This is a genomic window from Actinoplanes awajinensis subsp. mycoplanecinus (assembly GCF_001509495.1).
GTDB classification, from domain to species: Bacteria; Actinomycetota; Actinomycetes; order Mycobacteriales; family Micromonosporaceae; genus Actinoplanes; species Actinoplanes palleronii.
The window spans coordinates 56,410-107,589 of the sequence record NZ_LLZH01000189.1; the positions used below are offsets into that span (position 1 = coordinate 56,410).

At 73.3% G+C, this 51,180-nt stretch carries 47 protein-coding genes (1 of these 47 only partly in view); 26 read left to right on the forward strand and 21 right to left on the reverse strand.

Translation table 11 applies throughout. The annotated features are described in order from the left end of the window. Nucleotides 1-415, reverse strand: partial view of an MFS transporter gene (locus tag ADL15_RS20880; RefSeq protein WP_067693655.1) — the 5' portion only. Its footprint begins 815 nt before the window's first position; the window shows 415 of its 1,230 coding nt (coding positions 1-415); its start codon is at nucleotides 413-415; its stop codon lies off the left edge, out of view. A gap of 67 nt (nucleotides 416-482) precedes the next feature. On the opposite strand from ADL15_RS20880, the gene ADL15_RS20885 reads away from it, so the two are divergent. The 5 genes from ADL15_RS20885 to ADL15_RS20905 all read left to right on the forward strand — a co-directional run bounded on the left by ADL15_RS20885 (nucleotide 483) and on the right by ADL15_RS20905 (nucleotide 4,407). Continuing rightward, entirely contained in the window at nucleotides 483-1,457 is a 975-nt protein-coding gene (locus ADL15_RS20885) for an ArsR/SmtB family transcription factor (protein WP_067693794.1), read from the forward strand. Between the two features lie 109 nt (nucleotides 1,458-1,566). Next, a complete protein-coding gene (locus ADL15_RS20890) occupies nucleotides 1,567-2,967 on the forward strand; it encodes a PI-PLC domain-containing protein (protein WP_067693658.1) in 1,401 nt (466 codons plus the stop codon). Between the two features lie 133 nt (nucleotides 2,968-3,100). Beyond that, the gene (locus ADL15_RS20895; protein WP_067693661.1) at nucleotides 3,101-3,496 is read left to right on the forward strand and encodes a hypothetical protein; all 396 of its coding nucleotides are present in this window, start codon (nucleotides 3,101-3,103) and stop codon (nucleotides 3,494-3,496) included. A gap of 132 nt (nucleotides 3,497-3,628) precedes the next feature. Continuing rightward, the gene (locus ADL15_RS20900; RefSeq protein WP_067693664.1) at nucleotides 3,629-4,078 is read left to right on the forward strand and encodes an SRPBCC family protein; all 450 of its coding nucleotides are present in this window, start codon (nucleotides 3,629-3,631) and stop codon (nucleotides 4,076-4,078) included. Then, on the forward strand, nucleotides 4,075-4,407 hold the full coding sequence (locus tag ADL15_RS20905; RefSeq protein ID WP_067693667.1) for an ArsR/SmtB family transcription factor: 333 nt from the start codon (nucleotides 4,075-4,077) through the stop codon (nucleotides 4,405-4,407). Before ADL15_RS20900 ends, ADL15_RS20905 begins: the two co-directional genes overlap by 4 nt. A gap of 51 nt (nucleotides 4,408-4,458) precedes the next feature. Here the strand turns inward: ADL15_RS20905 and ADL15_RS20910 are convergent, their stop codons facing one another. Genes ADL15_RS20910 through ADL15_RS20920 form a run of 3 tightly spaced genes read right to left on the reverse strand, consistent with a single transcriptional unit; the run spans nucleotide 4,459 to nucleotide 6,399 of the window. Further along, nucleotides 4,459-4,908, reverse strand: a complete 450-nt coding sequence (locus ADL15_RS20910) for a VOC family protein (protein ID WP_198170913.1) — start codon at nucleotides 4,906-4,908, stop codon at nucleotides 4,459-4,461. A gap of 26 nt (nucleotides 4,909-4,934) precedes the next feature. Next, on the reverse strand, nucleotides 4,935-5,570 hold the full coding sequence (locus tag ADL15_RS20915; protein ID WP_067693670.1) for a DUF2461 domain-containing protein: 636 nt from the start codon (nucleotides 5,568-5,570) through the stop codon (nucleotides 4,935-4,937). A gap of 22 nt (nucleotides 5,571-5,592) precedes the next feature. Then, on the reverse strand, nucleotides 5,593-6,399 hold the full coding sequence (locus ADL15_RS20920; RefSeq protein WP_067693673.1) for an NADPH-dependent oxidoreductase: 807 nt from the start codon (nucleotides 6,397-6,399) through the stop codon (nucleotides 5,593-5,595). A 92-nt stretch (nucleotides 6,400-6,491) separates the two neighbouring features. Between ADL15_RS20920 and ADL15_RS20925 the strand changes: the two genes are divergently transcribed. Then, on the forward strand, nucleotides 6,492-7,532 hold the full coding sequence (locus tag ADL15_RS20925; RefSeq protein ID WP_067693676.1) for an LLM class flavin-dependent oxidoreductase: 1,041 nt from the start codon (nucleotides 6,492-6,494) through the stop codon (nucleotides 7,530-7,532). Here ADL15_RS20925 and ADL15_RS20930 read toward each other — a convergent pair. Then, nucleotides 7,522-9,135 (reverse strand): methyl-accepting chemotaxis protein, encoded by a 1,614-nt coding sequence (locus tag ADL15_RS20930; protein ID WP_067693679.1) that lies wholly within the window; start codon nucleotides 9,133-9,135, stop codon nucleotides 7,522-7,524. The genes ADL15_RS20925 and ADL15_RS20930 overlap by 11 nt on opposite strands. Nucleotides 9,136-9,798: 663 nt before the next feature. Here ADL15_RS20930 and ADL15_RS20935 point away from each other — a divergent pair. Together ADL15_RS20935 and yidC are read left to right on the forward strand one after the other, a co-directional pair. Further along, nucleotides 9,799-10,074: a DUF6412 domain-containing protein gene (locus ADL15_RS20935; RefSeq protein ID WP_067693682.1), complete on the forward strand. Its 276-nt coding sequence runs from the start codon at nucleotides 9,799-9,801 to the stop codon at nucleotides 10,072-10,074. Nucleotides 10,075-10,225: 151 nt separating this feature from the next. Continuing rightward, nucleotides 10,226-11,134, forward strand: a complete 909-nt coding sequence (yidC, locus tag ADL15_RS20940) for a membrane protein insertase YidC (protein ID WP_232344245.1) — start codon at nucleotides 10,226-10,228, stop codon at nucleotides 11,132-11,134. Here the strand turns inward: yidC and ADL15_RS20945 are convergent. From ADL15_RS20945 to ADL15_RS20960, 4 genes are all read right to left on the reverse strand, one after another. Beyond that, the gene (locus tag ADL15_RS20945; protein ID WP_067693685.1) at nucleotides 11,131-11,796 is read right to left on the reverse strand and encodes a SprT-like domain-containing protein; all 666 of its coding nucleotides are present in this window, start codon (nucleotides 11,794-11,796) and stop codon (nucleotides 11,131-11,133) included. The two genes, yidC and ADL15_RS20945, sit on opposite strands and share 4 nt — an antisense overlap. A 75-nt stretch (nucleotides 11,797-11,871) precedes the next feature. Further along, nucleotides 11,872-13,896: a xanthine dehydrogenase family protein molybdopterin-binding subunit gene (locus ADL15_RS20950; RefSeq protein WP_067693688.1), complete on the reverse strand. Its 2,025-nt coding sequence runs from the start codon at nucleotides 13,894-13,896 to the stop codon at nucleotides 11,872-11,874. Then, nucleotides 13,893-14,867, reverse strand: coding sequence for an FAD binding domain-containing protein (locus tag ADL15_RS20955; protein WP_067693689.1), 975 nt, complete (start codon nucleotides 14,865-14,867; stop codon nucleotides 13,893-13,895). The genes ADL15_RS20950 and ADL15_RS20955 overlap by 4 nt, the downstream gene beginning before the upstream one ends. Beyond that, nucleotides 14,864-15,358, reverse strand: coding sequence for a (2Fe-2S)-binding protein (locus ADL15_RS20960; RefSeq protein ID WP_067693692.1), 495 nt, complete (start codon nucleotides 15,356-15,358; stop codon nucleotides 14,864-14,866). Before ADL15_RS20960 ends, ADL15_RS20955 begins: the two co-directional genes overlap by 4 nt. Nucleotides 15,359-15,478: 120 nt before the next feature. On the opposite strand from ADL15_RS20960, the gene ADL15_RS20965 reads away from it, so the two are divergent. After that, nucleotides 15,479-15,913: a DUF6010 family protein gene (locus ADL15_RS20965; protein WP_067693696.1), complete on the forward strand. Its 435-nt coding sequence runs from the start codon at nucleotides 15,479-15,481 to the stop codon at nucleotides 15,911-15,913. On the opposite strand, the gene ADL15_RS20970 is transcribed toward ADL15_RS20965, so the two are convergent. Further along, the gene (locus tag ADL15_RS20970) at nucleotides 15,864-16,058 is read right to left on the reverse strand and encodes a hypothetical protein (protein WP_157441486.1); all 195 of its coding nucleotides are present in this window, start codon (nucleotides 16,056-16,058) and stop codon (nucleotides 15,864-15,866) included. The genes ADL15_RS20965 and ADL15_RS20970 overlap by 50 nt on opposite strands. 566 nt (nucleotides 16,059-16,624) lie before the next feature. Here ADL15_RS20970 and ADL15_RS20975 point away from each other — a divergent pair. Together ADL15_RS20975 and ADL15_RS20980 are read left to right on the forward strand one after the other, a co-directional pair. Then, on the forward strand, nucleotides 16,625-16,864 hold the full coding sequence (locus ADL15_RS20975) for a hypothetical protein (RefSeq protein WP_067693702.1): 240 nt from the start codon (nucleotides 16,625-16,627) through the stop codon (nucleotides 16,862-16,864). 69 nt (nucleotides 16,865-16,933) lie between these two features. Beyond that, nucleotides 16,934-18,250, forward strand: coding sequence for an NAD(P)/FAD-dependent oxidoreductase (locus ADL15_RS20980; RefSeq protein WP_067693705.1), 1,317 nt, complete (start codon nucleotides 16,934-16,936; stop codon nucleotides 18,248-18,250). A 320-nt stretch (nucleotides 18,251-18,570) separates the two neighbouring features. On the opposite strand, the gene ADL15_RS20985 is transcribed toward ADL15_RS20980, so the two are convergent. After that, the gene (locus tag ADL15_RS20985) at nucleotides 18,571-19,305 is read right to left on the reverse strand and encodes an SDR family oxidoreductase (RefSeq protein WP_067693708.1); all 735 of its coding nucleotides are present in this window, start codon (nucleotides 19,303-19,305) and stop codon (nucleotides 18,571-18,573) included. Between the two features lie 174 nt (nucleotides 19,306-19,479). On the opposite strand from ADL15_RS20985, the gene ADL15_RS20990 reads away from it, so the two are divergent. The 3 genes from ADL15_RS20990 (at nucleotide 19,480) to ADL15_RS21000 (ending at nucleotide 22,947) form a co-directional block, all read left to right on the forward strand. After that, complete coding sequence (locus tag ADL15_RS20990; protein ID WP_232344246.1) at nucleotides 19,480-21,342, forward strand: hybrid sensor histidine kinase/response regulator; 1,863 nt, start codon at nucleotides 19,480-19,482, stop codon at nucleotides 21,340-21,342. 175 nt (nucleotides 21,343-21,517) lie between these two features. Beyond that, complete coding sequence (locus tag ADL15_RS20995) at nucleotides 21,518-22,312, forward strand: AbfB domain-containing protein (RefSeq protein ID WP_157441487.1); 795 nt, start codon at nucleotides 21,518-21,520, stop codon at nucleotides 22,310-22,312. Next, nucleotides 22,309-22,947, forward strand: coding sequence for a DivIVA domain-containing protein (locus ADL15_RS21000; RefSeq protein WP_232344247.1), 639 nt, complete (start codon nucleotides 22,309-22,311; stop codon nucleotides 22,945-22,947). Before ADL15_RS20995 ends, ADL15_RS21000 begins: the two co-directional genes overlap by 4 nt. A gap of 24 nt (nucleotides 22,948-22,971) precedes the next feature. On the opposite strand, the gene ADL15_RS21005 is transcribed toward ADL15_RS21000, so the two are convergent. Both ADL15_RS21005 and ADL15_RS21010 read right to left on the reverse strand, forming a co-directional pair. Continuing rightward, nucleotides 22,972-23,298, reverse strand: coding sequence for an STAS domain-containing protein (locus tag ADL15_RS21005; protein ID WP_067693714.1), 327 nt, complete (start codon nucleotides 23,296-23,298; stop codon nucleotides 22,972-22,974). Between the two features lie 95 nt (nucleotides 23,299-23,393). Then, nucleotides 23,394-25,124 (reverse strand): GAF domain-containing SpoIIE family protein phosphatase, encoded by a 1,731-nt coding sequence (locus ADL15_RS21010; protein WP_067693717.1) that lies wholly within the window; start codon nucleotides 25,122-25,124, stop codon nucleotides 23,394-23,396. A gap of 184 nt (nucleotides 25,125-25,308) precedes the next feature. Between ADL15_RS21010 and ADL15_RS21015 the strand changes: the two genes are divergently transcribed. The 3 genes from ADL15_RS21015 to ADL15_RS21030 all read left to right on the forward strand — a co-directional run bounded on the left by ADL15_RS21015 (nucleotide 25,309) and on the right by ADL15_RS21030 (nucleotide 29,026). Then, nucleotides 25,309-27,336 carry a sensor histidine kinase gene (locus tag ADL15_RS21015; RefSeq protein ID WP_083971509.1) on the forward strand — a complete coding sequence of 676 codons (2,028 nt, stop codon included), beginning with the start codon at nucleotides 25,309-25,311 and terminating at the stop codon, nucleotides 27,334-27,336. Between the two features lie 48 nt (nucleotides 27,337-27,384). Continuing rightward, nucleotides 27,385-27,948, forward strand: a complete 564-nt coding sequence (locus ADL15_RS21020; protein ID WP_232344248.1) for a GNAT family N-acetyltransferase — start codon at nucleotides 27,385-27,387, stop codon at nucleotides 27,946-27,948. 655 nt (nucleotides 27,949-28,603) lie between these two features. Next, nucleotides 28,604-29,026: a hypothetical protein gene (locus ADL15_RS21030; protein ID WP_067693727.1), complete on the forward strand. Its 423-nt coding sequence runs from the start codon at nucleotides 28,604-28,606 to the stop codon at nucleotides 29,024-29,026. Here ADL15_RS21030 and ADL15_RS21035 read toward each other — a convergent pair. Both ADL15_RS21035 and ADL15_RS53085 read right to left on the reverse strand, forming a co-directional pair. Then, nucleotides 28,977-30,170, reverse strand: coding sequence for an oxygenase MpaB family protein (locus ADL15_RS21035; RefSeq protein ID WP_067693730.1), 1,194 nt, complete (start codon nucleotides 30,168-30,170; stop codon nucleotides 28,977-28,979). The genes ADL15_RS21030 and ADL15_RS21035 overlap by 50 nt on opposite strands. Nucleotides 30,171-30,184: 14 nt before the next feature. Beyond that, nucleotides 30,185-31,141 (reverse strand): DUF4034 domain-containing protein, encoded by a 957-nt coding sequence (locus ADL15_RS53085; RefSeq protein WP_067693733.1) that lies wholly within the window; start codon nucleotides 31,139-31,141, stop codon nucleotides 30,185-30,187. 190 nt (nucleotides 31,142-31,331) lie between these two features. Here ADL15_RS53085 and ADL15_RS53090 point away from each other — a divergent pair, with 190 nt between their 5' ends. After that, nucleotides 31,332-32,270 (forward strand): alpha/beta fold hydrolase, encoded by a 939-nt coding sequence (locus tag ADL15_RS53090; RefSeq protein WP_067693736.1) that lies wholly within the window; start codon nucleotides 31,332-31,334, stop codon nucleotides 32,268-32,270. A gap of 37 nt (nucleotides 32,271-32,307) precedes the next feature. Here the strand turns inward: ADL15_RS53090 and ADL15_RS21050 are convergent, their stop codons facing one another. Both ADL15_RS21050 and ADL15_RS21055 read right to left on the reverse strand, forming a co-directional pair. Beyond that, nucleotides 32,308-32,973: a response regulator gene (locus tag ADL15_RS21050; protein ID WP_067693739.1), complete on the reverse strand. Its 666-nt coding sequence runs from the start codon at nucleotides 32,971-32,973 to the stop codon at nucleotides 32,308-32,310. After that, nucleotides 32,970-34,034, reverse strand: coding sequence for a sensor histidine kinase (locus tag ADL15_RS21055; RefSeq protein WP_067693742.1), 1,065 nt, complete (start codon nucleotides 34,032-34,034; stop codon nucleotides 32,970-32,972). The genes ADL15_RS21050 and ADL15_RS21055 overlap by 4 nt, the downstream gene beginning before the upstream one ends. Nucleotides 34,035-34,108: 74 nt before the next feature. Here ADL15_RS21055 and ADL15_RS21060 point away from each other — a divergent pair, with 74 nt between their 5' ends. Both ADL15_RS21060 and ADL15_RS21065 read left to right on the forward strand, forming a co-directional pair. Continuing rightward, entirely contained in the window at nucleotides 34,109-38,194 is a 4,086-nt protein-coding gene (locus tag ADL15_RS21060) for an nSTAND1 domain-containing NTPase (protein WP_157441489.1), read from the forward strand. Between the two features lie 181 nt (nucleotides 38,195-38,375). Beyond that, nucleotides 38,376-38,714 carry a hypothetical protein gene (locus ADL15_RS21065; RefSeq protein ID WP_067693748.1) on the forward strand — a complete coding sequence of 113 codons (339 nt, stop codon included), beginning with the start codon at nucleotides 38,376-38,378 and terminating at the stop codon, nucleotides 38,712-38,714. 2 nt (nucleotides 38,715-38,716) lie between these two features. Here the strand turns inward: ADL15_RS21065 and ADL15_RS21070 are convergent, their stop codons facing one another. Continuing rightward, a complete protein-coding gene (locus tag ADL15_RS21070) occupies nucleotides 38,717-39,490 on the reverse strand; it encodes a (2Fe-2S)-binding protein (protein ID WP_067693751.1) in 774 nt (257 codons plus the stop codon). A 73-nt stretch (nucleotides 39,491-39,563) separates the two neighbouring features. On the opposite strand from ADL15_RS21070, the gene ADL15_RS21075 reads away from it, so the two are divergent. Next, nucleotides 39,564-40,781: an MFS transporter gene (locus ADL15_RS21075; RefSeq protein ID WP_067693754.1), complete on the forward strand. Its 1,218-nt coding sequence runs from the start codon at nucleotides 39,564-39,566 to the stop codon at nucleotides 40,779-40,781. 150 nt (nucleotides 40,782-40,931) lie between these two features. Here ADL15_RS21075 and ADL15_RS21080 read toward each other — a convergent pair whose 3' ends face one another. After that, the gene (locus ADL15_RS21080; protein ID WP_067693757.1) at nucleotides 40,932-41,483 is read right to left on the reverse strand and encodes a type 1 glutamine amidotransferase domain-containing protein; all 552 of its coding nucleotides are present in this window, start codon (nucleotides 41,481-41,483) and stop codon (nucleotides 40,932-40,934) included. 61 nt (nucleotides 41,484-41,544) lie between these two features. On the opposite strand from ADL15_RS21080, the gene ADL15_RS21085 reads away from it, so the two are divergent. Then, on the forward strand, nucleotides 41,545-42,015 hold the full coding sequence (locus tag ADL15_RS21085; protein WP_067693760.1) for a TspO/MBR family protein: 471 nt from the start codon (nucleotides 41,545-41,547) through the stop codon (nucleotides 42,013-42,015). A 21-nt stretch (nucleotides 42,016-42,036) separates the two neighbouring features. Here the strand turns inward: ADL15_RS21085 and ADL15_RS21090 are convergent, their stop codons facing one another. After that, the gene (locus ADL15_RS21090; protein ID WP_157441490.1) at nucleotides 42,037-45,369 is read right to left on the reverse strand and encodes an SCO7613 C-terminal domain-containing membrane protein; all 3,333 of its coding nucleotides are present in this window, start codon (nucleotides 45,367-45,369) and stop codon (nucleotides 42,037-42,039) included. Nucleotides 45,370-45,465: 96 nt separating this feature from the next. Between ADL15_RS21090 and ADL15_RS21095 the strand changes: the two genes are divergently transcribed. Continuing rightward, the gene (locus ADL15_RS21095) at nucleotides 45,466-46,872 is read left to right on the forward strand and encodes an FAD-dependent oxidoreductase (RefSeq protein ID WP_157441491.1); all 1,407 of its coding nucleotides are present in this window, start codon (nucleotides 45,466-45,468) and stop codon (nucleotides 46,870-46,872) included. A 172-nt stretch (nucleotides 46,873-47,044) separates the two neighbouring features. Here ADL15_RS21095 and ADL15_RS21100 read toward each other — a convergent pair whose 3' ends face one another. Beyond that, the gene (locus ADL15_RS21100) at nucleotides 47,045-48,559 is read right to left on the reverse strand and encodes a cellulase family glycosylhydrolase (protein ID WP_067693763.1); all 1,515 of its coding nucleotides are present in this window, start codon (nucleotides 48,557-48,559) and stop codon (nucleotides 47,045-47,047) included. Nucleotides 48,560-48,682: 123 nt separating this feature from the next. Here ADL15_RS21100 and ADL15_RS21105 point away from each other — a divergent pair, with 123 nt between their 5' ends. The 3 genes from ADL15_RS21105 (at nucleotide 48,683) to ADL15_RS21115 (ending at nucleotide 50,909) form a co-directional block, all read left to right on the forward strand. Further along, entirely contained in the window at nucleotides 48,683-49,480 is a 798-nt protein-coding gene (locus tag ADL15_RS21105) for a metallophosphoesterase family protein (RefSeq protein WP_067693766.1), read from the forward strand. Then, nucleotides 49,480-49,809 (forward strand): helix-turn-helix domain-containing protein, encoded by a 330-nt coding sequence (locus tag ADL15_RS21110; RefSeq protein WP_067693769.1) that lies wholly within the window; start codon nucleotides 49,480-49,482, stop codon nucleotides 49,807-49,809. Before ADL15_RS21105 ends, ADL15_RS21110 begins: the two co-directional genes overlap by 1 nt. Before the next feature lie 143 nt (nucleotides 49,810-49,952). Next, complete coding sequence (locus ADL15_RS21115) at nucleotides 49,953-50,909, forward strand: zinc-binding dehydrogenase (RefSeq protein ID WP_067693772.1); 957 nt, start codon at nucleotides 49,953-49,955, stop codon at nucleotides 50,907-50,909. Nucleotides 50,910-51,180: the final 271 nt, after the last annotated feature.

Consider the following 51,180-nt stretch of genomic DNA (forward strand, 5'->3'; position numbering starts at 1 on the left):
CGTCGCCGGTGAGCACGTCGGCGACCAGCCGGCTGGTGGCGCCCATGAAGATCGGCGTGCCGCAGGCGACCACCCCGATGATGGTGAGCTGCGCCGCGACCGGCATGTCGACGGTGCCGATGAGCAGCGCCGCGGCGCCACCGGCCAGATAACCGGCGACGATCAGCGGACGCGGCCGGATCCGGTCGGTCAGCGCGCCCAGCAGCAGCCCGCCGACCAGCTGCGGGAGGAAGCCGGCCGCGAAGGCCAGGGCGCTGAGCAGGGCGGAGCCGGTGCGCTCGAAGACCAGCACCGACAACGCGAAGATCCGCAACGACTCGGCGGCGATCGCGGCGGTGCGGGCCAGGAACAGCACGCGGAAGCGGGGTTCGGCGAAGACCTCGCGGTAGGTGGCGCCTCGTTCGGCAGCGGTCATGGGAGCACGGTGCCGCGCAACGGGCCGGCACCGCGACTGATTCGCCATGGGACGTAACATCGGCCGGGTGGTGCGATTCGAGGTCGGGGCCGAGGATCTGGTGCGGACGCGGTTCGCGGTGTCGCCGATCTTCGAGCTGCAGTCGTTGCTGCGGGTGCTGGCCGGGCCGGCGCCGGGTCCGCCGGCCTCCTGGCTGGCGAACTTTCGGTCCGGTTTTGATCAGCTGCGTGACGACCCTTGCCTGGCCGCGGTGCTCGCGTTGAAGACCGCGCGGTCGGGGGCGAACTTCTATGCGCCGCCGCCGCGCGGGATGGCGCAGACGATCGGCGAGGATCTCGCCGCGGTGCGCGCCGTGCCGCTGCCGGTGGCCCGGCAGGAGATCGATTTCTATCTGACCCGGCGGCGGGTCACGGCGGCGGCCCGGACCGTCCTGTACGCCGGCGACGTGCTCGACCGGCTCGCCGACTTCCTGGCGAGAGCCTGGTCGGTGCTGCTCGCCGAGCAGTGGCCGGCGATGCGCGCGGTCTGCGAGCGCGACGTCGTGCACCGCGCCGCCGAACTGGGCCGGGCCGGCTGGGCGGCCGCGCTGTCCGGGCTCGGCCCGAAGGTCCGCTGGCGCGACGGTGGCATCGACCTGTCCGGGCACACCGGCACGGCGGGCGCCCTCGACGGCAGCGGCCTGCTGCTCGTGCCCTCGGTGCTGATCTGGCCGGGCACCGCCGTGTTCGGTGATGACCCCTGGCCGAAAGCGATCGTGTATCCGGCGCGGGGTGTCGGCACCCTGTTCGAGCCGTCGCCGCCGGCCGCGCCGGACGCCCTGGCCGCGCTGCTGGGCCGCAGCCGGGCGCAGCTGCTGATCAGTCTGGCCGAGCCGGCCAGCACCACCCAGCTGGCCACGGTCCTCGGCCTGGCCACCGGAGCGGTGGGTGATCACCTCGCGGTCCTGCACCGGGCCGGCCTGGTGAGCCGGGCCAGGGCGGGGCGCTCGGTGCTCTACACGCGCACCCCGCTGGGCGACGCCCTCGCCGTTGCCGCCGCCTGATCCTGGTGCGGACGCCGCTGCTGCTGCTGCGCGATGGCGAAGGTTCTTCATCTGGTGTTCGGCGAGTGGTACATCGACGGGAGGTGATGGATTTTCTAGGGTTTCGGCCATGACTGATCTTCGGGTTCGGGCGCGGTTCGTGGCGGTCGCCGCGACGCTGCTCACCGCTGTGCCGCTGACCGCGTACGCCGCTGCCGGTGACGACCTGCCGTTCGCCGGAGCGGTGTTCCGGGCTACGCACAACTCCTACTCGGGTGACATCGCCGGGGCGCGGGGCTCGATCACCGAGCAGCTCGACGCCGGGGTGCGCTTCCTGGAGTACGACGTGTGGAGCGGGGACCACGCGAGCGCCGGCGACTACCGGATCGGGCACAGCAAGGCCGGTGACCAGGTCGACCACACCGGGGGCAATCCGGCCGGGGATCAGCTGCGGGCCTGGCTGACCGTGGTGAACGACTGGTCGGCGGGGCACCCGGCGGCGGCGCCGATCACGGTGCTGCTCGATCTGAAGGACGACCTGACCGCGCGGACGTCGTACCAAAACGGGAATCTCGCGGCCCTGAACGACGAGATCGGTGACGTGTTCGGCGGTCGTCTGGTCCGCGGTCTCGACACACCCGCGGGACTGGGGCCGATCGGGTCGCTGCGGGGGCGCGTGGTGACCGTGCTGTCCGGCAGCGCGACGGCCCGCGCCGGATACCGGCGGGACACCGGTAGCAATCCGGCGGTGGCGATCAACGCGCGCGGGCAGGTCGTCGAGGTGCACGACAACGGGGCCGGCGTGCTCTGGTACTGGACCGGTGTCCACGGCGCGGACGGCTCGCTGACCTGGCGGCGGCACGGGAGGTACGACACCGGCAAGACGCCGGCGGTGGCGCTGAACAACGACGGCACCGTCGTCGAGGTGCACCAGGCGCCGACCGGAAACGCCCTCTGGTCCCGGGTCGGCCGGCTCGACGACGCCGGCGAGATCACCTGGTCGGCGTCGGCGAAGTACGACACCGGGGTGCTGCCGACGATCGCCTTCCCGGACCTGGCCGGCAGCGCGGTGCGCGAGATCCACCGCAGCCAGAACGGCAGCCAGAACTGGGACTGGACCGGCACGGCCGGTGCCACGGCGGTCGCCTGGGGCGCGCACGCGACGACCGCCGACCCGCGCTTCCCGACCACCACCGCGACCGTTGACGGTCACTCGGTGACCGTGGCGGCGGCGGGCTCGCTGACCGCGGCCACCGATCGGGTGGCGGCCGGCCCGATCCGGCTGCCGCAGCTGGCCTTCGTCGAGTACCAGTCCGGGGATGCCGCCCTGCTCAAGGACGGTGCGGTGTTCTGGGCCGCGACGGCGTCGAACAAGTCGTTCATGGTGGCCGGGCGGCAGGCGGGGGTGAGCGTGCGCGGGTGGGACTTCGACGCGGCGGGCCTGGCGACCGTGCCACTGGCGAACTTCCCGGCGACGAACACCCCGGCCGCGGCGTGGTACCGGACCCTGCTCGAGGACGCGGTGGCCTGACCGGGCCGCGGTCCCGTCCGGCGGAAAGCCCGCAGATCGGCCAAAAAGAAAATTGATGTTCGTCTGTTTAGGCCGGGCTTATGAGGTCATTGACTCCCCGAAGGTTGCCAGTACCTACAAAGGAGGATCATTCATGGCGTTCCGGACCCGAACCCTCAGTGCCGCCGTTGCCCTCGCCGGTGCGGCCGGCCTGACCGTGTTCGCGGTGTCGCCCGCCCAGGCCGCGACCCCCTGCGTTCAGAAGATCTCCGTCGTCAACAACGGCGGCTTCGTGATCAACTACCAGGTCACCACCCGTACGGGTGAGCTGTCCGCGCCCACCGACGACTACCCGATCAACCAGTACCGGGTGGTCGACCTGAACTCGACGCCGATCGCGGAGGGTTCCGACGTGCGGCCTCTGGTGCACGCCCAGGCCGGCAACACGGTTGCCGGCAACGTGTTCGTGTCGTTCTGCAACAACGGGCAGACCGCGACCTACACCGCGAGCGGCACCACCCTGAACTACAGCGTCACCCTGCTGACCTGATGACGCGCCGGGCCCGGCCGGGCGATCGGCCGGGCCCTGGCGGCTCGACGACTCCCCATGTGCAACCGAAGGTTGCGCCAGCCGTGGCGGCAGGCTAGCGTCATGTGCAACCAAAGGTTGCAGGAGGATGTCATGGAGCTGGGAAGCATCGAGCGCGAGATCTTTGTCGACGCGTCGCCGGAGGTGGTCTTCGAGGTGGTCAGCAGCCCGGAGCACATCAAGGGCTGGTGGCCGGATGACGCCGACTACCAGGCTGTTCCGGGGTCCACCGGGACGATCAGCTTCGGGGAGGACAAGTCGGAGACGTTCACGGTCGTGGCCGTCGAGCCGCCGACGACGTTCTCGTTCCGCTGGACCCATCCGGTCGGTGTGGCCGCCGCGGTGGACAACTCGCTGCTGGTCACGTTCGATCTGACCGCGAGCGGCGGCGGCACGCTGGTGAGGATGACCGAGACCGGGTTCCGCGAGCGGGGCTGGTCGCAGGCCGCGCTCGCGGAGCAGTACCAGGCGCACGTCACCGGGTGGGACTTCTTCCTGCCGCGGCTCGCGCCCTACGCCGGGTCGCTCCAGGTCCGGAAATGACCACCGCGGTCGACGACGATCTCTGGTCGGCGATCGGTGACCCGACCCGGCGGCGGATGCTCGACCTGCTGCTCGTCGCGGGGGAGGGCACCGCGACGTCGCTCAGTCAGCAGATGACGGTGACCCGGCAGGCGGTCGCCAAGCACCTCGGCGTGCTCGACCGGGCCGGCCTGGTCCGGGGCGCGGCGGCCGGCCGGGAGAAGCGGTACCGGGTCGACGACGCGCAGCTGGCCCGGGCGGTGGCCCAGCTGTCGTCGGTCGGCGCGGCGTGGGACGCCCGGTTGCGGCGGATCAAGCAGATCGCGGAGGCGATCCAACAAAATCAATGACCCTTTTCGGTACGGGGGTGCAGGCGACCCCGCGCCCCGTACCGACAACGGTCAGTCCAGGCAGAACTCGTTGCCCTCGGGGTCGGTCATCACGATGTGGCCGGCCCCGAGCGGTGGTGCCGGGTCCTGTCGCTCGACGCGGACGGCCCCGTGGGCGACGAGCCGGGACGCCTCGGTCTCCAGGGCGGCCATCCGCTCGTCGCCGCCGAGCCCGGGCGCGGCCCGCAGGTCGAGGTGCACCCGGTTCTTCGCGGTCTTGCCCTCCGGGACGCGCTGGAAGAAGAGCCGTGGGCCGGCGCCCTTGGGGTCGACCGCGGCCGAGGCGTCGTTGCGGCGCTCCGGCGGGACACCCCAGGCGTCCAGGGCCTGGTCCCACGTGGCGAAGCCGGGCGGCGGCGCCTGCACCTGATAGCCGAGCGCCTCGGACCAGAACGCGGCCAGCCCGGCCGGGTCGGCGCAGTCGAACGTGATCTGAATGTCGCGTGCGATCTCGAGTGGCATGGTTGCCACCCTGCCCGCAATTGCGGTCAGTCGCTGACCTGATTGCCCACGTTGTCGTCCAGCCAGCGCCGCAACGGCAGGCTCGCGCGCAGGAAGCCGACGATCCGGGTCTTGGCGGCGGCGGTGCCCAGCCAGGCGGCCGGTGGCCAGTCGTGCCAGGTGGTCAGGCCCTTGTGGCGGAGCAGCTCGATGCGCGGATGGTCCTTCGGGTAGCCGCGCGGCGCGGTCTTGAGGCTGCCGTGCCCGACCACGCCGACCCCGCCCTTCTCGGTCGCGGCGATGATCTCGGTCAGCTCGGTGCCGGTCCCGGCGGCCGCGACCGCGCTGCGGTAACGCGCCAGCTGCCCGGGATCCATCTGGTACGTCCCGGACCCGGCGGACAGCCCGTCCGCGGACAGCTGCAGGTAGCCGCCGTCGTTCAGCCACGCCCCGAGGTGTGTCTTGTACGGCGTCTTGTCCTTGCTGAACCGTACGTCCCGGTACGGCCGGAAGATCTTCCCGGGCCCGAACTCCGGCGCCAGCTCGTCGAGCAGCTCCTGCATCGGCCCGCGCACCTGGGTTTCGTAGACCTCCAGGTGCTTGGTCCAGTACGTCTTGGAGTTGTCGGCGGCGAGCCCCTCGTAGAACTCGAGCGCCTCCACCGGCCAGCCACGGAACGTCATGGGGTCACGGTAGTCGCGGCGGTCAGCGGGACGGGAGGCCGAGGCGGTCGAGGATCTCGCGGAGGCGGTGGCGGCCGGCCAGGGACTCCGGGCCGCGCAGCCGGGCGAGCACCCGGTCGGACCAGCCGCCGGTCAGGCCGTAGCGGGCGTTGTAGCCGGCCAGCCGTTCGTCGTAGGCCGGGATGTGCGCGTCGGCGGCGTCCGCGTCGTACTGCTCGTGGTGCAGGACCGCGGCCTGGGGCAGGCGGGGTTTGACACCGGCCGCCTCGGCCGGGTCGGGTTCGCCGACGGCCAGGCCGAAGACCGCGACCGTGTGCGGGGGCAGCTTGAGCTCGGCGGCGATCTCCTCCGGGTGGTTGCGGACCGCGCCGACGAAGACCGAGCCCAGGCCCAGTGACGTGGCGGCGAGCACCGCGTTCTGCGCGGCCAGCGCGGTGTCGACCAGGCCGATCACGGTGGTCTCCAGGTAGTCCGCGGCGTCCAGCGCGGCGTCGGCGCGGACGGCCAGGCGGCGGGCCCGGCCCAGGTCGGCGATCCAGACCAGGAACAGCGGGGCCTGGGCGACGAACGCCTGGTTGCCGGCGAGGGCGGCGAGCCGGGCGCGGCGGCCCGGGTCGCGGACCGCGATCACGCTCCAGGCCTGCAGGTTGGCCGAGGTGGGCGCGGACTGTGCGGCGGCGACCAGGGCGGTCAGCTCGTCGTCGGTGACCTCGCGCGCGGTGAACCGGCGCACCGAGCGGCGGGCCAGTTGCAGCTCGAGCACCTCGGTGAGCACACCGAGGCGGGCGTCGGGGTCGCCGTAGCGATCGGTGGCGAGCGTGTCGGACATCCGGGCTCCAGGTGTCGAAGGTAGGGGCAGGGGCGCGCCGCATCCATATATTAGCTATAGAGTGGATAGGAAATGCGAGAGAGGGTACGTCGATGAGTCTCGAATTCCTCTGGTACATCCCCAACCAGGATCGTCCCGGGCACCGCGGTGACGACGTGGTGGCCGGGCACAACAGTCTGGACACCCTGACCGAGCAGGCCCTCGCGCTGGAGGAGCACGGCTGGGGCGGTGCGCTGCTGGGCACCGGCTGGGGCCGTCCGGACACGTTCACCGTGGCCACCGCGCTGGCCGCGCGCACCACCACGTTCCAGCCGCTGATCGCGGCCCGGCCCGGGTACTGGCGTCCGGCGCACTTCGCGTCGGCGGCCGCGACCCTGCAGCACCTCAGCGGCGGGCGGGTGCTGATCAACATCGTGTCCGGGAAGGACAATCTCGCCGCCTACGGCGACAGCGAGGGCGATCAGGCCCATCGGTACGCCCGGACGGCCGAGTTCCTGCGCGTCGTCCGCAAGCTGTGGACCGAGGAGCACGTCACCTACCAGGGAGAACACTTCCAGGTCACCGACGCGACGGTGGTGCCGCGGTTGAGCAAGCCGCCGCGACTGTACTTCGGCGGCGCGTCCGAGGCGGCCGAGAGGGTGGCCGCCGCGGAAGCCGACGTGCAGCTGTTCTGGGGCGAGCCGCTCGACGGCGTACGAGAAAGGATCGACCGTCTCAGGACGCTCAGCAGCGCGGTGGGCCGCGAACATCAGCCACTGGAATTCGGTCTTCGGATCACCACGCTGGTCCGGGACACGACCGAGCAGGCCTGGGCCGACGCCGAGGCGAAGGTCGCCGAGATGGCGCGGGCCCATCAGACCGACCCGAACCGGCACGCGGCCGTCGGTCAGCAGCGGCTGCTCGACCTCGCGACCCGGGGCGAGGTGCTCGACGACAACCTCTACACCGCGCCGGGCCGGTTCGGCGGGGGTGGCGCCGGCACCACCTGGCTGGTCGGGTCGGCGCAGGACGTGGCCAAGTCGCTGCGGAAATACCAGGACCTGGGCATCACCCACTTCGTGCTGTCCGACACGCCCTACCTCCCGGAGATCAGGAGGCAGGGCGAGCAGTTGCTGCCGTTGCTCAGAGGGTGAAGCCGGCCACCAGTTCGCGCAGTTCGGCGCTGGTGCGGGCCAGGCCGGCGGCGTTCTCCTGCGCCTGGTCGGCCACCGCCGTGGTGGTCGCCACCGCGGAGGCCACCCCGGCGATGCTGGTGGCGATGGTCGCGCTGCTGTCCGCTACCTCGACCACGTTGCGGCCCATCTCGCTGGTCGTGGCGGTCTGCTCCTCGACGGCTGCCGCGATCAGGGTCTGGAAGTCGCTGATCCGGGACACCACGGCGCCGATCCGGTCGATCGCGCCGACCGCGTCCGACGAGTCGGTCTGCAGCGCCTTGACCAGCCGGCCGATCTCGTCGGTCGCCTTCGCGGTCTCCTGGGCCAGCTCCTTGACCTCACCGGCCACCACCGCGAAGCCCTTGCCCAGTTCGCCGGCGCGGGCCGCCTCGATCGTCGCGTTCAGGGCCAGCAGGTTCGTCTGCTCGGCGATCGAGGTGATCATGGAGACCACCTTGCCGATCTCGGTCGAGGACGCGCCGAGCTTGCCGACGGTCTGGTTGGTGCGGGCGACCTCGCCCACCGCCTCGCCGGCCACCTGGGCGGCCTGGCCGGCGTTGCGGGCGATCTCGTCGATCGCCAGGGTCATCTCGGAGCTGCCGGCCTGCAGGGTCTGCACGTTGCCGGAGACGTGGTCGGCGGACGTGGCCACCGCGGTGGCCTTCGCGTCCACCTCGGCGCTGGCCGCGGCGATCTGCGCGGACACCTCGTGCAACTCCTGCGAGGAGGTGGAGACCGCGCCGGCGTGCCCGGCGATCGCGGAGACCGTGGTGCGCAGCGACTCGGCGGTGCTGTTCACCGCGTCGCCGAGGACACCCAGCTCGTCGCGGCGCTTCAGGTCGACGCGGACGGTCAGGTCGTGGCCGGCGAGTCGCTTGAGCGCCTCGACCACGGTGGCGAGCGGGCCGGTCACCGAGCGGGTGACCCAGACGCCCATCACCACGGCGAGGACCAGGGCGAGGCCGAGCGCGATGGCGAGCATCCGCAGGGCGGTGTCGCGGGCCCGCTGCACCTCGGTGCGCAGCGTGTCCGCCCGCTTGTTCACCGATGTATCCAGTTCAGCGGTGATTTCCAGAACTTTTCCGTACGCGTCGGCTGCCTCGCCGCCGTTGACGCTGGTCATCACCTTGGCGCGGGCCGCCTTGGTGTCCGCGGCCAGCCAGCCCATGATCGTGGTGTCCCAGCCGAAGAACTCGTCCCAGGCGGTCTTCAGCTGGGCGAACTGGGCCTGCTCGGCCGCGGTCATGTCGCCGAGGGCGGCGCCCTTGAGCTGGGCGTAGATGGCGTCCTTGGACTTCAGCTCGCCCTGGCGGTTATAGCCGTCCGGGCCGAGGGCGTAGCCGGCGCCGAACGCTCCGGCGTCCGCGATGACCAGACCCTGCCAGCCGGTCACGTCCGCGGCGTTGTACTTGGCGGCCTGGATGTCGTCGCGCACCTGTTCCAGGGCGCCGAGCTCGGACTGGGCCGAGGCCTGCTGGCGCAGACCCCACCAGCCGGTTCCGGCCGAGCTGACGATCAGCGCGGTCAGTACTAGATAGGACGCCCCGAGGCGCTTGCCGACGCTGATGTCACCGATACCCATGAGGGTTTCTCTCCCGACGCTGTGCTCGGACTTGTCGGCGGGGCGGCACGATTCTGAAGCACATGTGACGTGTGCCCTGGGTCACAATCTAATCCTCGGTGCCGGTGCCGGTGGCGGCGGTAGAGATCCATGTCGGGGGCGCCGACAGGCCGGTGGCAGCCCGCGATCGGCGGCGGTGGGGTGGTGGGCAGCCCGCGGTCGGCGGCGGTGGGGCAGTGGCAGCACGCGACGGTGTAATGCGGACGTCCATCGCCCACCCGGGGGCTGCGGACGCACCGTTAGTCCCCACGCAGTGGCTGAGGCAGCGTTGTGTGGGGAGTTTGGGTGCGCTCCGCACCGATAGTCCCCACGCAGTGGGTGGGGTGGCGTTGTGTGGGGAGTTTGCGTGCGCTCCACGCAGGGGTTGTGGGGAGAAGGGGCTGGGGGCGCGTGGCGGTCGGGACGGGGGGCGGTGTTGCGTGAGGCCGGCCCGGGGCGTGGCTTGTAGCCTGCGGCGGGGGCTCCGTATTCGTACCGTATGGGGAGAAGGACCGGCAGCGGTCTCGCGCCGGCCGGATGGTGTTCAGGAACGCGGGGGCTGGTCGCTGGGCCGCTGCTGGCTGGGGTGCGGGTGGCTCGCGGCGCGGCCGGGGGCGGGCCCGGCGGTGCTACGGTTGCGCCGTGATGTGGATGGACGCGCTCTGGCGACTGGTCAGCATGCTGGCCTCCGCCAGTTCGTCCGAGTTCGTGGCCGGCACCAGCGCCCTGGTCGGCGTCGTGCTGGTTGCCGTGCTCGCGCGAGTGCTGCTGGTCCGCCCCGCCGGCTTCGGTGATTTCCGCGGCGCCGGGCGTGCGCTGCGCCGCCGCGCCGACCGGGTCGGCGTGCCCCGCCATCGTGACCCCGATGCCTCCGGCCGGACCCGCCCCAGGGGACCGACGGCCGCCGCAGCGGTCGCCTGAGCGGGCCTTTCTCCACGATCTACCGCTGTGCCCGGCCCGCTTCCTGCGGCCGCTGGTGACTGTCCGTCGTTGACCAGTTGCTAGTCGCCCCTGGGGGTTCCTTCATGTCTTCCATCGTTCGTTCCACCCTGTCCGGATCGCGGTCCACCCGATGAGCGCGCTGTTCGGCGGGCTGATGTCGGTCGTCTACCACGTGATCTCCGCGGTGCTGCTGTTCTGGCACGCCGTCTGGGACCGGGTTCTCGGTGATCCGCACGTGCTGGCCACCGACTGGGCCTGGGTGCTCGGCATCGTCTTTTTGGTGCTGACCGTCCGGGCGCTGCTGGTGCCGATCTACGTGCGGCAGATGCACTCGCAGCGCGCCATGCAGCGGCTGCAGCCCAAGCTCAAGGAGCTGCGGGAGAGGCACAAGGGTGACCCGGCCGGTCTGCAGGCCGCGCTGCCCGCGCTCTACCAGGCCGAGAACGTCAGCCCGTTCGGCAGTTTCGTGCCGATGCTGCTGCAGATCCCGATCTTCATCGGCCTGCTGCACGTGCTGCGTCACCTCCGGCCGACGATCGTCAGCGCCGACGCGCAGACCCTGTACGGCTGGACCGTCACGCAGTTCCACGACGCCTCGCACGCCAAGCTGTTCGGTGCTCCGATCGCGGCCGGGTTCCAGGCCACCGCGGATCAGCTGGGCCCGCTCGGCGCGCACAGCGTCACCGTCAAGATCGTGGCGGCGGTGCTGATCGTCGCGATGATCACCACGACGTACCTGACCAGCCGGATGTCCATCCTCAAGACGGGCTGGGCGGAGGATCCGCAGCAGCGGATGGTGCAGCGGCTGATGCTCTACGGCGTACCGGTGTCGTTGCTGATCTCCGGGGTGATCTTCCCGGTCGGCGTGATCCTGTACTGGACCACGCAGAACGTCTTCGCGCTGGGCCAGCAGATGTGGATGCACCGGAGGTATCCGCTGGACACACCGCCGGCGACGACTGCCGCGGAGGCGCCGAAGGTCGTCTCGGCCCCGAAGGTCGGTGCCAAGCCGGCCGGGCGGCGGCCGAAACGGTCCTAGAGGGCCCGCTCGACCATGGCGAACGACGCGTTCAGCAGGCCGAGCCGGGTCTGTACCTGGTAGCGGCTGCGGCCCCGCTTCACGATGGTCCCGGCCAGGCCGCCGTACTTGCCGCCGCCCTTGAGCCGGACCCGGTCGCCGATCGCCAGCCGGGGTGCGGCGGCGCCGCGCAGCCGGGTCAGCTCGGCCACGTAGCCGGGGTGCATCGGGGCCGGGTGACCCTGGTACGTCCAGGCGAACAGCGCCGAGTGGTCGAACGCGCGGGAACAGTGCCGGCAGGACCGGACCCGGACCGGTCGGCGGTGGGCGGTGGTGCGGTGACCGGCCCGGCAGACGCCCTGCCAGGAGCCGTCGACCCGGGGCGCGTCCTCCGGGATGCACCGCCGCCCGGTGCAGCCGATCCGGATCGCGGTCGCCCGCCACACCTTGTCGTGACCGTGTTTCGGGCCGGCGAGCGCGTGGGCGATCTCGTGCAGCACCGTCTCGGTCACCTGCTCGGGTGTGTACAGCCCGATCAGGGGACCGGAAAGACTGATCTCCCGGCGGTCCGATCGGCAGACCCCGGCCCGGGTCTTGGCGTCGTCGAACGTGAGTCGCCAGGTGGTGAGCCCGTGCCGGGCCAGCAGACCGGTCGCGAGTTCCCGTGCGTGGTTCAGATCCAACCGTGCTGCTCCTTGTCGTCGTCCTCACCATGATGACGGGCGGGGCGGACGGGGCGCAGCGGGGTCGGCCGGGGTTCAGAGACTCGGCAGCAGCTTGTCCAGTCGTACCGGCAGGTCGCGGATCCGGATGCCGGTGGCGTGCCAGACCGCGTTGACGATGGCAGCCGGTGAGCCGACGATGCCGATCTCACCGATGCCCTTGGCGCCCATCGGGTTCAGGTCCGCCGCGGGCTCGTCCAGCCACTCGGCGTCGATCTGCTCGACGTCGGCGTGCGCCGGGATGTGGTACTCGGCGAGGTCGTGGTTGACCCAGGCGCCGAGGGCGGGGTCCAGCACCGACTCCTCGTGCAGGGCCATCCCGATGCCCATCACCATGCCGCCGATGAACTGGCTGCGGGCGGTGCGCGGGTTGAGGATGCGGCCGGTGTCGTACATGCCGAACAGGCGGGACACCCGGACCTCGCCGGTGACCGCGTCGACGCGTACCTCGGCGAAGTGCGCGCCGTAGGCGTGCCGGTCCGTGGGCATCTTCCCGACCAGCTCGGTGGTGTCGAACGTGGCCTCGTCGTCGCCGGACTCACGCAGCGCGCGGCAGGCGCCGGTGACCGCCCAGCCCCAGGACGCGCTGCCGGACGAGCCGCCGGCCACCGACGCGACCGGCAGGGTGCTGTCGCCGATCCGGATGTGCACGTCCTCGACCGGCACGCCGAGCTCGTCGGCGGCGATCTGGGCCAGGATGGTCCGCGCGCCGGTGCCCAGGTCGGCGGCGCCGATCGCGACCTCGTACCCGTCGTGGCCGAGGGCTCGGACCCGCGCGGTCGACGGCATCGCGTTCGCCGGGTAGGTGGCGCCGGCCATCCCGGTGCCGATCCACCAGTCGCCCTCGCGGCGCTGCCGGGGCCGGTTGTCTCGACCGGACCAGCCGAAACGTTCCGCGCCACGGCGGAGGCAGGTGAGGTATCCGGGGTTCGCGGACCGGGCGCGCAGCTCGACCGGGTCCAGGTCGAGCCGGATGGCGAGCTCGTCGAGCGCGCACTCCAGGGCGACCATGCCGGGGGCCTCGCCGGGTCCGCGCATCCAGCGCGGGGTGGGCACGTCCAGCGGGACGACGCGGTGGCTGGTCCGCAGGTTCGGCGCCGGGTACATGCTGCGGGTCACCACGCCGGGCGACTCGACGAACTCGAAGAGCCGGCTGGTCTGCGTCCACGACTCGTGATCGATCGCGGTCAGGTCGCCGTCGAGGGAGGCGCCGATCCGGATCCGCTGGACGGTCGGTGCGCGGTGCCCGACCATGCTGAACATCGCCTGCCGGGGCAGGGCCAGCTGGACCGGGCGGCCGGTGACCCACGAGCCCATGGCGGCGAGCACCGCGTTCGGGCGGGCCGAGCCCTTCGAGCCGAAGCCGCCGCCGATGTGCTCGGCGATCACGTGGACCCGCTCGACGGGCAGCCCGAAGACCGTGCCCAGGGTCTTCGCGATGCCGGACGGGTGCTGGTTGGAGTCGTAGAGGACCAGGTTCTCGCCGTCCCAGCGGGCGATCGTGGCGTGCGGCTCCATCGGGTTGTTGTGCAGCGCCGGCGTGGAGTAGGTGACGTCCACCGTGGCCGGGGCGGTGGCCAGCGCCGCGTCGACGTCGCCGGTCGCCGTGTCGGCGGGCACACCCGGCACGACCTCGTCCGGGGTGTGGAGATCGGGGTGGTCGGCGCGCAGCTCGACGTCGTGGTCCTCGGCGGTGATGTCCAGCTGCACGACCTGGGCGGCGCGCCGGGCACCTTCCAGGGTGCGGGCCACCACCAGCGCGACCGGCTGGCCGCGGTAGGCGATCCGGTCCGACTGCAGCACGGCCAGCTCGGGGTCGTCGGACTTCTCCAGGTGGGGCGCGTTGCCGTGCCAGAGCACGACCAGCACGTCGTCCTCCTCGGCCGGGTCGGTGAGCACCGCGTCGAGGCGGCCACGGGGGACCGGGGACGGGACGATCCAGGCGTACGCCATCTGGTCCTGCGGATACTCCGCGGCGTAGCGGGCCGCGCCGGAGACCTTGGCCGGGCCCTCCAGCCGGGCCAGCGGGGTGCCGACGGCGCGGGAGAGAGTGTTCGTCATCGGACGTCTCCGGTCAGCGCGGACAGGGTCGCTGCGGTCAGGTTGCGGATCAGCGTGACCTTGTAGGCGTTGTCCCGCAGCGGCTGCGCGGCGGCGAGTTCGGCGTCCGCGGCGGCCAGGAACGACTCGTGGGTGGCCGGTTGCCCGCGCAGCGCCTGCTCGGCGGCGAGTGCCCGCCACGGCTTCGGCGCCACCGCGCCGAACGCCAGGCGTACGTCGTGGACCAGGCCGTCCTTGACCTCCAGGGCCGCGGCGACCGAGCCGACGGCGAAGGCGTACGAGGCCCGGTCGCGGGCCTTCCGGTATGCCGAGCGGGCCGCCACCGGCAGCACCGGCAGGTCCACCGCGGTGATCAGCTCACCGTGCTCGAGGGCGGTGTCCCGCTCCGGCGTGTCCCCGGGCAGCCGATGCAGATCGGTCACCGGGATGCTGCGTGACCCGGCCGGTCCATCGATCTGCACCACCGCGTCCAGGGCCGCGAGCGCGACCGCCATGTCCGACGGATGGGTGGCGATGCACGCGTCCGAGCCGCCCAGCACGGCCAGGTTGCGATGATCGCCCTCGCGGGCCGGGCAGCCCGAGCCGGGCAGGTGCTTGTTGCACGGCATGGTGGCGTCCATGAAATACCGGCACCGGGTGCGTTGCAGCAGGTTTCCGCCGGTCGTCGCCATGTTGCGCAGCTGCCCGGACGCCCCCGCGAGCAGGGCCTGGCTGAGCACCGGGTAGCCGGTCCGGATCCGGCGATCCGCGGCAAGATCACTATTTCGTACGGCGGAGCCGATCCGCACCCCGCCCCCGGGCAGCTCGGTGACCTGGTCGAGGGGCAGGCGGGTCACGTCGACGAGCACGTCCGGGGTGGCCACGCCGAGCTTCATCAGGTCGACCAGGTTGGTGCCGCCGGCCAGGAACACCGCGCCCGGCTCCAAGCCGTCGGCGAGTCCGGTGGCGGTGCGGTACTCGAACGTCTTCACCGGCCCGCCGCCTCGCGGATCGCCGGAACCATGTTCGGGTAGGCACCGCACCGGCACAGGTTCCCGCTCATCCGTTCCCGGATCTCCGCGTCGGCGAGCAGATCCTCGCTGTCACTTCCGGTCACCGCGCTCGGCCAGCCCTGCGCCACCTCGTCCAGCATGCCGACCGCCGAGCAGATCTGGCCCGGCGTGCAGTACCCGCACTGGAACCCGTCGTGCTCCAGGAACCCCTGCTGCACCGGATGCGGCTCACCCCGATGCCCCAGGCCCTCGACCGTGGTGACCTGCGCGTCCGGCTGGGTGATCGCCAGGATCAGGCAGCTGTTGACCCGCCGGCCGTCGAGCAGGACCGTGCACGCCCCGCACTGGCCGTGGTCGCAGCCCTTCTTGGCCCCGGTCAGGTGCAGCCGCTCGCGCAGCACGTCGAGCAGCGTGGTGCGCGGATCCAGGCCGACGAGATGGTGCTGTGCACCGTTGACGGTGAGACGCATGGCCCGCCGATACCCGCATAACAGCAGCTCAACCGTCTTCTCCGGCGGTTGGCCGAATCCCGTTGAAGGGGGGCATTTCAGCCACTGTTCGCCGGCGCCGCCGATTTCTAGGTTCAGGACATGTCTGTGATCGCCCCGCTGCTCATCGGGCTCGCCTACGTCCTGGCCATGTCCCTGCTCCCGGACCGGCACCGCCGCCGGTTCAACGCCATCATGGTCGGTGGTGCGGGCGCCGCGTATCTGAGCGGCGGTGGTCTGGGGCTGTGGGAGTTCGCCTTCACCACGGTGATGGCGTTCGTCGCCTACCGCGGGCTGGACTCCTGGACCTGGATCGGGGTGGGCTGGCTGCTGCACACCGGCTGGGACGTCGCCCATCACGTGGCGGGCAGCCCGATCGTGCCGTTCGCGCACGACTCGTCGTTCGGGTGCGCGATCTGCGACCCGGTGATCGCGGTGTGGTGCTTCGCCGGCGGTCCCTCGGTGACCCGGCTGGTCGCGGAGCGGTTCAGGCGTCCTCGGCCGCGCGCGGATGCCCGGCCGCGTCCGGAGGTCTGATCGACTCGGCGGCGGCGTCCGGCATGATCCGGCTGTGGTCGGACTCCCGGGTGCCGTCCGCGGAGATGTCCGGGTGCACGTCACGCCGATGCCCGTCCACCTCGCCGTCGGACATGTCCCGGTGGCACAGGTTGCAGGTCGCCACGATGATCACTCCTCTCGCCGGACAGCGGGTTACCCACTTTCCCACCCACCTACCCACGTCACGTGGCGGCCGCGCCGGTCACGACCGCGACGGGTCCCGGTCATCAGTGGTCAGTACTGAGGTCCGGTGCGGCTCGCCGGGTGGGCAAGGCCGCGACGTCCGTCCCCACCGCGGAAGCGGCGCGCGTCACGGCCCCGGGCTGGCTCTGGGGGCCGTTATGCGGGTGGTTTGAGGGCGTTCAGAGCCAGCCGCGAGGTCCGGGTATTCGACGGCTCTCAGGGCCAGCCGAGCATGTCCGGTCCGACGACCGGGAGAACCAGCCGGACGGGGTTCGGCCACCCATCGGGAAACAGCCGCCGGCCCGGGCCTGGCGAGCACCGTGGTGCTTTCAGCGCCGCTTTGACGACGCCCAGTGCTCTCCGGTTCGGTGCGGCGGCAGGACTGCCGGGGTGGAACCTAGGGGTTCGCTGTGAATGAGGGGTGAAGGTGCAAGTCGGTGCGGGCGCGGCCGACTTGTCATCTCGTCCACGGCGAGCAGCACCCCACCGAAACAGGAGCACCCCACCATGGCCTCGATCAGCGCGATCTCCTCGAGCAGCAGCAGCGGCTACGACACCGCCAAGGCGACTCTCGTCGCGGCGCAGCAGAAGCTGGCGGCGGACACCGCGGCCAAGGCCGAGGCGAAGGTGATCTCCGAGGACAAGGCGGAGGTGACCAGGAGTCAGAAGGCGGTGGCCCAGGCGCAGCAGAGCACCGGCTCCAGCGCGGCCCCGGTCGCACCCGGCCGTCTGGACGTAACTGTCTAAAGCTGAGCCGTCTGGAAGCTGAACACCCCCGGCTGTCACAAATCCGGGGGCTGTCCGGTCCTGACTTGTGTGAGAACGATTCTGGTGGTGGGCGGCGGATACGCCGGGTTCTATGCAGCGTGGAAGCTGGAGAAGAAGCTCCGGCACGACGAGGCGCGGGTGATCGTTGTCGACCCGCGGCCCTACATGACCTATCAGCCGTTCCTGCCCGAGGTGCTGGCCGGTTCGGTCGAGGCGCGGCACGCCGCCGTCTCACAGCGGCGGCACCTGAAGAAAACGAAGATCATCTCCGGGTCGGTCGTCACGATCGATCATGCCCGGCGCTTGGTGACGGTGCGTCCCACCGAGGGCGAGGAGTACCCCCTGGCCTACGACACGATCGTGGTCACGGCCGGGGCGGTCACCCGGAAGTTCGCCATTCCCGGTGTGGCCGAGCAGGCGATCGGCCTCAAGCACGTCGAGGAGGCGGTGGCGATCCGGGACCAGCTGCTGACCGCGTTCGATCGGGCCTCGACGCTGCCGCCCGGCCCGCGCCGCCGGCGGCTGCTGACGGTGGCCTTCGTGGGTGGCGGGTTCTCCGGCGTGGAGGGTTTCGGCGAGCTGTTGTCGCTGGCCACCACGCTGGTCAAGGCGTACCCGGAGCTCGACCCCGCGGAGCTGTCCTTCCACCTGGTGGAGGCCCGCGGCCGGATCCTGCCCGAGGTCGCCGACGAACCGGGCCGCTGGGTGGTCCGTGAGCTGGAACGACGCGGCGGGCAGGTGCACCTGAACGCCCAGGTGATGTCCGCCGAGGACGGTCACGTGGTGCTGTCGACCGGCGTCGAGTTCGACTCGGATCTGATCGTGTGGACCGCCGGCAACGCCGCGAACCCGATGGTGCACAACCACACCGACCTGCCGATCGACGCGCGCGGGCTGCTGGTGGTGCGCGCTGACCTGCGGGTCGGCACCGAGGACGCGCCAATCCCGGACGCCTGGGGCGGTGGCGACGACGCGGCCGTGCCGGACCTCGCGCTCGGCAACGGCGCCGCGACCGTGCCGAACGCCCAGCACGCCGTCCGCCAGGGCAAACTGCTGGCCCGCAACATCCTCGCCGACCTGCGCGGCCGCCCCGCCAAGAAGTATGTGCACCGCAGCCTCGGCACGGTCGCCACCCTCGGCCTGGGCCGCGGGATCTTCGAGTGGCGCGGCATCGTGATCAAGGGCTTGCCGGCCTGGCTGATGCACCGCGGTTACCACGTCCTCGCGGTGCCGAGCTGGGAGCGCAAGGTCCGGGTCCTGGCGATCTGGCTGGCCGCCGCGTTCTTCGGCCGCGACATCGTCTCGCTCGCCTCGGTCCAGCACCCCCGCCAGGCCTTCGTCACCGCCGGCGAGACCAAACACTAAACCCCATCCGGTACGAACAATGGAGCGCTCTCCGCAGGCTACGAGCCGCGTCCCGCCCGTGAGGCGAACGCGACACCGTGCCCACCCCGGACCGCGGCGCGGCTCCCGGTCGCCGGCTGGTTTCCAGGGGTGTCTCCGTGTCGCGGAGGCACCCCTCACGACCAGCCGGGACCGTGAGTCGCGCTGCGGTCCGGAGCAGCCACGGTCTCGCGGTGGCCGCACGGGCGGGACTCGGCCTGTAGCCTGCGGACGAGCGCTCGATATTCGTACCAAATGGTGGTGAAAACGGCCCGCACCACCGGGATGCGGGCCGTGATCGACTACCGGGAGAGCCATTCCTTGTAGGACGTCGGGGCGAGCACCGCGCCCTCCTTCGCGATGATCGCGGAGCCGGGGACGGCGGCGAACATGCCGGCCGAGGCGTCGGTGAGCACGGTGCGCGGGTCGCCCTTGCTGGTGAGGGTGAGGCGGCCCAGTTCGTCGAGGGTGAAGACCTCCGGGCCGGCGACGTCGCGGGTGGCGTTGAGCGGGGCGCCGACGGCGACCTCGGTGACGGCCTGCGCGACGTCGGCGGCGGCCATCGGCTGGATCGGGGTGGCCGGGAGCCGGACCGTGTCGCCGTCGGTGGTCCAGGAGAGCACCGCCTCGACGAACTCGAAGAACTGGGTGGCGCGGACGATCGACCACGGGACCGGCCCGGCCTTGAGGATGTCCTCCTGCAGCACCTTGGCCTGGTAGTAGACCAGGTCCGGCACCAGCTCCGCGCCGACGATCGACAGGATCACCGCGTGGCCGACACCGGCGTCCTTCGCGGCGGCCAGCAGATTGTCCATGGTGGTGCGGAAGAACGCGGGGGAGGCCTCGTCGAAGGTCGGCGAGTTGGTCAGGTTGACCACGACGTCGGCGCCGGCCAGCGCGGCGGGCAGACCCTCGCCGGTGAGCAGGTTCAGGCCGGTCGACAGGGAGTGCGGCACGGCCTCGTGCCCGGCCGCGGTGAGCAGCGTGACGACCTGCGAGCCGATCAGCCCGGTGCCCCCGATGACGGCGATCTTCATGGTGGTGCCTCTCTGTCATCCGCGGCGGCGGTCCGCAACGGTTCACCGGCTATGACCGGGCAGCCCGGCGATCTGTGACAGCCGCAGATAGTTGTCTCGGGGCAATCGCCGGGGGAAGAGGACTACGCTGAGGGACGGACAAATCAGGACCAGCCTCGCGGAAAGGTCGCCCCGGTGGGCAAGCTTCCGATCGTGGCAGCCGACGTACGGGGGCGGCTGCGGACGACGTACCTCCTGGTCTCGGTGCTGATGGTGACCGTGCTCACCGTGATCTCGGCGGCTCTGCCGGCGCGCGGTCTGCTGTTCGGCATGGTGGCGATCGGGCCGGCGCTCGCCGCTCCGTCGGCCAGCCCGCCGGCCGTGCTCGCGGTGGGCGGCTACGCGTGCGCCGCCGCTTTCGCCGTCTCCACCTGGCAGGGGCTGCTCGGCGACAGCGCCCAGTACGCCCGCCTGCTGTTCGTGGCCCTCACCACCGCGATCTGCTGGCTGCTCGCCTACCACCACCGGCGGATGCTGCGATCCACCGCGGGCGCCATCCGCGAGCGCGAGATGCTGGCCGCGCTCGCCGAGCAGTCCGGCGACGCGATCATCGTGAGCACCCTCGACGGCATCGTGCTGACCTGGAACAGCGGCGCGGAACGGATGTACGGCTGGACGGCGGCCGAGACGATCGGCCGGTCCTTCGACGTCATCCTGCCCCCCGACCGGAGCGACGCCCTGGAGCTGGCCCTGGCCGGGCTGGCCGCGGGCGACCAGCTCTTCCTGGCCGAGACCCGCCGGGTCCGCAAGGACGGCACGCCGTTCCTGGTCTCGGCGACCGTCTGGCCGATCCGCGACGGGTCCGGCGCGGTGGTCGCCGCGGCCGCCACCGAACGTGACGTCACCGAGGAGCGGCAGGCCCGGGAACGCTCCGCGCGCGCCGACCGGCTGGAGAGCCTCGGCCAGCTGGCCGGCGGGGTCGCGCACGACTTCAACAACCTGCTCGCGATCATCCTGAACTACGCGGACTTCCTCGCCGACGAGGTCACCGGGGAGGCGGCCGACGACCTCGGCCGGATCCGCAGCGCCGCGGACCGGGCGCGGTCGCTGACCGGGCAGCTGCTGCTGTTCGCCAAGCGGGAGCCGACCGAGGTCGAGACGATCGACCTGAACCGGGTGGTGATCGAGGCCGACGACCTGCTCAGCCGGACGATCGGCGAGAACATCCGGCTGATCTGCCGCCCGCAGGACGATGTCATGCCGGTCCGGGCCAACCGTGGCCGGCTCGACCAGATCCTGCTCAACCTGGTGATCAACGCGCGGGACGCGATGCCGACCGGCGGGGTGCTGGTCCTGGAGACCGACCGGGTGGACTTCGCCGACGGGTCGGCGGAACCGCTGCCGCCCGGCCGCTACGCGCAGCTGACGGTCAGTGACACCGGCACGGGGATGACCGCCGAGGTGCGCGACCGGATCTTCGAGCCGTTCTTCACCACCAAGTCCGAGGACCGCGGGACCGGGCTCGGGCTGGCGACCGTCTACGGCATCGTCGGTGACGCCGGCGGGCACATCGCCGTCGACTCGGCGCCGGGGATCGGGACGACGTTCCGGATCCTGCTGCCGTCGGCCACGGCCGACGTCGCACCGCAGGCAGGCCCGGCGCCGGACCCGGCCCCCGGTCAGGGTGAGCTGATCATGGTGGTGGAGGACGACGATTTCGTACGGGACCTGGTGACCCGGATCCTCAAGGACCACGGGTATCGCGCCACCGCGCTCGGCGAGGGGTCACTCGCCCGGATGGACCTGGAGGACGTGTCGCTGGTGATCAGTGACATCGTGCTGCGCGGGCGCTCCGGCCCGGCGCTGATGGCCCGGCTCCGCAGTCGCCGCCCGGATCTGCGGGTGCTGTTCATGTCGGGGTACAGCGAAGCCGAGGTGCGCCGCGAGCACGGCATCGACGCGGGCACCCGGATCGTGCCGAAGCCGTTCACCGCGATCGAGCTGCTCGCCGGGGTGACCGAGGCGCTCGCCGTCGATCATGCGGACAGCGACGCCTGAACCTCACTCAAGGGTGCATGGCCGCCACTCGATGTTGACATTGGAGGTGGTGGCGGGTGTACTTCGTGGCGACGTGGACCGGGTCAGGTCTGTTGTCCTCCCTGCACCGACCTGACCAGGGGCGTTACCGCGTCGGTATGGGAACGTGCACAGGTCGGCAGCTGACCGGAGAGCGATGGGAATGCCGGAGGACGAGGTGCCAGCGGGAGTCCGCGCCGGCCGCCGGAACCCGCCCTACCAGGGATCCCGGCGCTCCGACGGCCCGCTGATCCCACGCGGCCCGCTGCTGGCGCTGGCCGGCGCGGTCACTCTTACCCTGATCGGGTACGCCGTGGTCCTGGGCATGGTCCGGGGACCCGGCGACGACGACCCGGTCCCGGCGGTGGCCGAGCCGTACCCGACCCTGCCGCGGGTCTCCCCGCCGGTGTCGGTCGGCCCCGCCCCGAGCCGGTCGCCGGAGTCGGCGCCCTACACCCCGACCCGCCGTCCGGCCAGCTCCCGCCCGGTCACCGCCACCACCGCCACCTCGGCCGGTCCGGCGCCGAGCCTGCCGGTCCTGCCGGTGGTCGGTACCACCGTCGGCCTGTCCCCGGCCGGTGACCCCACCCGGCGGGTCCGGCACCGCGACGCGGTGGCCAGGCTGGACACGATCAGCGCCACCAGCTCCACGACCGACCGGTCCGACAGCCGTTTCGTGGTCCGGGCCGGCCGGTCCGACCCGGCCTGCGTTTCGTTCGAGGCCGCCGGGGTACCCGGGACCTTCCTGCGGCACCAGAGCTTCGTGATCCGGCTGGCCGCGCCGGACGGCAGCGCACTGTTCCAGCAGGACGCCACGTTCTGCCCGGTGGCGCAGGCCACCGGGTTCGTGCTGCGGTCCACCAACTATCCGTCCCTCCACATGCACGTGAGCGGGGACGAGTTGCGACTCGAGGAGGCGGCGACGGTGTTCCGCACGGTCGCCCCGCTGTGATCAGAAAGGCAGGTGTCGCCGTGCCGCTCACCCCGGCCGAGATCGACAGCGTCGCGTTCCGGCGACCGCACACCGGTACCACCGGGTACCACGAGGACGACGTCGACCGGTTCCTGGACGACGTCGCCGGGGAGATGCGCCGGCTGGAGTCGGAGAACCGTACGCTCACCGACCAGCTCACCCACACCGATCTGGCCGACCACGCCGACCTGGCCGAACGGGTGCGCCGGGCGGAGCTGGACTGCCTGGTCGCGCAGGAGCGGGCCCGGGCCCTGGAAGCCGAGCTGGAGCAGGCGCGGGCGGCGGCGTCGGCCGCCCGGCGCCCGGCCGACCCGCGGATGCTGGAGATGGCACAGCGGACCGCCGACGATCACCTGGGCGACGCCCACCGGGAGGCCGAGACGCTCGTCGAGCAGGCGATCACGAAGGCCGGGCAGCTGGTCAGCGAGGCGCAGCTGCGGGCCTCCACGATCGTCGCGGACGCCCGGCACGCCCACGCCGAGGCGATCGCCGGGCTGACCGCCAAGCGGGCCGCCGCGATCGACGAGATCAACGAACTGTCCGACGTCGTCCGGCAGATCCGGGCGGCGGTGGCCGACGACGCCACCCGGCGCCTGACCGACCTCGGCGCCTGACCCGGTACTGAGGACCCGCCAGGATCAGGCCGCGTCGGTCAGGATGTCGTAGACGCCGCTGATGTCCAGGATGCGGCGGACCGGGCGGGTCGGGTTCGCCAGGGTGAACCGTTCGCCGGTCTCCTGGGCGTGCCGGTACGCGACGATCAGCGAGCCGAGGGCCGCCGAGTCCAGGAACGTGACCGCGGTGAGATCGGCGATCACGCGGACGGTGCCGGGCCGGTCGAGCCGGGTGATCAGCAGCTGGGTGAGCTCGTCGGCGACGAGCAGATCGAGTTCGCCGGTGAGCGCGACGGTGTTCGTGTCACCCTCTTCGGTGACGTGTGCCGACCATTGCGGGGCAGTGGTCATGATGAGTCCTCGGGCCGCGTGCGGTGCGCTCGGCCTGCGGGCACCGCGACGCTTGAATGGCGATTAGGTACCCTCAGCCGCCGATTGCATGCCTGTCACGGCCGGAACGGGGTGCGGACCGCCAGCATCGCGACGTCGTCCTCGTGGTCGTCGCCGGCGAATGTGGTGTAGAGCCGGTCGAGCAGCTCGGGCAGCGGGGCCCCGCCCAGGTGCCGCAGAGCCTCGGCCAGATCCTGTTCGCGGTCGTCGAGCAGACGGTCCCGGGTCTCGATCAGGCCGTCGGTGTAGAACAGCACCGTCGACCCGGGCGCCAGGTGCCGGCTGTGACTCCTGCGCGGCAGCTCACGCAGCACCCCGAGCATCGGGTCGTGGCCGGTCAGCGCGGTCACCCCGGTCGCGTCCAGCAGCAGCGGGACCGGGTGCCCGGCGTTCGACCAGAGCAGCCGGTGCCCGGCGCCGTCCGGGGCCAGGTAGCCGAGCACCGCGGTCGCGGTGATCCGCCCGAGCATCTGGTTGGCGGCGTCCAGGCGGCGCAGCAGAGCGGCCGGCGGCTCGTTCCGGTCGGTCAGGAACGCGCGCAGCATGTTGCGCAACTGTCCCATCCGGGCGGCGGCGCGCATGTCGTGGCCGGTGACGTCCCCGACCACCAGGGCCAGGTGCCGGTCCAGGCGGACGGCGTCGTACCAGTCGCCGCCGACCTGCTCGCCCCGGGCGGCGGGTTCGTAGCGGGCGGCCAGTTCGTACGGGGCGGCGCCGGGCAGGTCGGTGAGCATCGCCTTCTGCAGGACCGTGGCGACGTTCTCCCGGGCGGAGAGGTGTTCGGCGCGCTGCAGGGCCTGCGCGACGTATCCGGCCAGCGCCGCCAGGGTGGCCTGCTCGGCGGCGTCGAGGGCGTACGGCCGCTTCCAGACGAAGGTGAGCGCGCCGATCGGCGCCTCCGCGCCGGGTAGCGCCACGCTGGCCGCGGCCTGCCAGCCCATCTCGGCGAAGGTGCCCGCCGCGTCCGGCGTCCGGTCCAGCACCGCGTTCAGGTCGGGCAGCAGCACCACCGCGCCCTCCCGGGCGGCCAGCGCGGACGGGGTGGTGGCGGTGCCGGCGTAGCCCCGCCACTGCCTCGCCAGGTGCGGGGGCAGGTCCCGGCCGGACTGCAGCTCGATCCGGCCGTCGGCGTCGACGAGCGAGAGGCCCACGTACGCGGGGTCCAGGGTCCCGGTGACCAGGTCGCGGACCGCGCCGATGATGTCCTCGGCGGTGCTGGTGTTGGCCAGCGCGACGCTCGCGCGCAGCAGCAGCTGGACACGGTCGAGCGCGGCGCCGGTCTGGTCGGCGCGGCGGCGCGCGTCGTGGCCGGCGATCCGCAGCCGCAGGCTGTCCGAGCAGGCGGCGGCCAGGTCGGCGAGCATCTCCAGCTCGGCGGCGGTCCACCGGCGCGGCGCGGTGTCGATGGCGCAGAGCGAACCGAGCACCAGCCCGGTCTGGTCGGTCAGCGGCATCCCGGCGTAGCCGACCACGTTCAGCTCGTCGATCGCCAGGTTGCCGGCGACCCGGTGATCGGTGCGCGCGTCCTCGACGACCAGCGGGGCGCCGCTGATCACCACGTGCTGGCAGAACGAGTGGGACAGCGGGGTGTGCCGTTGCCGCTGCCACGGCTCGCCGAGCCCGCACGCGCCGGGGAAGACCTGCCGGTCCGGCTCCACCAGGGTGACCAGTGCGATCGGCACCCGCAGAGCGGCACGCACCATCGCGGCGAACCTGTCGAAAGCGGGGTCGGCGGAAGCGGTGAGCCCGGTCCGGTGCAGTGCGGTGACACGGGCCGCCGCGTTCACGCGCTCCCCACGAGGTCGCCTGAGGAGGGCGGAGGATTCTGCACCCTCGAATCCTCACACATCTCGGAGGTGGACCCTACCTCTGAGGTGGGCATTTGTTGCAGACCGGCAAGTAACGCCGTCAGATCGGCGCACACTGTGCGTATCGGGGCCCCTTGTTGTCAGGGAGAAGGCTGATCGAGTGATGGCGAACGGGGCGGCGCCGGGCACGGCGGCCGCCGGGTCGGCCTGGACGGCGTCGCTGGACAGTGCCGTGCTGCTGGACTGCGTGCAGGAGGCGTTCCTGGCGGTCGACGCCGACGGGGTGGTGCGCGGGGTCAACCGGGTCGCCCAGGAGCTGCTCGGATTCACCTCGGACGAGGTCTGCGGCCGGCACCTGGACGACACCCTGCAGCCGGAGCACGGCGGGCCGACCGCGTCGGCGCTGGCCCGGCTGTTCGCCCAGGCCCCGCGGCTTCCGGTGCGGCGCAACGTCCGGTTCCGGCACCGCGACGGGCACTACCTGCCGGTCCGCGCGGCCGTCTCGGTGATCACCGCCGAGTCCGGCCCGGTGGCCTGCGTCTTCCTCACCGACCTGTCCGGACAGGCCAGCGCGGAGGAACGCGCCGACCGCAACGACACGTTCCTGGCCACGCTGCTGGACAGCCTCTCGGTCGGGGTCGGCGCCTGCGACGACACCGGCAAGCTGGTGGTGCTCAACCGGGCCGCCCGCGAGATCATGGGCCTGCCCGGGATCGGACCGCTGCCGACCCCGGCGGAGATCGCCACCAGCGTCGCGTTCACCAACGGCGGGGCCGAGCCGATCCCCTGGGAGCTGACCCCGCTGCCCCGGGCCTGCCGGGGCGAGACGGTGGACGAGACGGTGCACGTCCGGGTGGCCGGGCGCAGTCCGCAGACGTTCGCCGCGACCGCCCGGCCGATCGTCGGACCGGACGGGCAGCGGATCGGCGCGATGTCGGTGGCCCACGACGTCACCGCGATCCGCCGGCTCGAGCAGTTCCGGGCCTGCCAGGACACCGTCGACGGGATCCTGGCGTCATCGGCGTCGATCACCGAGGTGGCGCCGACCGTGCTGCGGACCGTGGTCACCACGCTCGGCTGGCCGAGCGCCGAGCTGTTCCTGATCGACGAACGGTCCGGCGCGCTGCGCGCCGCCGGGCACTGGAGCGCCGACGACCTCGAGGACACCGGCTTCTTCGGCCACGTGCCGATCCGCGGTCAGGCGATCACCGGGCGGGTCTGGGCCACCGGCCAGGCGATCCTGCTGCCGGACATCGCCGCCTACCGCGACCGGTGCACCGAGTACGAGCGGGAGCGCCTGGAGGTCTGCCTCACGCACGGGGTGGGCACCGTGGTCGCCGTCCCGCTCCGCAACGGCAGCACCCTGCTCGGCGTGCTCACCTGCTATGCCGCCGAGCCGGAACTGCACGAGGACCAGCTCGTCGTGCTGCTCAGCGGGGTGGCCGCCCAGCTCGGCGCGTACGTCGCGCTGCACCGGGCCGAGCAGGTGGCCCGGCAGCTCAGCCAGGTGCAGGAGGACTTCATCAACCTGGTCGGGCACGAGCTGCGCACCCCGCTGACCTCGATCACCGCGAACTCCCGGATGCTCGTCGACGACGTCGGCCTGCTCGACGAGGAGCACCGGCAGATGGTCGCCGCGATCGACCGCAACGCGAACACCCTGCAGAGCATCGTCGACGCCCTGCTCGACCTGGCCCACCTGGACTCCGGCCGGGCCGGTATCGAGGCCGGCACCGTCGACCTGGCCGCGGTGGCCGGCGAGGCGATCACCGCGGCCCGGCTCATCGCCGCCGAGGCCGGGGTGCGGCTGGAGGCCGTGCTGCCGGACACCGTGCTGCTGCCCGGCGACGCCGTCCGGCTCCGGCAGGTCGTCGACGACCTGCTGATCAACGCGATCACCTACAGCCGGGCCGGCGCCCCGGTCCGGGTCGAGCTGACCGTCGACCCGGCCACCGCGCACCTGTGCGTGGCCGACCTGGGCATCGGTGTCCCGGCCGGCGAGCACGGCCGGGTCTTCGACCGGTTCTACCGCGGCACCAACGTGCGCCATCACGGCATCGCCGGCCACGGCCTGGGCCTCAGCCTGGCCCGGACGATCGTGCACCTGCACCAGGGCACCATCGAGCTGACCGACAACGATCCCTCCGGCACCGTCGTGCGGCTGTGCCTCCCGCTGGGACCGGCGGAGTAACCGTCGCCCGCTTCCCGCGCCGGGACCGCGCCGGTTAGCGTGGCGGTGGTGTTGAGACCACTGCGGTTCGAGGACTGGCCGGCCGTGCACGAGTGGGCCCGCCGGCCCGAGGTCTGCGTCTATCAGGCGTGGGGGCCGAACACCCCGGACGAGACCCGGGAGTTCGCGCGGGTCGCGGCGCAGGCCTGGGACGAGCGGCCGCAGCAGCGGTTCCCCTACGCGATCGTCCGGGACGGGCGGACGGTCGGCAACGTGGAGCTGTTCCTGCGGAGCGAAGGCGTCGGTGAGATCGGTTACCTGGTGCACCCGGAGTTCTGGGGCCGCGGCGTCGCCACCTCCGCGGCCCGGGAGCTGCTCACCCTCGGGTTCACCGAGCACGGGCTGCACCGGATCTTCGCGACCTGCGACCCGCGCAACGTCGCCTCGGCCGCCGTGCTGCGCCGGCTCGGCATGCGCTACGAGGGGCGGATGCGCGAGACGCACCTCATCCGCGACGGGTGGCGGGACTCCGATCTGTACGCGATCCTGGCGCCCGAGTGGCGCGGCGCGGTAGACGTACCCCGTCCATCGTCCGCATCGCGGCCGGACCGCGACGCCGCGGCCGGGTCGTGACCTTCGGCGGCGCCGGCGGGCGGACCTGGATCTCGATGGTGTCCCGGGTCCGGACCTCGGCCTCGGCCAGCGGCGCGGCCAGCAGGAACGCCTCCGGCATGACGGCCGACACGAACGGCGCCGGCGTCAGCGCGGCCGGCTCCGCGGTGAAGAGCATCTTCGCGGCGGCCAGGTTCGCGGCGGCGAACAGCGCGCTGACCATGGCGAGCACCGGCGACGAGCTCACCGACGTGGCGACCAGGCCGGCGGTCGCGGCTGCGGTGGCCAGGGCGGTGGCGGCGCCGGCCCGGCGGACCTGGGTGGTGCCGCGGGAGCTGATCAGGACGGTGCTGGCGGTGGACGCCGCGCCGAGCACCGCGGAGACCGCCCAGACGATCGCGAGCGGGAACAGGCTGCCGGTGGTGCCGTCCTCATCGGCCAGGAAGAACAGCAGCAGCGGCGCGCCGATCAGGGCGGTCATCAGGAAGACCACGGCGTCGACGGTCAGCACGATGGCCCCACCGGTGATCGCGTCCATCCGCCGGACCCAGAACATATCGACCATGGTGCCGCCTCCCGTAGCGCTGTGATCGACGACCGTACCTTATCGATCCGGTAACGAGTGCGCGGTGGCATAAGCTTGCACCGAGAACTACAAGATCATCCCGGGGGATCCGTGAGCGACCTGCTGCAGACGCACATCATCGCCGTGCTCGAGGCCAACCATGCCGTGGCCGGCCGGACCCGCCGCCTCATCGAGGAGCTCGAGGGGCAGGGGCACCGCATCATCAGCGGCGGCCAGCTCGGCGAGAGCGCGTGGGACATCATCGACTGGCGGACCAACGAGATCCTCGCCGCCGGCGACGACGGTCTCGAGGGGTACGCGGCGGCCGGCGACGAACTCGACCCGGACGGCACCTGGATCCATCGTGACCGGATCCTCGAGGACGAGGACCTGAGCTACGTGTCGACGCCCGGGCTGCCCGACGGGCTGGCCGAGACGATCGAGGACTGGGCGCTCGGCGAGGACGCCGAGGAGGTCGCCGAGTTCATCGGCTGGACGGTGGCCAAGGTGGAGGAGTACCAGGCGGAGAGCTGACCGGCTCGCCCCAGCGGGCGAACTGCGCGCGGGCCTGCCGTTCGCCCCGCGCGAGCAGCAGCGAACGGCCGCCCGGCAACCGGCCCAGTCCGTGGCTGACCAGCAGGTTCGCCGCGACGCGGGCGAGGCCGTACCACGGCGGGCGGTACGGCAGGCCCAGGTCGCGCATCGCCGCCGGGCCGAGCAACCAGCCGCTCACCGACAGGGCGCGTTCGCGTTCGTACACCCGGCGCGGGCCGGAGGTGGCGTCGTCGGCCATCGTGATCAGGGCGCGGGCCAGGGCGACGCTGTTCGCGTCCGGGGGCGGGTCGTACGACAGGAAGTGGTACAGCTGCCGCCGTCCCTGGCGCTCGGTGTGCGGCAGCCAGTCGTCGTCGACACCGAGCAGCCAGCCGACGTAACACCACAGGTGCATCACCGCGCGGGCGTCGGCACCGGACACCCGCACGCCGAGCAGGCGCAGGTGCAGCAGGAAGCTGGTGGAGAAGACGCCGAGGGTGCTGGCCTGGTCGTACTGGTTGATCGGCAGGCCGCGGCCGGCGTGATCCCAGCTCGGGTCGGCCTCGAGACGCGCGTTGACCAGGGCGTGCATCACCCGGACGTGCAGGGTGGCGGCCAGCCCGGCCCCGCCCGGCGCCAGCCCGCCGGGCGCGGTGATCGCGCGCCACCACAGCGACGTCTCCCTGATCCGGCGCAGCGTCTCGCCGCCGGCCAGCCGCCCGGTGCGCACCAGCGGCTCCAGGGCCGCACCGGTGCGGTAGCCGCCGAGCAGCGACCCGTACGGCAGCACCAGCCCGGCGTCCATCCCGAACGCCCGGCAGGCCAGCGCACCCCGGGCCAGCAGCTCGTCGTCGACCCAGGCGGGCCGGTCCCGGACCGTGGCGAAGAACGCCGCGAACGGCTCCGGCGCGTTGTCGGCGGGCCCGGCCGCCAGCCATCGGTGCAGGTCACCGACGGTCAGGGTGGGCGCCGCCCGGACGGCCCGGATCAGCGCGGCGGCCGGTTCGTCGCGCCGGTTCAGGCCGCTCTCCAACGCGGCGATCTCCGGCGCGGTCGGCCGCGCCCCGGCCCCGGCCAGCAGGCGCAGCGGCCGGGCGGCGCGCTCACCCCAGCCCCGATCCGCTCCGAACCTCGTCGGCACCATGCCCCACCATAGGCTCAGGGGCGGTTCTCATGGACGTAGTCGCGGCCCCGCTGGAACGTCGCGACCGGCTCACCGCAGTACATCCACGGCCATTTGCTGACCTGGTCACCGAGCAGGTCGTGCGCCCGCCCGGCGATCTCGAACGCCCCGGCCAGCTCGGCGGTCAGCGCGAACGTCGCCACCCGCGGCGCCCAGCCGACCCGGCGCTGGTACGCCGGGTGCAGGAACGACCGCTGCGCCGCGGCCACCAGCTCGTCACGCACCCCGGGCGCCTGGATGTACGTCTCGTCCTCGCCGCTCGGCAGCGACAGCCACTTCTCCAGATGGGCGACCGCGATCAGCTCCGGCAGCAGGCTCCCGTCCGGCGCGGACGCGGTCGCCTCCCGGGCGAACGCGAACATCTTCTCGTGGCTGCCGGACCACTTGGCGCACAGGTGCTGCAGCCGCTGCTCGTGGGCCAGCACGTGGTGCGGGTGCCGGGTGACCACCTCGTGGAACCGGGCGTCCGCCTCGCCCGGGTTCACCTGCCGGCCGCGCGCCGACGTGACCAGCCAGGTCCACGCGGTGACCTGCCCGGGGTCGCGGGCGGTGACCTCGTCGAGCAGGTTCTCGGCGAGCCGCAGCCGCCGGGCGAACTCCTGGAACTGCTCCCGGCTGGTGTGCTGCGACGTCTTGGCGCCGCGTGCCTCCCAGGCCCAGCCGACCGCGTGGCAGCCGCGGACCAGGACCGGCAGCGTCGAGTCCGGTTCGGCCGCGACCCACTCCGGGATCCAGTCCTGCACCCCGTCGACGCCGGCGGCGGCCTCCATCAGGAACGCGTGGTCGTCCGGGTCACCGGCCGCGCCGAAGACGTCCCGCGCGGTCCGCCAGTCCCGGGCCTCGAGCGCGTCGATGAGCGCGCGCGCCTGCGGCTCCCCGTACGCCGGGTCGATGACGAGCGTCTGCGGCTTCTTGCGCCCGAACGGCCACATGGTGATGCTCCCCCCGATGGTGATCGAGGATCATAAACCGATCCGTGACCGGGGCCCGGCGTGGGTATGGAGCAGGGGTGGGACTGCGAGGAATCGCCCGCATCAGCGCGGCACAGCTCCGCGCACCCGGTGCGGTGACGCCGGACGCATCACGTTTGCCGTACCCGGCGCCGGGCATCCGCACGGCGTCATGACCGCCCTCGTTCCGGGAGACCTCATCACCGACATCACCACCGGCCGGGCGCGGATCGGCGACGGCACCATCGCGTACGACATCGCCGGCACCGGTGAACCGCTGCTCCTGATCCACGGGCTCGGCGGCACCCGCCGGACCTGGGACCACGTCGCCGCCGCACTCGCGGCCACGCACACCGTCATCACGCCCGACCTTCCCGGCCACGGCGAGTCCGACGGGCCGGGCGGTGACTACTCGCTCGGTGCTCTGGCCGCGGCCCTGCGCGACCTGCTCGTGGTCCTCGGCCACCCGTCGGCGACGGTCGTCGGGCACAGCCTCGGCGGCGGGATCGCGCTGCAGTTCGCCTACCAGTTCCCGGAACGCGTCGACCGGCTGGTCCTGATCAGCAGTGGCGGCCTCGGGCGGCAGCTCACCCCGGCCCTGCGCGCCGCCACCCTGCCGGGTGCCGAGACCGTCGTGGCCGGACTGTCCCGGATGCCGGAGCCGCTCACCCGGCGCGCCCTGGCACTGGTCTCCGCGGTCACGCCGCGGCTGCTGGCCGGCGCCGACGCCGCGCCGGTGGCCGCCGCCCTGCACGGGCTCACCCACCGGGGCCGGCGGCGCACCTTCATCCGCACCGCCCGGGCGGTGATCGACTGGCGCGGCCAGACGGTCAGCGCCCTCCGGCACCTGCGGCAGCTCACCGGCCTGCCGGTGCTCCTCGCCTGGGGCAGTGCCGACACCACGATCCCGCCGGCGCACCACCGGGCCGCCGCGGCGCTGCTGAGCGACCCCCGGACGCTGGAGATCGACGGGGCCGGCCACTATCCGCACGAGACGGCGGCGGACCGGCTGCTTCCCGCGCTGCACGAGTTCCTCGCCACGACGACCCCGTTCCGCTACGCCGAAGCCCGCTGGCGCCAGATGCTCACCGGCCCGGCGGCCGCCGGCTGAGAGCGGCGCCGTCAGGCTGACAGCGGAACCGGGCGTCTCACCCGAGCCAGCCCGGCTGGACCCGGCCCGCCTCGTAGGCCCAGATCACCAGCTGGGCCCGGTCCCGCAGACCGAGTTTGCCCAGCACCCGGCTGACGTGCGTCTTCGCGGTGGCCGGTGAGATCGTCAACCGGCGGGCGATCTCGTCGTTGGACAGCCCGCCGGCCACCAGGTCGGCGATCTCGCCCTCCCGCGCGGTGAGGGTCGAGGCCGCCGGGGGCGGGGCGGGCGGCGGCACCCGGGACGCCACGTCGGCGATCAGCCGCCGGGTCACCGACGGCGCCAGCAGCGCGTCGCCGCGGGCCACCACCCGGACACAGTGGATCAACTCGGCCGGCTCGGCGTCCTTGAGCAGGAACCCCGCGGCGCCGCCACGCAACGCGGCGAACACGTACTCCTCCTGCTCGTAGGTGGTCAGGATGACGATCCGGACATCGCTCAACTCCGGGTCCGCGGCGATCCGCCGGGTCGCTTCCAGACCATCGAGGACCGGCATGCGTACGTCCATGAAGACCACATCCGGCCGTTCCCGCCGGGCCAGCCGCACCGCCTCGGCGCCGTCGCCGGCCTCACCCACCACGGTGATGTCCGGCTCGCCGCCCAGGATCGAGCGGAACCCGGCCCGGACCAGGCGCTGGTCGTCGGCGAGCAGCACCCGGATCACGCGGGCACCGCCCGGGGGAGCTCCGCGCGTACCCGGAAACCGCCTTCCGGACCACGGCCGGCCTCGACCGTCCCGCCCAGCGTCTCCACCCGTTCCCGCATGCCCCGCAACCCGTTCCCCGGCGCGGCCGGCACGCCGCCGGCGCCGTCGTCGTCGACGCGCAGCGCCAACCGGCCGCCCGCCTCGTGGATGTCGATCCGGACCGTGCGCGCGCCCGCGTGCCGCAACACGTTGCTCAGCGACTCCTGCACGATCCGGAACGCCGCGGCGTCGACCGCGGCCGGCAGGTCCCGCGGCGGCTCGCCGGTCAGCCGGACGTCCACCCCGGCCGCGCGGACCTCGGCGAGCAGCTCCGGCAGCCGGGCCAGCGAGACCCGCGGGGCGTCGTCGCGCAGCACGCCGAGCACGGTACGGAACTCCCGCAACGCCTGTTTGCTCGCCGCCCGGATGTGCTCGAGGGCCTCGAACGCCCCGTCCGGGTCCCGCCGGTGCAGCGCCGCACCGGCCTGCACGCTGATCAGCGAGATCTGATGCGCGAGCACGTCGTGCAGCTCCCGGGCGATCCGCAGCCGCTCCTGCGTCTCGCGTTCCCGGACGGCCGCCTCGGCGCGTTCCCGCCATGCCCGGACGCTCTCCCCGGCCACCACCGGGCCGAGCAGGATCGCCACCTGGCCGACCGCCTCGGCCGGTTGGATCAGCCGGGCGTCGCCGTAGATCAGCCACGCCATCAGCGGGACACCGGCGAACAGCAGCAGCACGCCGCCCGCCGCGGCCAGCCGCCGCCCGGCCCGGGTGACGGTGAACAGCGCGATCACGAATCCGGCGCCGAGCGGCGAGTCCGGGAAGCCGAACGGGTAGTAGAGCAGCGCGGCGCCGGCGGTCACCACCAGCACGGCGCCCGGCCACCGGTGCCGCAGCAGCAGCGCACCGGCGCTGACCACCTGCAGCGCCCAGCCCCACGGCCAGGCCTGCCGGTGCTCGCCGCCGGGCCCGGCGAGCAGGAAGACCGCGTTGACGCCGAACACCACGAGGGGGACGAGGACGAGCCGCCGGCCGGGCATGGCACCACTGTAGGCAGTCACCCGCGCGGGTGGTGCTTTCGGCATGGTTCGCCCGGTCTAATTACCGGGTGCGGATGCAAGTGACGGCTGACGGGTCCGCGAGTGCCACCGGCGTTCCGGCGCTGGGTGACGTGCAGGTCCTGGTGGTCGGCACCGCCGGGCACGTCGAGGGGTCGTCGCTCCCGGACGTGCCGGCCGCGGCCACCTCGGCCCGGGCGGTCCGCGACACGCTGGTGCGGTGGTGCGGTGTCCCGGAGAAGAACGCCACGGTCCTGATCGACCCGGCGGACGCCGCCGAGCTGCGGGCCGCGATCACCACGGCCGCCGGCCGGGCCGGCTCCACCCTGATCCTCTGGTACGTCGGGCACGGCGTGATCGGCCCGGACCGGGAGCTGCACCTGGCCACCCGGGCCACCACCGGCCCGGCACACGAGGCGGTGCGCCTGGCCGACGTGACCGCCGACCTGCAGCGCCTCGACGTGCTCTTCGTGCTGGACTGCTGTTACAGCGACCGGGCGACGCCGCACGTCACCGGGCGGGGCGCCCTGCTCGCCTCGGCCGGTGCGACCGAGCACACCCCGGCCGAGCACACCGTGATGACCGGCGCCGCGCTCGAGCTGCTGCGCGGGGGCGATCCGCGCTGCCCGCGCCTGCTGACCCTCCGGGTGATCCACGAGCATCTGGCCCGGGAACTCGGACGGCGCGGCCGGCCCGTACCCCGGCTGCAGCTCCGCAACCACCTGGGCAACCTGGTGTTCACCGCCAACCGTGCCTACCGGGACGTCGATCCGGCCCGGGTGCTCGACGACGAGCGGTCGCCGTTCCTCGGCCTGGACGCCTACGCCGAGGACGACGCCGACGTGTTCTTCGGCCGGGCCGGGCTGACCGCGCGGCTGATCGCGCGCCTGGGCCGTGCGGCCGGGTCCGGCGGGCTGTGCGTGACCATCGGGCCGTCCGGCAGCGGCAAGTCGTCGGTGCTGCACGCCGGGGTGCTGCCGGCGCTGCGCAAGGGCGCCCTGCCGGGCAGCGAGAGCTGGCGGTACGCGTCGATGACCCCGGGCGCCGACCCGCTCGGCACCCTCGCCGGCACGCTGCGCGACCTCGCCGACGCGGCACCGTCGAACGGGCGCCGGCTGGTGCTGATCGTCGACCAGTTCGAGGAGCTGTTCACCCAGGGTGCCGGGCCGGAGGTGCGGGGCAAGTTCGTGGCCGCGCTGCAGGAGGCGGCAACCACCACGCGCGCGCTGGTCCTGCTGAGCGTGCGGTCCGACTTCCACGGGCCGTGCACCGAGCTGCCGATCCTGGCCGAGGCGCTCGCCGACGACCAGGTGGTGGCCGGGCCGATGACCACGGCCGGGCTGCGCGCCGCGATCGGGGAACCGGCCGCGCTGCGGAACCTGACCCTGCAGGACGGGTTGATCGAGGTGCTGCTCCGGGACGTCGGCGCCGACCCGCGCCGCGAGGACGCCGTCGTGCCGGATGCCGGGGTGCTGCCGTACCTGTCGTACGCGCTGCTGCGGACGTGGCAGGAGCGTGACGGGCGGATGCTGACCACGCACGGGTATGCCGCGACCGGCGGGGTGCGCGGGGCGATCGGCCGGGCCGCCGAGCAGATGTACGAGCACCTGGACCCGGCCGGGCGGCTCGCCGTACACCTGCTGATGCTCGGCATGACCACCGCGCCGGGCGGCACCGTGACCCGGCGCCCGCTTCCGTTGGCGGCCGCCCTCGGCATCGGGCGCGACCCGCTCGCGGCCCGCCGGGCCCTGGACGCGCTGACCGGCGCCCGGCTGGTCTCCGCCGACACCGGGCAGGTCCGGATCGTGCACGAGGCCCTGCTCACGTCGTGGCCGAGGCTCGGGGAGTGGCTGCGCGCCGACCGCGACGGCACCCGGCGCGCGGTCGGCGAGGCGGCCGCCGCGTGGAAGCACGGGAACACCGACGCGTCCCTGCTGTTCCGCGGCCGCCGGCTGGCCGAGGCCCGGGAGTGGTCCGCGCTGCACGAGAAGGACGTCAGCGCGGAGATGCACGACTTCCTGCGCGTCTCCCGTCGCCGGGAACGCCGCGGCGTGCTGGCCCGCCGGTTCGCCCTGGTCACGCTCGCCGTGCTGACCCTGCTGACCGGCACCGGCGCGGTCGTCGCCACCCGGCAGCGCACCGAGGCGGTACGCCAGCGCGACGACGCGGTGACCACCACCATCGCCGCGCAGGCCGACCGGCTGCGCGGCACGGACGTCTCGCTCGCTGCCCGGCTCGACCTGGTCCTGCACCAGCGGCGGCCCACCGCGACCACCCGGTCCCGGCTGATCAACGCGGAGAACGCGCTGCTCGCCCAGCCGCTGCGCGGGCACACCCGTGCCGTCCTGGCGTCCGCGTTCGCGCCGGGCGGGCACGTCCTGGCCACCGCGGGCGCCGACCGGACCGTCCGGCTCTGGGACACCACCGACCCGGACCGGCCGGCGCCGCTCGGCGAGCCGCTGCGGTATCCGGGCGAGGTGCGCTCGCTGCGGTTCGACCCGTCCGGGAAGGTGCTGGCCGGGTCGGCGTCGGACGGCAGCGTCCGGCTGTGGAACCTGGCCGACCCGGCGCACGTCACGCCGTTCGGGCCGGGGTGGAAGGCGCACGACGCGGCCGCTTCGAGCGTGTCGTTCAGCGCGACCGGGAAGGTCCTGGCCAGTGGCGGCGCGGACCGGACGCTGCGGTTCTGGGACGTCGCGGACCCGGCCCACCCGGTGGCGCTCGGCGCTCCGCAGCGGACTCCGGCACCAGTCGAGGCGGTCGCCTTCCAGCCCGGCAGCTCCCGTCTCGCCACCGGCGGCGACGGCGGGCCGATCCAGCTCTGGAACGTCACCGACCCGAGACGCCCGAAACGGATCGGTACGCCGCTGACCGGGCACACCGGCGGGATCACCGGCCTGTCCTTCCACCCGACCCTGCCGGTGCTGGCCAGCAGCGCCCTCGACGGCACCGTCCGGCTCTGGAACCTGGCCGTGCCGAAACGTGCCGAGGCCCTCGGCGCGCCACTGCCCGGCCCGGTGGCCGGCTTCGGCGCGGTGACCTTCGACCCGGGCGGCACCAAGCTCGCCGCCGCCGGCCTGGACGGCCGGACCGCGCTGTGGAACACCACCGACCCGCGGTCACCGTCGGCGCTCGTCGACCCCGCGCCGGTGAGCCGGGCCGGCGCCGGCCGGACCGCCGCGTTCAGCCCGGACGGGACGAGCCTGGTCACCGCGGGCGACGACGCGACCGCGTACCTGTGGCGGTTCCCGGAGACGCCGGCCGGCGGGATCGCGCCCGGCGGCGGGACCGCGCTGGCGGTCAGCCCGGACGGACGGCTGACCGCCACCGCCGACCGCTCCGGCCGGATCGCGCTGACCGACCCGCGCGGCAGCCGGTTCGCGGTCATCCCCGGCGCGCACCTCAACGAGATCAACTCGCTGGCCTTCCACCCCGCCGAGCCGGTCCTGGCCAGCAGCGGCCTCGACGGTGAGATCCGGCTCTGGAACCTCGCCGACCCGGCACACCCGGCCCGGCTCGGCCCCGCGGTGAACGCCGGCACGCACGACAACCGGTCCACGCTGGCGTTCAGCCCGGACGGTCGACTGCTGGCCGCCGGCACCAGCAAGGAGATCCGGCTCTGGAACGTCAGCCGGCCCGCCCGCCCGGTGCCGGTCGGTGTGCCGCTCAGCGATCAGGCGTCCGGGTACCTGGCTCTCGCGTTCAGCCCCGACTCCCGGCTGCTCGCCGCCACCACCGCCGACAAGACGATCGAACTGTGGGACGTCGACCTGCGCATCCCGCGCGGCCACTCGCTGACCGGCCACACCGCCCCGGTCACCGCGGTGACCTTCAGCCCGGACGGCCGCACCCTGGCCACCGGCGCGACCGACCACACCGTCCGCCTCTGGGACGTCACCGACCCGGACACCGCCCAGCCCCTCGGCGAACCCCTGACCGGCCACATCGCCACCGTCACGAGACTGCTGTTCACCCCGGACGGCCGCACCCTGACCAGCATCGCGGACGGCCAGCCCCGGGTGTGGAACCTCGACCCCCGGGCCGGCGCCGCCCGCATCTGCCGCACCACCACGGGCGCCTTGACCGAGTCCACCTGGCACACCCTCATCCCCGACGCCCCCTATCAGGACCCGTGCCCCTAGCTCTGGTAACCCCCTCCGCCAGCTCTGGTAACCCCCTCCGCCGGCGCGAGGCCGTCTCCGCTTCCGACCCCTATCCGGTACGACTACGGAGCGCCCGAGCGCTCCGTAGTCGTACTGGAAAAGGGTCTTGAGGGTTGTCGCTCTAGGGTGATCAATTGTGAATGAGGACCAGGGGTGCACGGTGACGGTGTGCCGGGACTGCTGCTGCGGCAGTGTGGGCAAGCATCCGACGGTGGACCACGCGGCGCAGGTGGACCGGTTGACGGCGGAGCTGGCGCCGGGGCATCGGGTGCGGACCAGTCTCTGCCTGGATGTCTGTGCGCAGTCGAACGTCCTGGTGGTGCAGCCGGCGCCGGAGGCGAGGCGGGCCGGCGCCCGGCCGGTGTGGTTCGGCCTGGTCCTCGACGATCTGGTGCTGGACGACGTGGTCGGGTGGGTGCGGTCCGGCGGTCCGGGCCGGGCGGAGATGTCCGCCGCGCTGGAACTCTCGGTGATCGCGCCGCCGGTCCCCGGACCGTAGGCTCACCGGCCGCGGCTCAGGACCGCCCGCCACTGGCGGTTACGGTCCTCGGGCGGGGTCAGCACGCAGTCGCCGCAGGTGCCGCCGCCCGGGATGCGGTAGTAGAGGCAGCAGTTGCGGCGGACCAGGAACCAGCGGTCCCGGCCCGCGTCCGGCCGGATCAGATCAGCGGTCCCGAGCAGCGGTTCCTGGAGCAGCGTGGCCTCGACGATCGCCGCGCCGCGGGCCGCGTCGGCCGGCCGGTTGTCCGCGATCATGCCGGCCGCGCCGCCCAGCGCCGACGCCACGTTGCCCCACAGCACCTGCGGTGACAGCGCGAACCGGGCGCGGAACACGTCCAGCAGCGGCCGGACCAGGGTGAACTTGGCCAGGTGGTAGCCGATCACGGCGGCCGGCTGGCCCGCGCAGGTCAGGGCGGTCAGGCCCTGGAACGCGATCGGCAGCGGTCCGGCGGGTGCCGCGCGCCACCACAGGCTGTCCGGTTGCGGCAACGGCAGGGCGCCTCCCGAGGCGGCCGCGCCGAGCAGTGGCGACAGCAGCCGGGACGCCAGCCCGAGGAAGGTGATCGAGGCGACCTCGCGCTCACCGATGGCGTCGCGGGACAGCCCCGACATGTGTCCGAGGGTGTTCCGCCCCGCGCTCACCCGGTCCGCGAGCACCCGCTCGTCCAGCAGATCGGTGAACGGACGCCACGCCGCGTCGGCGTCCCGGGGTTGCCAGGTGAAATACGGCCCGAGCAGCGAGGCGGTGCGCAGGGCGTCGGTGGCGTCGACCATGGGCTCCACCCTAAGCATGGGGCTTCTGGCAGAGACTCCCACCCGCGCCGGTGGCCGGGTTGGATCAGAGGTCATGACCGGAACCACCACCAGCACCGGGCCGCGGACCATGACGCGCGGGCTGACCTTCCTGTTCGCGGTCGCGGCCGGCGCCGCGGTCGGGAACCTGTACTGGGCGCAGCCGCTGCTCGGCACGATCGCCGCGGATCTGCACGCGCCGCCCGGCACGGCCGGCTGGCTGATCACCGCGACCCAGCTCGGGTATGCCGCCGGGATCCTGCTGTTCGTGCCGCTCGGGGACCGGCTCGACCGCCGCCGGCTGATTCCGGTCATGCTGCTCTGTGCCGCCGCGGCGCTGGTGCTGTGCGCGGTGGCCCCGTCGATCGCGTTCCTGCTGGTGGCGATCACGCTGCTCGGGCTGACCACGGTGTCCGGGCAGATCCTCACCCCGCTCGCCGGGGATCTGGCCGACGACGCGCACCGCGGCCGGACCGTGGGCACCGTCGCCTCCGGCATCGTGGTCGGCATCCTCACCTCCCGGACGATCGCCGGGCTGGTCGCCGACCTGGCCGGGTGGCGGGCCATCTACCTGGCCGCCGCGGTGATCACGGTGCTGTCCGCAGCCCTGCTGCACCGCGCCGTCCCGGTGCTGGAACCGAAGACCCGGATCGCTTATCCGGCACTGATCGCGTCGGTTGCGGCGGTCGTCGTGAAGTTCCCTTCGGTACGATGGACGCTGGCTCTCGCCGCCACCGGCTTCGCCGCCTTCACGATGTTCTGGACCGCGCTGACGTTCCTGCTCAGCAGCCCGCCGTTCGGCTATCCGACGTGGATCATCGGGCTGTTCGGCCTGGCCGGGCTGGCCGGGGCGGCGGCCGCGCAACGGGCCGGCCGGCTGCACGATCGGGGCCTGTCGCTGCCGGCCACCGGTGTCGCCTGGGTGGTGATCCTGCTGGCGTTCGTGGTGGCGGCGTTCGCCCGGCACTCGGTGATCCTGGTGGTGGTCGCGGTGCTGCTGCTGGACGCCGCGCTGCAGGCGGTGAACATCCTGAACCAGACCCGGTTGTTCGCCCTGTCCCACGAGGCCCGCAGCCGGTTGAACACCGCGTACGTGACCGGCATCTTCCTCGGCGGCGCGGCCGGTTCGGCGGCCGCCACCGTGCTCTGGAACGTCGGCGGCTGGACCGCCGTCACCGTCGCCGGGATGGCCCTGAGCTGCCTGGCCCTGCTGATCTGGGCCCTCGGCCGCCGCGGCCCGCTGCTCCCGGCGGCCAGCGAAAGCGCTGGCTAGCGAAAGCGCCCACTGGCGGCAGCGCCCACTGGCCGCAGCGCCGGCTGGTGCTCAGGGCTGCCTCGCGGCCGTTGAGGCAGCCCTGAGCACCAGCCGGGGCCCGCCGCCTGCCCGGCGAGCGGGACCGGCAGCGGGCCGACCGCCGGGCCGTCAGGAGAGGGAGACGCCGGCGACCTGGGTCAGCAGCTGGTCGCAGAAGGCCGGCAGGTCGTCCGGGTTGCGGCTGGTGACCAGGGTGCCGTCGACCTGTACCTCGCGGTCGACCCAGGTGGCGCCGGCGTTGGTGAGGTCGGTGCGCAGGCTCGGCCAGCTGGTCACCGTGCGGCCCTCGACCACGCCCGCCTCGACCAGGGTCCACGGGCCGTGGCAGATCGCGGCGACCGGCTTGCCGGTGGCGGCGAAGTCCCGGACGAACCGGACCGCGCCCGGGTCGGCGCGCAGGAAGTCCGGGTTGGCGACGCCGCCGGGCAGCACCAATGCGTCGTAATCGGCCACGTGTGCGTCGCGAACGTGGCGGTCCACCGGGTATTTCCCGGCCTTGTCCATGTGGTTGACGGCCTGGATCTCGCCGTCCTGGATCGAGATCAGCTCGGCGGTACCACCGGCGTTCTGCACCGCCTTGCGCGGTTCGGTGTACTCGATCTCCTCCACGCCGTCGGTGGCGAGGAAGGCGATGCGCTTGCCGTGAATGTCGATAGCCATGACGTTTTCCGTGCCCGGCCGGCGCCGGGGTAAACGCGCCGTCACCGGGTAAGCCGCGGGTATGACCATTCCCACCTGGGTGAAGAGCACCGCCGCCGTGGTGGCCGCGGCCGGCGCCGGTTCGCTCGCCACCGACCCGTCGTCGGCGTGGTACCGCTCGCTGCGCAAGCCGTCCTGGCAGCCGCCGCCGGTGGCGTTCCCGCTGGTGTGGACGCCGCTCTACGCGCTGATCGCGGTGGCCGGCACCCGGGCGCTGAACCGCGGCTCCGAGGCCGACCGGGCGGCGTTCGCCCGGTCGTACGGCGTCAATCTCGTCCTGAACGCGGCCTGGAGCGGCCTGTTCTTCCGCGCCGAGCGGCCGAAGGTCGCGCTGGCCGGCATCGCCGCGCTCAACGTCTCCAACGTGCTGCTCTGGCGCCGCGCCGCGGCCACCGACCGGCTCGCCGGTGCGGCCCTGGCGCCCTACGTCGCCTGGACCCTGTTCGCCACGGCCCTGAACGCCGCGATCGTCCGCCTCAACCCGGACGAGTGACCGCGGTGACCGCCGTGACGGTCACCCCAGCCGACTGACCGCCTCCCGCAACCGCGCGAGATCCCGGCGGCGCTGCTCCAGCGTGGTCGCCACGCCGACCAGGACCAGCCCGCCGAGCGCGAGCGGCACCCACCGCGGCACCAGGTCCCACACCTGGGCCAGCTCGTGCAGCGCGACCAGGGCCAGCACCACGCCGCCGGACACCACCGGAGCCTGCAGCCGGGCCAGCGCGCCGGCTACCAGCACGGCGAGCGCGGCCACGCCGAGCAGCAGCCGCCGCGGGTACTGCGGGTCGTCCGGCGAGCTGCCGGCGATCACCGCGAGGGTGGGCAGGAACGCGGCACCGAGCGCCGGGCCGTACGCGGCCCAGGACGGCAGCTCGGGGCGGCCGCGGCGGACGAACCAGCCCGCGCCGAGGGCGAGCACGGCGGCCGGCCCGGTGTAGACCTCGGCCGTGGTGACCTGCTGCGCGGTGAGGAACAGCCACCAGCCGAGCAGAGCCGACCCGGCGGCCGCGATGACGTGCTGGTTGCGGATCGCGGCCGGCTCGCCGGGGCGCAGCGCACGGACCGCGAGGACCACCGACCACAGTGTGGCGATCAGCGCGGCCCACCCGGTGGAGCCGCTGATCAGCAGGGCGATCAGCGCGGTCCCGTGTGCGACCGCGGCGGCGGCCAGGGCCTCGCGGGGGCGGCGCGCGGCCAGGAACCAGTCCAGGACGGCGGCCACGGCCGCGGCGGCGAGCACGGCCAGCGCGGTGCCGCCGGCGTCGAGGGCGGCGAGGTCGGCCGCGGTGTAGGCGACCACGACCGTGGACAGGGTCGCGGCGAGCCAGCCGGTGATCCGGGCGGGTTCGTCCCGGGCGGCCGTGCCGATCACCGCTCCGGCGACGGCGACCAGGGCGAAAGCGGTGAGCATCGGGCCGGGTCGGTGCGTGGCGCCGGCCAGGCCGACGATGGCGAGCACTCCGAACGGGATCAGGAACCCCGGTGGGGTGGCGGGGGCCAGGGTGAGGGTGGCGAGCCCGGTGAGGCCGACGATCAGGGTGGCGAGCGGGCCGACGGGCCAGGGGGCGCCGGCCGCCGCGAGGGTGAGCGGGACGGCGAGCGCGACGAGGGGCGAGGCGACGAGGAGTGCCCCGTTGACCGCCGTGATCCGGACCGCGACGGCCGCCGCCACCGCGGTGATCAGCACGGCCACCGGGGTCGACCAGTCCACCGAGCCGGTGACCGGCCCGTCCCACGGCTCGATCAGGACCGCCGCGAGGTCCGGCCCGGTCCACCCGAGCAGCCCGATCACCAGCACCACGCCCGCGACCAGTGCATACGGTTTGCGCAGCACGGCGACCAGCAGCAGCGCCCCGGCCACGTAGAGCGCACCCGGATCACTCCCGGCCAGCGCCCACAGCGGCGTCCCGGCGGCGAGCAGCAGCGCCACCCCGGTCACCTGCGGCACGTACCAGGCCAGCCGGTGGGCGGCCGCGCACAGCAGCACGGTCACCAGGAACAGGGCACGCACCCGTACCGTCCCGGACGTGTCCGCGGCCAGCAGCCCGAGCCACACCGCGGCCGGCCCGGCGAGCAGCCCGGCGGTCGCCGCGGCCACCCCCACGTCGCCGTGTCGCGGGCCGGAGTGCACCAGCGTCGCCGCGGTGACCCCGATCAGCGTGATCGCGGCGCACACCCCGGCCGCCACCCCCGGGTCGCCCAGGCCGGTGGCCAGCGCGTGGGCCGTGGCCACCGCGCTCACCCCGAGCCGGAGACCGAGGCGGCGCACGGTGGTCGCCCGGGTGGCCAGCGCGACCGCGCCGGCCGTGACGAGCACGCCGAGCAGGGCGGCGGTCCACCACGGCAGCCGGAACGCCGCCGGGACCAGCAGCGCCAGCACCAGGAGGGCGGTCAGCGCCAGGTCCGCTCGGAGCCGGGCGGGCAGCAGGATTCCGTACGCCAGGACGACCGCGACGGCGGCCACCGGCAGATCCCAGGTCGAGCCGGTGACCACCCAGCCCAGCGGCGCGTCGAGCACCGGCCGGGCGGCTTCGAGGCTGCTGCGCGCCGCGATCAGGGCCGCCGTGGCCACGGTCAGGGCCGGTACGCCGGCCAGTGCCAGCGCGCCGCCCCACGGGCCGCGGCCGACCGGCTCGGGCAGCCGGACCCGGGCCACCGCGGCGGGCACCGCGATGACCAGGGCGAGCACGGCGAAGCGCAGGGTGGGCGTACCCGGGTCGAGCCGGAAGACCACCCCGCCGGCCGCGACGCCGATCGCGACGGTGAGCCCGGCGGCGGCATACATTTGTGCCTCGCGGTGCGCGGCCAGCACCGTGCCCGCGGTCAGCACCGCGGCGACCAGGACCAGCGCGCCGCCGGCCACCGCGGCCCGGCCCGGCGTGCCGGCGTCCCGCAACCCGCCGAGCGCGACGATCACGGAGCAGAACGCGGCGATTGACCCGCACGCGTAGGCCAGCAGCCCGGTACCGGCCGGCGCGAAGCGACCCCGGTGCAGGATCACGAGGTTCAGCGCGGTGACACCGGTCAGCGCCAGCGACCAGCCGGTGGTGTCCGCGTCGGCGCCCGCCGCGAGCAACGGCAGCACCGGCTGCGCGATCAGCAGCGCGGCGATCCGCGGGCCGGGCAGGCCGACCAGCCGGCCGTAGCCGAGCGCGATCACGGCGGTGACCGCGCAGACCGCGGCCGCGTAGACCTGCGCGGCCAGGTTCGTGACGCCGAGCAGGTCGACCGCCCAGGCCGCGTACCCGTCCATCAGGATCATCAGCAGCCCGACGGCGGCCAGGGTCTCGGCCGCGCCGGTCAGGCCGCGCCGCTGGGCGAACGGCGGCACGGCGAGCACCGCGGCGGTCGCCGCCGCCAGGATCAGGGCGCGCCCGGCCACCCCGACCTGCGCCCAGGCCACCGCGGTGAACACCGCGGCCGCGACCACCAGCAGCAGGCCGCCGAGCGCGAACAGCACGTTCTGCGCGGTCAGCGTGGTGAGGCGGCGCTCCGGCGCGGGCTCGGACGGCAGGCGCGGGGGCGCCGGGATCGTCGGGGGCGGCGGCGGGGGTGTGGTCCCGGTGCCGGTGAACCAGGCCGGGGGCGCCAGGACCGGTGCGACCGGCTCCAGCGCCGATCGGACCCGGAACGCCGCGGCGTCCCGCTGGGTCGACGCGTTCCGCAGCTGCGTCTCCACCCCGGCCGCCTCGGCGCGGATCGTCTGCAGCCGCGTCCGCAACTCGATGATCTCCGCGTCCAGGCGGACCACCTCGATCGCGTCCGGATCCGGCCCGCGCCCGCAGTCCGGGCAGCCGGTCTCCGCCGAAGCCATCGACTCGCAGTGCGGGCAGGGATACTCGGTCACCGGGACAGTCTCGCTCACCTGCGCAAATGTCCTCACGGCGGCATAGCTCGATCAAAGTCGATATGGTGAAGGTTCCTAACGACAACGGGGGAGCACATGTCAGCGGCTCGTCGTTTTGCGGTCATCTCCGCGTCCGCACCGCCGCGGGACACCGCGGTGCTCTTCCGCCGGGCTGTGGTGCTGGGCGGCAGCATCGCCGGGCTGATGGCCGCCCGGGTGCTCAGCGACCACGCCGACGAGGTGCTGATCGTCGAACGGGACGACCTGGCGGCCCTCGACGTGTCCGACGAGCAGCTCGCCGCGGATCCGATCGGCGCGACCGGGCCGCGTCCCGGTGTGCCGCAGGGCAGCCAGGTGCACGCGCTGCTGCCGTCCGGGCAGGCGCAGCTGGAGCGCTGGTTCCCCGGGTTCGGGCAGGAGGCGCTCGACGCGGGTGCGGTCGACCCGCCGCTCGGGACGAACCGGTTCTACATGGACGGGGAGCTGCGCGACGACGCGCCGACCGGGCCGGCCGCGCAGGCGTTGATCTCCAGCCGGCCGTTCCTGGAAGCGCTGATCCGGCATCGGGTGCTGGGGCTGGGCAATGTTCGTACGGTAAAGGGCCGGGCCGAAGGCTTGCTCTTGACCGGCGACGCGGTGAGCGGGGTCAGCGTGGACGGCGCTCCGGTCGACGCGGACTTCGTGGTGGACGCGACCGGGCGGTCCAGCCGGCTCAGCGACTGGCTGGAGGCGGACGGTTTCCCGAAGCCGCGGCTGCAGCGGATGGGCATCAAGCTGAACTACGCGACCCGGCTGTTCCGGCGGCCGGCCGAGACGCCGGTGTGGACGTGCATCTCGATCGCCAACCCCGGTCCGGGCAAGGTCGCGCGGATCGGCGGGTTCACCCCGATCGAGGGTGACCGCTGGACCGTGCTGGTCTCCGGGTACGCCGACGACCGCCCCGGCCGGGACGCCGACGAGTACCGGGAGCGTTGCGTGCGCGACTTCCCGGCCGAGTTCGGTGACGTCGCGACGACCGCCGACCCGGCCGGTGAGGTGGTCACCTACCACCAGGCGGACAGTCGCCGCCGTGACTTCCACCGGCTGCGGCGCTTCCCGGCGCGGCTGGTCGCGGCCGGTGACGCGGTGGCGTCGTTCAACCCGGTCTACGGCCAGGGCATGACCTCGGCGACCCTGCACGCCTCCTGCCTGTCCGAATACCTGCGTGGCGGTCCCGACCTGTCCCGCCCGGCGCTGTCCTACTTCGCCGACGTGAAGGTGGTGGTCGACGCCGCGTGGCAGGTCTCCACGATGGCCGACCTGGCGCTGCCGCACGTCGACGGGCCGTACCCGCGCGGATACCGCGGCATCCAGTGGGCCAGTGGCCTGATCTTCAAGGCCTCGATGCGCGACCAGCGGGTCAACCACCGGCTCGGCCAGGTCACCACGATGCTGGCCCACCCGAGCTCGCTGACCAGCCCTGGCTTCCTGCTGCGCGCCCTGGCGATCGGCGCCCGCGCCTGAGCGCTCTTCTGGCTGGTGCTCGGGGGTGTCTCGCGGGCTCGGACACACCCCTGAGGGCCAACCGGGGCGGTGGGGCGCGTGGCGGTCGGGAGTGGCGGCGGTCTTGCGTTGCCGCTGCCCGGGGGCGTGGCTTGTAGCCTCCGGCGGGGACTCCCTGTTCGTACCAAATGGGTTAGGGGTTTATTTCGGTCAGGGAGATGTCGTCGAACCAGGTGGCGCCGGTGTTGTCGCCGCACTTGAGGTGCAGCTGGACGCCGGCGGCGGCCGGGGGTGCGAGGGCGTTCACGGTCAGCTGGGTCCAGTCGGTGGTGCCGAGCGGCAGGCGCGCGGAGGTGTCCTGGCCGATCCAGCGGCCGTCGGCGTCGAACCAGCTCAGGGCGATCTCGGTGACCCCGGTCGCGTCCGTGCCGCGGGCCCACGCCGCGGCGGACCAGGCCTGCCCGCCGTGGACCGGGCCGATCGGGGAGATGCGGAGCGACGGGAGGCCCAGCGCGGAGCGGGTGGTGGCGGCGAACCGCATCGAGCGGCCGCCGTCGTGCGCGGTGGAGGGGTCGAGTTCGGCGGCGCCGGCCTCGGTCAGGTTGCCGCGCCACGGGGAGTTGCCGGCGTCGGACTCGAAGCTGAGGTCGAGCACGCTGTCGGACTGCGCCTCGCCGGCCCAGGCGGCCCGGACCACCGACGCGGCCGGCTTGGGGCTGCCGTCGATGCGGTAGAGCCCGAACTCGTACTGGGCCGGCATCGTCGACACCGCGGAGTTGCTCGGGATGGCGCCGAGACTGAAATCGGTCAGCGTCCACGGTGCGACCGAGCCGACACCAGCCAGCGCGGCCGCGCGGAACACCCGGGCCAGGTACGCGGCCTGCTCGCCGGCGCTGCCGGTGGCCGTGCTCAGCCCGGTCTCGCCGATCACCAGGGGGTCCGGCGCGACACTGGCCTGCGCCTCGCGGATGTCGGTGAGCGCCTGCTCCGAAGCGCCGTAGAAGTGGAAGTCGTAGAAGTCCAGCGGGGTGCCGTCCAACGCCGCTTTGAGCCGGGCCAGCCCGGTCGGGCCGGCCTGACCGTTGACCGAAACGGTCAGCGGCATGGCCGGGACGGCGGCGCGGACCACCGGGATCAGGCCGCGCATCCAGGCGACCGCCTCCGGGTCGTCGGGCGACATCTCGTTCTTCAGCTCGACCGCGAGCACCCGCGGATCGTCCGCGTACGGCGCCAGCACCGCGGCGGCCCAAGCGGCGCTGCCCTTGGTGTCGTAGTACCGCGCCCACCAGTCGAAGAGCGTGAACCTCACGCCCAGCCCGTGCGCCTCGGCGATGCTGATGAACTTGCGCAGCTTCGCGGCGTAGGCGGCGTGCGGACGCGGGTAGCCGAACGCCCGCGGGAAGACCACGACCCGGACACTGTCCGCGCCCAGCGCGGCGACCTTGGCCAGGTCGACGTCGACCTGGATCGGGTCGAACCGGGTCCACATCGCCGACCAACCGGCCCCGGACGGGTAGTAATTCATCGTCTTGGCGGTCTGCACCGCGGCCAGCCGGCCCGCGAGGGTCGGCGCCGGGGAGTCGTCCTGTGCGACGAAGGCCGGCGCCGGTGACTCGTCGGTGACGGCGGCGGCCGGGGCCGCGGGAAACAGGGAGGCGGTGGTGAGCAGGCAGGACAGAACAACGGTACGGAGTCGGGCACTGCTCATGGGGGCGTCTGCGTCCCTTCACGGTCATCGTCGAGGTAACGTCCGTTTCGGCCGATCGGCGGTTACCCGGAGTTCAAGGTGGTTGCAGGCGGGTGCGCGTACGGTGCGCCCTAGGATTCCGGTGTGCCCGGACCTCTTGATCGCGTCGCTCTCGTCTCCGACGTGCACGGCAACCTGACCGCTCTGGAAGCCGTCCTGGCCGACATCGACGCCCGCGGCATCACGCGGATCTTCAATCTCGGCGACTACGTGGGGAAGGGCCCGCGCGGCCGGGAGGTCGTCGAGCTGTGCCGCCGCCGGTGCGAGGTCAACCTCCTCGGCAACTGGGACGACTTCCTGCCCGACCCGGCCCGCGTGCTGGACAGCGAGGGGCTGGCCTGGTGGCTGGCCGAGCTCGGCCCGGGCCAGGGGGAGTGGCTGCGCGCCCGGCCGTTCTGCCACGACTTCCTGATCAGCGGGCGCCGGGTGCGGCTGTTCCACGCGTCGGCGACCAGCGTCCACCACCGGGTGCGCTTCGACCACGACGAGGAAGGGTTCCTCGGGATGTTCGCGGCCACCCCGGCGACCGGCGACGGCCCGGAGCCCACGATCGTCGGGTACGGCGACACCCACGACCCGTACTACGAGGTCGGGCCGGGCGGCCGCATCCTGTTCAACACCGGCAGCGTCGGCAACGCCATGGACGACCCGACCCCGGTCTACGCCATCGTCGAGGGGGTGCTCGACTCCGAGGCGCCGGCTCCGTTCTCGGTGCAGTTCGTCCGGGTGCCGTACGACGTCGAGGCCGAGATCGCGGTGGCCACCCGGGTGGGGATGCCGGAGCTGGCGGGGTACGTCTCCGAGCTGCGGGACGGGGTGTATCGCGGGGCCATGCACGATCCGGCGCTGGTCCGCTACCACCGTCGTTCCGGTCCGGCGTGATGGCCGCCGCCCCGGCCCTCGCCGAGCTGCTCGACTGGGCTACCGACCACCTGGACGCCGACCTGTCGGTGCCGGCCCTGGCCGCGAGGGCCGGGATGCCGTTGCGGACGTTCATCCGGCACTTCACCGAGGCGACCGGGGTCACCCCGGCGGTCTGGGTGCTGGAGCAGCGGGTGCGCCGGGCCGAGCAACTGCTGGAACGGGCCGACGCCACGATCGCGTCGGTGGCGCTGCGGTGCGGGTTCGGCAGCGCGGACACCCTGCGGCGGCATTTCCGCCGGGCGCGCGGGGTGAGCCCGGACGCGTACCGGGCGGCGTTCCGCACCTGACCGGTCACCGGCGTGGTGCTCACGCGCCCGGCGGACATGCCGCTGACCGAGGCAAACTCCCGCGGGATCGCTCTCGTTTCGCGGCCCGGAAGGTGATCCCGGTTAGCGTCCCGAACCGGGATCAACCGAGAGGGACGAGCGCCATGCGGGCAGTGGAGATCAAGGAATTCGGCGGTCCGGAGGGCCTGACGGTCGTCGACCGTCCCGACCCGGTGGCCGCCGCGGGCCAGGTGGTGATCGCCAGCGAGGCGATCGGCGTCGGCGGCGTCGACGTGATGATCCGCCGGGGCGCCTACGCGGCCTACGGCTTCCGCCCCGGTTTCGTCCCGGGCAGCGAGGTGGCCGGCACGGTGACAGCGACCGGCGACGGTGTCGACCCCGGCCTGGTCGGGCAACGGGTGTGGGCGTTCACCGGCACCGGCGGCGCCTACGCCGACCAGGCGGTGGCGGCGATCGGTGAGGTGGTGCCGCTGCCGCGCGATCTCTCCGCGGTCGACGCGGTGACGCTGGGCAGCGCCGGGATCGTCGCCCACTTCGGCCTGGCACACGCGCACTTCGCGCCGGGCGAGTCGGTGCTGGTCCGCGGCGCGTCCGGCAGCATCGGGATCATGACGGTCCAGCTGGCGGCCCGGGCGGGAGCGGCCGTGGTGGCGGTGACCACGTCGTCCCCGGACCGCGGGCGTCGTCTGCGCGAGCTCGGCGCCACGCAGGTCCTGGACCGTTCCGGCAGCGTGTCGGACGGCTCGGCCTATGACGTGATCATCGACGTGGTCGCGGGTGCGGACCTGCCGTCGTTCTTCGACCGGCTGAACCCCGGCGGGCGCCTGGTGGCGGTCGGTGCGGTCGGTGGCCAGCCGCCGGCCGACTTCGGCGCCCGGCTGATGGCCGCCTTCCAGAAGTCGATGTCGTTCGCGACGTTCAGTGCGGCGACGGTGCCCGAAAATGATCGCCGCAGGGTGCGCGCGGAGCAGTTCGCGGCCGCGGCGCGGGGCGAGCTGCGAACCGTGGTGCACGAGGTGATGCCGCTGACCTCGGCCGCGCTGGCCCACCGAGCCATGGACGCCGGCACGGTCTTCGGCCGCATCGTCCTGACCCCCTGAAGTCGGCCCTGGTGGGGTCGCCGCCGGGTGAAGCTCAGAGGCGTCGGGCGGGCCAGGGTCGGTGAGGGCACGCGTGGCGCGGCGGTGTCGGTGGGGCGGTGGGAGCGCGCGGTCGGTGTCGGTGGGGCGGTGGGGGCACGCGGTCAGTGTCGGTGGGGCGGTGAGAGCAGGCGATCGGCCGAGTTCGGGGGCGGTGGCGGCACGCGATCAGGGTGTGAGTGCTTTTGCCGCCCCCAGGAGGGCGGCATCAGGACGCAATCCCGCAACGCGG

Excerpts from the sequence above, each read along its gene's own strand:
- ADL15_RS20890 (WP_067693658.1), top strand. The coding sequence starts at position 1,567 with ATGACTGATCTTCGGGTTCGGGCGCGGTTCGTGGCGGTCGCCGCGACG.
- ADL15_RS20895 (WP_067693661.1), top strand. The coding sequence starts at position 3,101 with ATGGCGTTCCGGACCCGAACCCTCAGTGCCGCCGTTGCCCTCGCCGGT.
- ADL15_RS20900 (WP_067693664.1), top strand. The coding sequence starts at position 3,629 with ATGGAGCTGGGAAGCATCGAGCGCGAGATCTTTGTCGACGCGTCGCCG.
- ADL15_RS20905 (WP_067693667.1), top strand. The coding sequence starts at position 4,075 with ATGACCACCGCGGTCGACGACGATCTCTGGTCGGCGATCGGTGACCCG.
- ADL15_RS20910 (WP_198170913.1), bottom strand. The coding sequence starts at position 4,908 with ATGCCACTCGAGATCGCACGCGACATTCAGATCACGTTCGACTGCGCC.
- ADL15_RS20915 (WP_067693670.1), bottom strand. The coding sequence starts at position 5,570 with ATGACGTTCCGTGGCTGGCCGGTGGAGGCGCTCGAGTTCTACGAGGGG.
- ADL15_RS20920 (WP_067693673.1), bottom strand. The coding sequence starts at position 6,399 with ATGTCCGACACGCTCGCCACCGATCGCTACGGCGACCCCGACGCCCGC.
- ADL15_RS20925 (WP_067693676.1), top strand. The coding sequence starts at position 6,492 with ATGAGTCTCGAATTCCTCTGGTACATCCCCAACCAGGATCGTCCCGGG.
- ADL15_RS20930 (WP_067693679.1), bottom strand. The coding sequence starts at position 9,135 with ATGGGTATCGGTGACATCAGCGTCGGCAAGCGCCTCGGGGCGTCCTAT.
- ADL15_RS20935 (WP_067693682.1), top strand. The coding sequence starts at position 9,799 with ATGTGGATGGACGCGCTCTGGCGACTGGTCAGCATGCTGGCCTCCGCC.
- yidC (WP_232344245.1), top strand. The coding sequence starts at position 10,226 with ATGAGCGCGCTGTTCGGCGGGCTGATGTCGGTCGTCTACCACGTGATC.
- ADL15_RS20950 (WP_067693688.1), bottom strand. The coding sequence starts at position 13,896 with ATGACGAACACTCTCTCCCGCGCCGTCGGCACCCCGCTGGCCCGGCTG.
- ADL15_RS20960 (WP_067693692.1), bottom strand. The coding sequence starts at position 15,358 with ATGCGTCTCACCGTCAACGGTGCACAGCACCATCTCGTCGGCCTGGAT.
- ADL15_RS20965 (WP_067693696.1), top strand. The coding sequence starts at position 15,479 with ATGTCTGTGATCGCCCCGCTGCTCATCGGGCTCGCCTACGTCCTGGCC.
- ADL15_RS20975 (WP_067693702.1), top strand. The coding sequence starts at position 16,625 with ATGGCCTCGATCAGCGCGATCTCCTCGAGCAGCAGCAGCGGCTACGAC.
- ADL15_RS20985 (WP_067693708.1), bottom strand. The coding sequence starts at position 19,305 with ATGAAGATCGCCGTCATCGGGGGCACCGGGCTGATCGGCTCGCAGGTC.
- ADL15_RS20995 (WP_157441487.1), top strand. The coding sequence starts at position 21,518 with ATGGGAATGCCGGAGGACGAGGTGCCAGCGGGAGTCCGCGCCGGCCGC.
- ADL15_RS21005 (WP_067693714.1), bottom strand. The coding sequence starts at position 23,298 with ATGACCACTGCCCCGCAATGGTCGGCACACGTCACCGAAGAGGGTGAC.
- ADL15_RS21015 (WP_083971509.1), top strand. The coding sequence starts at position 25,309 with ATGGCGAACGGGGCGGCGCCGGGCACGGCGGCCGCCGGGTCGGCCTGG.
- ADL15_RS21035 (WP_067693730.1), bottom strand. The coding sequence starts at position 30,170 with ATGGTGCCGACGAGGTTCGGAGCGGATCGGGGCTGGGGTGAGCGCGCC.
- ADL15_RS53085 (WP_067693733.1), bottom strand. The coding sequence starts at position 31,141 with ATGTGGCCGTTCGGGCGCAAGAAGCCGCAGACGCTCGTCATCGACCCG.
- ADL15_RS53090 (WP_067693736.1), top strand. The coding sequence starts at position 31,332 with ATGACCGCCCTCGTTCCGGGAGACCTCATCACCGACATCACCACCGGC.
- ADL15_RS21055 (WP_067693742.1), bottom strand. The coding sequence starts at position 34,034 with ATGCCCGGCCGGCGGCTCGTCCTCGTCCCCCTCGTGGTGTTCGGCGTC.
- ADL15_RS21060 (WP_157441489.1), top strand. The coding sequence starts at position 34,109 with ATGCAAGTGACGGCTGACGGGTCCGCGAGTGCCACCGGCGTTCCGGCG.
- ADL15_RS21070 (WP_067693751.1), bottom strand. The coding sequence starts at position 39,490 with ATGGTCGACGCCACCGACGCCCTGCGCACCGCCTCGCTGCTCGGGCCG.
- ADL15_RS21075 (WP_067693754.1), top strand. The coding sequence starts at position 39,564 with ATGACCGGAACCACCACCAGCACCGGGCCGCGGACCATGACGCGCGGG.
- ADL15_RS21080 (WP_067693757.1), bottom strand. The coding sequence starts at position 41,483 with ATGGCTATCGACATTCACGGCAAGCGCATCGCCTTCCTCGCCACCGAC.
- ADL15_RS21085 (WP_067693760.1), top strand. The coding sequence starts at position 41,545 with ATGACCATTCCCACCTGGGTGAAGAGCACCGCCGCCGTGGTGGCCGCG.
- ADL15_RS21095 (WP_157441491.1), top strand. The coding sequence starts at position 45,466 with ATGTCAGCGGCTCGTCGTTTTGCGGTCATCTCCGCGTCCGCACCGCCG.
- ADL15_RS21100 (WP_067693763.1), bottom strand. The coding sequence starts at position 48,559 with ATGAGCAGTGCCCGACTCCGTACCGTTGTTCTGTCCTGCCTGCTCACC.
- ADL15_RS21110 (WP_067693769.1), top strand. The coding sequence starts at position 49,480 with ATGGCCGCCGCCCCGGCCCTCGCCGAGCTGCTCGACTGGGCTACCGAC.
- ADL15_RS21115 (WP_067693772.1), top strand. The coding sequence starts at position 49,953 with ATGCGGGCAGTGGAGATCAAGGAATTCGGCGGTCCGGAGGGCCTGACG.